Annotated in this window: 49 protein-coding genes and 2 pseudogenes (1 of these 51 cut by a window edge); 34 read left to right on the forward strand and 17 right to left on the reverse strand. The window is 72.7% G+C overall.

Going from position 1 to position 56,308, the window contains the following annotated elements; all coding sequences use genetic code 11:
• The 3 genes from ACZ3YO_RS34100 to ACZ3YO_RS34110 all read left to right on the forward strand — a co-directional run.
• Window positions 1-984 (forward strand): adenosylhomocysteinase (locus ACZ3YO_RS34100; protein ID WP_465577268.1); only part of this gene is annotated, 984 nt, incomplete at its 5' end.
• Window positions 985-1,012: 28 nt separating this feature from the next.
• A complete protein-coding gene (locus ACZ3YO_RS34105) occupies window positions 1,013-2,506 on the forward strand; it encodes a peptide MFS transporter (RefSeq protein ID WP_465577270.1) in 1,494 nt (497 codons plus the stop codon).
• Between the two features lie 209 nt (window positions 2,507-2,715).
• Window positions 2,716-3,585: an alpha/beta fold hydrolase gene (locus tag ACZ3YO_RS34110; protein ID WP_465577272.1), complete on the forward strand. Its 870-nt coding sequence runs from the start codon at window positions 2,716-2,718 to the stop codon at window positions 3,583-3,585.
• On the opposite strand, the gene ACZ3YO_RS34115 is transcribed toward ACZ3YO_RS34110, so the two are convergent.
• Window positions 3,569-4,003 (reverse strand): PPOX class F420-dependent oxidoreductase, encoded by a 435-nt coding sequence (locus ACZ3YO_RS34115; RefSeq protein WP_465577274.1) that lies wholly within the window; start codon window positions 4,001-4,003, stop codon window positions 3,569-3,571. The two genes, ACZ3YO_RS34110 and ACZ3YO_RS34115, sit on opposite strands and share 17 nt — an antisense overlap.
• Window positions 4,004-4,437: 434 nt before the next feature.
• The gene (locus tag ACZ3YO_RS34120; RefSeq protein ID WP_465577276.1) at window positions 4,438-5,688 is read right to left on the reverse strand and encodes a D-alanyl-D-alanine carboxypeptidase family protein; all 1,251 of its coding nucleotides are present in this window, start codon (window positions 5,686-5,688) and stop codon (window positions 4,438-4,440) included.
• A 423-nt stretch (window positions 5,689-6,111) separates the two neighbouring features.
• Between ACZ3YO_RS34120 and ACZ3YO_RS34125 the strand changes: the two are divergent.
• A pseudogene (locus tag ACZ3YO_RS34125) lies at window positions 6,112-6,681 on the forward strand (MFS transporter); the annotation flags it as partial.
• Between the two features lie 77 nt (window positions 6,682-6,758).
• On the opposite strand, the gene ACZ3YO_RS34130 reads toward ACZ3YO_RS34125, so the two are convergent.
• The gene (locus ACZ3YO_RS34130; RefSeq protein WP_465577278.1) at window positions 6,759-7,610 is read right to left on the reverse strand and encodes a LysR family transcriptional regulator; all 852 of its coding nucleotides are present in this window, start codon (window positions 7,608-7,610) and stop codon (window positions 6,759-6,761) included.
• A gap of 95 nt (window positions 7,611-7,705) precedes the next feature.
• On the opposite strand from ACZ3YO_RS34130, the gene ACZ3YO_RS34135 reads away from it, so the two are divergent.
• Window positions 7,706-8,437, forward strand: coding sequence for an SDR family NAD(P)-dependent oxidoreductase (locus ACZ3YO_RS34135; protein ID WP_465577280.1), 732 nt, complete (start codon window positions 7,706-7,708; stop codon window positions 8,435-8,437).
• 443 nt (window positions 8,438-8,880) lie between these two features.
• Here the strand turns inward: ACZ3YO_RS34135 and ACZ3YO_RS34140 are convergent, their stop codons facing one another.
• Window positions 8,881-9,879: an ArsR/SmtB family transcription factor gene (locus ACZ3YO_RS34140; protein ID WP_465577282.1), complete on the reverse strand. Its 999-nt coding sequence runs from the start codon at window positions 9,877-9,879 to the stop codon at window positions 8,881-8,883.
• Window positions 9,880-10,148: 269 nt separating this feature from the next.
• On the opposite strand from ACZ3YO_RS34140, the pseudogene ACZ3YO_RS34145 reads away from it, so the two are divergent.
• A pseudogene (locus tag ACZ3YO_RS34145) lies at window positions 10,149-10,408 on the forward strand (IS701 family transposase); the annotation flags it as partial.
• Between the two features lie 195 nt (window positions 10,409-10,603).
• Here ACZ3YO_RS34145 and ACZ3YO_RS34150 read toward each other — a convergent pair.
• The 3 genes from ACZ3YO_RS34150 to ACZ3YO_RS34160 all read right to left on the reverse strand — a co-directional run bounded on the left by ACZ3YO_RS34150 (window position 10,604) and on the right by ACZ3YO_RS34160 (window position 13,051).
• Window positions 10,604-11,386 carry a class I SAM-dependent methyltransferase gene (locus ACZ3YO_RS34150; protein ID WP_465577284.1) on the reverse strand — a complete coding sequence of 261 codons (783 nt, stop codon included), beginning with the start codon at window positions 11,384-11,386 and terminating at the stop codon, window positions 10,604-10,606.
• Between the two features lie 105 nt (window positions 11,387-11,491).
• On the reverse strand, window positions 11,492-12,016 hold the full coding sequence (locus ACZ3YO_RS34155; protein ID WP_465577286.1) for a hypothetical protein: 525 nt from the start codon (window positions 12,014-12,016) through the stop codon (window positions 11,492-11,494).
• Between the two features lie 243 nt (window positions 12,017-12,259).
• The gene (locus ACZ3YO_RS34160; protein WP_465577288.1) at window positions 12,260-13,051 is read right to left on the reverse strand and encodes a TetR/AcrR family transcriptional regulator; all 792 of its coding nucleotides are present in this window, start codon (window positions 13,049-13,051) and stop codon (window positions 12,260-12,262) included.
• Window positions 13,052-13,143: 92 nt separating this feature from the next.
• Here ACZ3YO_RS34160 and ACZ3YO_RS34165 point away from each other — a divergent pair, with 92 nt between their 5' ends.
• Together ACZ3YO_RS34165 and ACZ3YO_RS34170 are read left to right on the forward strand one after the other, a co-directional pair.
• Window positions 13,144-14,007 carry a siderophore-interacting protein gene (locus tag ACZ3YO_RS34165; protein WP_465577289.1) on the forward strand — a complete coding sequence of 288 codons (864 nt, stop codon included), beginning with the start codon at window positions 13,144-13,146 and terminating at the stop codon, window positions 14,005-14,007.
• Window positions 14,008-14,343: 336 nt separating this feature from the next.
• Window positions 14,344-15,348, forward strand: coding sequence for an alpha/beta fold hydrolase (locus ACZ3YO_RS34170; RefSeq protein ID WP_465577292.1), 1,005 nt, complete (start codon window positions 14,344-14,346; stop codon window positions 15,346-15,348).
• Window positions 15,349-15,397: 49 nt separating this feature from the next.
• Here the strand turns inward: ACZ3YO_RS34170 and ACZ3YO_RS34175 are convergent, their stop codons facing one another.
• The 3 genes from ACZ3YO_RS34175 to ACZ3YO_RS34185 form a co-directional block, all read right to left on the reverse strand.
• Window positions 15,398-16,945 (reverse strand): VWA domain-containing protein, encoded by a 1,548-nt coding sequence (locus ACZ3YO_RS34175; protein WP_465577294.1) that lies wholly within the window; start codon window positions 16,943-16,945, stop codon window positions 15,398-15,400.
• Window positions 16,942-17,814 carry an AAA family ATPase gene (locus ACZ3YO_RS34180; protein WP_465577296.1) on the reverse strand — a complete coding sequence of 291 codons (873 nt, stop codon included), beginning with the start codon at window positions 17,812-17,814 and terminating at the stop codon, window positions 16,942-16,944. Before ACZ3YO_RS34180 ends, ACZ3YO_RS34175 begins: the two co-directional genes overlap by 4 nt.
• Before the next feature lie 340 nt (window positions 17,815-18,154).
• Window positions 18,155-18,826 carry a Tat pathway signal sequence domain protein gene (locus tag ACZ3YO_RS34185; RefSeq protein WP_465577299.1) on the reverse strand — a complete coding sequence of 224 codons (672 nt, stop codon included), beginning with the start codon at window positions 18,824-18,826 and terminating at the stop codon, window positions 18,155-18,157.
• Window positions 18,827-19,283: 457 nt separating this feature from the next.
• Here ACZ3YO_RS34185 and ACZ3YO_RS34190 point away from each other — a divergent pair, with 457 nt between their 5' ends.
• The 3 genes from ACZ3YO_RS34190 to ACZ3YO_RS34200 all read left to right on the forward strand — a co-directional run bounded on the left by ACZ3YO_RS34190 (window position 19,284) and on the right by ACZ3YO_RS34200 (window position 21,498).
• Window positions 19,284-19,997 carry a TetR/AcrR family transcriptional regulator gene (locus tag ACZ3YO_RS34190; RefSeq protein WP_465577302.1) on the forward strand — a complete coding sequence of 238 codons (714 nt, stop codon included), beginning with the start codon at window positions 19,284-19,286 and terminating at the stop codon, window positions 19,995-19,997.
• A gap of 206 nt (window positions 19,998-20,203) precedes the next feature.
• Window positions 20,204-20,851 (forward strand): DUF6230 family protein, encoded by a 648-nt coding sequence (locus ACZ3YO_RS34195; protein ID WP_396325176.1) that lies wholly within the window; start codon window positions 20,204-20,206, stop codon window positions 20,849-20,851.
• 209 nt (window positions 20,852-21,060) lie between these two features.
• Window positions 21,061-21,498, forward strand: coding sequence for a DUF6114 domain-containing protein (locus ACZ3YO_RS34200; protein ID WP_465552490.1), 438 nt, complete (start codon window positions 21,061-21,063; stop codon window positions 21,496-21,498).
• Between the two features lie 136 nt (window positions 21,499-21,634).
• Here ACZ3YO_RS34200 and ACZ3YO_RS34205 read toward each other — a convergent pair whose 3' ends face one another.
• Both ACZ3YO_RS34205 and ACZ3YO_RS34210 read right to left on the reverse strand, forming a co-directional pair.
• Entirely contained in the window at window positions 21,635-22,039 is a 405-nt protein-coding gene (locus ACZ3YO_RS34205; RefSeq protein WP_465577306.1) for a hypothetical protein, read from the reverse strand.
• 389 nt (window positions 22,040-22,428) lie between these two features.
• Window positions 22,429-23,544, reverse strand: coding sequence for an NAD(P)-dependent alcohol dehydrogenase (locus ACZ3YO_RS34210; RefSeq protein ID WP_465577308.1), 1,116 nt, complete (start codon window positions 23,542-23,544; stop codon window positions 22,429-22,431).
• 100 nt (window positions 23,545-23,644) lie between these two features.
• On the opposite strand from ACZ3YO_RS34210, the gene ACZ3YO_RS34215 reads away from it, so the two are divergent.
• Entirely contained in the window at window positions 23,645-24,619 is a 975-nt protein-coding gene (locus ACZ3YO_RS34215) for a helix-turn-helix domain-containing protein (RefSeq protein WP_465577311.1), read from the forward strand.
• A gap of 233 nt (window positions 24,620-24,852) precedes the next feature.
• Here the strand turns inward: ACZ3YO_RS34215 and ACZ3YO_RS34220 are convergent, their stop codons facing one another.
• Both ACZ3YO_RS34220 and ACZ3YO_RS34225 read right to left on the reverse strand, forming a co-directional pair.
• Entirely contained in the window at window positions 24,853-25,467 is a 615-nt protein-coding gene (locus ACZ3YO_RS34220; protein ID WP_465577314.1) for a hypothetical protein, read from the reverse strand.
• 234 nt (window positions 25,468-25,701) lie between these two features.
• Window positions 25,702-27,123 (reverse strand): selenium-binding protein SBP56-related protein, encoded by a 1,422-nt coding sequence (locus ACZ3YO_RS34225; RefSeq protein ID WP_465577317.1) that lies wholly within the window; start codon window positions 27,121-27,123, stop codon window positions 25,702-25,704.
• Between the two features lie 246 nt (window positions 27,124-27,369).
• Between ACZ3YO_RS34225 and ACZ3YO_RS34230 the strand changes: the two genes are divergently transcribed.
• From ACZ3YO_RS34230 to ACZ3YO_RS34260, 7 genes are all read left to right on the forward strand, one after another.
• Window positions 27,370-28,332: an alpha/beta hydrolase gene (locus tag ACZ3YO_RS34230; protein WP_465577320.1), complete on the forward strand. Its 963-nt coding sequence runs from the start codon at window positions 27,370-27,372 to the stop codon at window positions 28,330-28,332.
• A gap of 56 nt (window positions 28,333-28,388) precedes the next feature.
• On the forward strand, window positions 28,389-29,183 hold the full coding sequence (locus tag ACZ3YO_RS34235) for a spermidine synthase (protein ID WP_465577510.1): 795 nt from the start codon (window positions 28,389-28,391) through the stop codon (window positions 29,181-29,183).
• Window positions 29,184-29,340: 157 nt separating this feature from the next.
• Entirely contained in the window at window positions 29,341-30,177 is an 837-nt protein-coding gene (locus ACZ3YO_RS34240) for a class I SAM-dependent methyltransferase (RefSeq protein WP_465577322.1), read from the forward strand.
• 706 nt (window positions 30,178-30,883) lie between these two features.
• Entirely contained in the window at window positions 30,884-31,567 is a 684-nt protein-coding gene (locus ACZ3YO_RS34245; protein WP_465577325.1) for a class I fructose-bisphosphate aldolase, read from the forward strand.
• A complete protein-coding gene (locus tag ACZ3YO_RS34250) occupies window positions 31,560-32,831 on the forward strand; it encodes a nucleotide sugar dehydrogenase (RefSeq protein WP_465577513.1) in 1,272 nt (423 codons plus the stop codon). Before ACZ3YO_RS34245 ends, ACZ3YO_RS34250 begins: the two co-directional genes overlap by 8 nt.
• 24 nt (window positions 32,832-32,855) lie before the next feature.
• Window positions 32,856-33,902 (forward strand): NAD-dependent epimerase/dehydratase family protein, encoded by a 1,047-nt coding sequence (locus tag ACZ3YO_RS34255; RefSeq protein WP_465577327.1) that lies wholly within the window; start codon window positions 32,856-32,858, stop codon window positions 33,900-33,902.
• Window positions 33,899-34,948, forward strand: a complete 1,050-nt coding sequence (locus ACZ3YO_RS34260; protein WP_465577330.1) for a zinc-dependent alcohol dehydrogenase — start codon at window positions 33,899-33,901, stop codon at window positions 34,946-34,948. Before ACZ3YO_RS34255 ends, ACZ3YO_RS34260 begins: the two co-directional genes overlap by 4 nt.
• A gap of 148 nt (window positions 34,949-35,096) precedes the next feature.
• On the opposite strand, the gene ACZ3YO_RS34265 is transcribed toward ACZ3YO_RS34260, so the two are convergent.
• Both ACZ3YO_RS34265 and ACZ3YO_RS34270 read right to left on the reverse strand, forming a co-directional pair.
• A complete protein-coding gene (locus ACZ3YO_RS34265) occupies window positions 35,097-36,650 on the reverse strand; it encodes an amino acid adenylation domain-containing protein (protein WP_465577333.1) in 1,554 nt (517 codons plus the stop codon).
• Window positions 36,651-36,704: 54 nt separating this feature from the next.
• Window positions 36,705-37,370, reverse strand: coding sequence for a hypothetical protein (locus tag ACZ3YO_RS34270; RefSeq protein WP_465577335.1), 666 nt, complete (start codon window positions 37,368-37,370; stop codon window positions 36,705-36,707).
• Between the two features lie 490 nt (window positions 37,371-37,860).
• Between ACZ3YO_RS34270 and ACZ3YO_RS34275 the strand changes: the two genes are divergently transcribed.
• The 13 genes from ACZ3YO_RS34275 to ACZ3YO_RS34335 all read left to right on the forward strand — a co-directional run bounded on the left by ACZ3YO_RS34275 (window position 37,861) and on the right by ACZ3YO_RS34335 (window position 52,972).
• The gene (locus tag ACZ3YO_RS34275) at window positions 37,861-38,859 is read left to right on the forward strand and encodes a zinc-binding dehydrogenase (protein ID WP_465577338.1); all 999 of its coding nucleotides are present in this window, start codon (window positions 37,861-37,863) and stop codon (window positions 38,857-38,859) included.
• Window positions 38,860-38,960: 101 nt separating this feature from the next.
• The gene (locus ACZ3YO_RS34280) at window positions 38,961-40,004 is read left to right on the forward strand and encodes a Gfo/Idh/MocA family protein (protein WP_465577340.1); all 1,044 of its coding nucleotides are present in this window, start codon (window positions 38,961-38,963) and stop codon (window positions 40,002-40,004) included.
• Window positions 40,001-40,759 (forward strand): sugar phosphate isomerase/epimerase family protein, encoded by a 759-nt coding sequence (locus tag ACZ3YO_RS34285; protein ID WP_465577343.1) that lies wholly within the window; start codon window positions 40,001-40,003, stop codon window positions 40,757-40,759. The genes ACZ3YO_RS34280 and ACZ3YO_RS34285 overlap by 4 nt, the downstream gene beginning before the upstream one ends.
• Window positions 40,756-42,165, forward strand: coding sequence for a polysaccharide deacetylase family protein (locus ACZ3YO_RS34290; protein ID WP_465577345.1), 1,410 nt, complete (start codon window positions 40,756-40,758; stop codon window positions 42,163-42,165). Before ACZ3YO_RS34285 ends, ACZ3YO_RS34290 begins: the two co-directional genes overlap by 4 nt.
• Complete coding sequence (locus ACZ3YO_RS34295; protein WP_465577347.1) at window positions 42,162-43,190, forward strand: alpha/beta fold hydrolase; 1,029 nt, start codon at window positions 42,162-42,164, stop codon at window positions 43,188-43,190. The genes ACZ3YO_RS34290 and ACZ3YO_RS34295 overlap by 4 nt, the downstream gene beginning before the upstream one ends.
• Window positions 43,191-43,243: 53 nt before the next feature.
• Window positions 43,244-44,464: a glycosyltransferase family protein gene (locus tag ACZ3YO_RS34300; protein WP_465577350.1), complete on the forward strand. Its 1,221-nt coding sequence runs from the start codon at window positions 43,244-43,246 to the stop codon at window positions 44,462-44,464.
• Window positions 44,461-45,645 (forward strand): N-acetylglucosamine-6-phosphate deacetylase, encoded by a 1,185-nt coding sequence (locus ACZ3YO_RS34305; protein WP_465577352.1) that lies wholly within the window; start codon window positions 44,461-44,463, stop codon window positions 45,643-45,645. The genes ACZ3YO_RS34300 and ACZ3YO_RS34305 overlap by 4 nt, the downstream gene beginning before the upstream one ends.
• Entirely contained in the window at window positions 45,645-46,745 is a 1,101-nt protein-coding gene (locus ACZ3YO_RS34310) for a Gfo/Idh/MocA family protein (protein ID WP_465577355.1), read from the forward strand. Before ACZ3YO_RS34305 ends, ACZ3YO_RS34310 begins: the two co-directional genes overlap by 1 nt.
• Window positions 46,742-47,491 carry a 5-deoxy-glucuronate isomerase gene (locus tag ACZ3YO_RS34315; protein ID WP_465577358.1) on the forward strand — a complete coding sequence of 250 codons (750 nt, stop codon included), beginning with the start codon at window positions 46,742-46,744 and terminating at the stop codon, window positions 47,489-47,491. Before ACZ3YO_RS34310 ends, ACZ3YO_RS34315 begins: the two co-directional genes overlap by 4 nt.
• Before the next feature lie 40 nt (window positions 47,492-47,531).
• A complete protein-coding gene (locus ACZ3YO_RS34320) occupies window positions 47,532-48,698 on the forward strand; it encodes a glycosyltransferase (RefSeq protein ID WP_465577360.1) in 1,167 nt (388 codons plus the stop codon).
• Window positions 48,699-48,768: 70 nt separating this feature from the next.
• The gene (locus tag ACZ3YO_RS34325) at window positions 48,769-49,839 is read left to right on the forward strand and encodes a phosphotransferase enzyme family protein (protein ID WP_465577363.1); all 1,071 of its coding nucleotides are present in this window, start codon (window positions 48,769-48,771) and stop codon (window positions 49,837-49,839) included.
• A gap of 2 nt (window positions 49,840-49,841) precedes the next feature.
• The gene (locus tag ACZ3YO_RS34330) at window positions 49,842-51,131 is read left to right on the forward strand and encodes a condensation domain-containing protein (protein ID WP_465577516.1); all 1,290 of its coding nucleotides are present in this window, start codon (window positions 49,842-49,844) and stop codon (window positions 51,129-51,131) included.
• Window positions 51,128-52,972, forward strand: coding sequence for an AfsR/SARP family transcriptional regulator (locus ACZ3YO_RS34335; protein ID WP_465577366.1), 1,845 nt, complete (start codon window positions 51,128-51,130; stop codon window positions 52,970-52,972). Before ACZ3YO_RS34330 ends, ACZ3YO_RS34335 begins: the two co-directional genes overlap by 4 nt.
• On the opposite strand, the gene ACZ3YO_RS34340 is transcribed toward ACZ3YO_RS34335, so the two are convergent.
• The gene (locus ACZ3YO_RS34340) at window positions 52,927-55,125 is read right to left on the reverse strand and encodes a lantibiotic dehydratase (RefSeq protein ID WP_465577369.1); all 2,199 of its coding nucleotides are present in this window, start codon (window positions 55,123-55,125) and stop codon (window positions 52,927-52,929) included. The two genes, ACZ3YO_RS34335 and ACZ3YO_RS34340, sit on opposite strands and share 46 nt — an antisense overlap.
• 368 nt (window positions 55,126-55,493) lie before the next feature.
• On the opposite strand from ACZ3YO_RS34340, the gene ACZ3YO_RS34345 reads away from it, so the two are divergent.
• Window positions 55,494-55,751: an acyl carrier protein gene (locus ACZ3YO_RS34345; protein WP_465577372.1), complete on the forward strand. Its 258-nt coding sequence runs from the start codon at window positions 55,494-55,496 to the stop codon at window positions 55,749-55,751.
• 88 nt (window positions 55,752-55,839) lie between these two features.
• A protein-coding gene (locus ACZ3YO_RS34350; protein WP_465577374.1) for an MFS transporter crosses the window boundary here: on the forward strand, window positions 55,840-56,308 show its beginning. Its footprint extends 743 nt past the window's final position; 469 of the gene's 1,212 nt are visible here — the first part of the coding sequence; the start codon lies at window positions 55,840-55,842; its stop codon lies off the right edge, out of view.

Genomic DNA, 56,308 nt, shown 5'->3' on the forward strand with positions numbered 1-56,308 from the left:
GAGTTCGAGAAGGCCGGTGCCGCGCCGGACCCGTCGACCGCGGACAACGACGAGTTCCGGATCATCCTGGAGCTGCTGAACCGCACCCTGGTCGAGACGCCGAACAAGTGGACCGAGGTCGCCGCCACGATCAAGGGCGTGACCGAGGAGACCACCACCGGTGTCCACCGCCTGTACGAGATGCACCGTGACGGCAACCTGCTGTTCCCGGCGATCAACGTCAACGACTCGGTGACCAAGTCGAAGTTCGACAACAAGTACGGCTGCCGGCACTCGCTGATCGACGGCATCAACCGGGCCACCGACGTGCTGATCGGCGGCAAGGTCGCCGTCGTCGCCGGCTACGGCGACGTGGGCAAGGGCTGCGCCGAGTCGCTGCGCGGCCAGGGCGCGCGGGTCATCGTGACCGAGATCGACCCGATCTGCGCGCTGCAGGCGGCGATGGACGGTTACCAGGTCGCGACGCTGGAGGATGTCGTCGAGTCGGCGGACATCTTCATCACGACGACCGGTAACAAGGACATCATCATGGCCTCGCACATGGCCCGGATGAAGCACCAGGCGATCGTCGGCAACATCGGTCACTTCGACAACGAGATCGACATGGCGGGCCTGGCCCAGCTGCCGGGTGTCGTGAAGACCGAGGTCAAGCCGCAGGTCCACGAGTGGCGCAAGGCGGATGGCAAGACGATCATCATCCTCTCCGAGGGCCGTCTGCTGAACCTGGGCAACGCGACCGGCCACCCGTCGTTCGTGATGTCCAACTCCTTCGCCAACCAGACGATCGCGCAGATCGAGCTGTTCACGAAGACCGAGCAGTACCCGATCGGCGTTTACGTGCTGCCGAAGCACCTGGACGAGAAGGTCGCCCGTCTGCACCTGGACGCGCTGGGCGTGAAGCTGACCACCCTGACCAAGGACCAGGCCGACTACATCGGCGTTCCGGTCGAGGGCCCGTACAAGGCGGACCAGTACCGCTACTGACGGACCGACACGGAAGGAGGGTGCACCCATGACGTCACCGACCACGGTACGCCCGGCGGCCGCGCCGGCCGGGCCTGCCGAGCGCACGCTGTTCGGCAGGCCGCGCTGGTTCGTCACGCTGTTCGCCACGGACATGTGGGAGCGGTTCAGCTTCTTCGGGATGCTGGCCATCCTGTTCCTGTTCGCCTCCGCGCCGGCCGCCGAGGGCGGGCTCGGCCTCTCGAACGCCGACGCGAGCATGCTGTTCGGCGTCTACATGGCCGCCACCTTCCTCGCCTCCCTGCCGGGGGGTTGGCTCGGCGACCGGCTGTTCGGCAGCTACCGGGCGACGCTCTACGGTGCGGTGGTGATCGCGGCCGGGCACGTCATGATGGCGCTGCCGACGGTGCCGACCGTCTACCTCGGGATGCTGGCGATCGCCGCCGGCACCGGCCTGCTCAAGCCGAACATGGCGAGCCTGCTGAGCGCGTTCTACCCGCGGGGCGCGACCGCGGAGCGGGACGCCGGGTTCGCGGTCTTCTACACCTCGATCCAGGGCAGCGCGTTGCTGGCGCCCCTGGTGGTCGGGAGCGTGGGGGAGGGGGTCAACTGGCACCTCGGGTTCGGTCTGGCGGCCGTCGGCATGGGGTTCGGCATCTGGCAGTACCTGCGCGGATCGGCCTCGTTCGGCGACACCGGGCGCCGGCCGGAGCGGCCGGCCACGGTGGCCGAGCGGCGCAGGGCCGGCCGGGTGGCGGGCTGGGCGGTCGCCGTGGTGACGGCCGTCTTCGCGGCCGACGCGCTGGCCGGCACCTTCAGGATCCGGCACGCGCTGGTCCTGGTGGCGGTGCTGAGCCTGGCGGTGCCGGTCGGCTGCTTCCGGCAGTTGCTGCGCCACCCGGAGATCTCCGCCGTCGACCGGGGCCGGATCCGCGCGTACGCCTGGCTGTTCGTGGCGTCGGCGTTGTTCTGGGGCCTGCACGTGCAGGGCGGCTCGCTGCTGAGCATGTTCGCCCGCGACTCCACCGACCGGGAGGTGCTGGGGATCCGGCTGCCCGCCAGCTGGTTCCAGTCGGCGACCCCGCTGGCGATCGTCCTGGCGGCGCCGCTGTTCGCCTGGATCTGGGTGCGGTTCGGCGAACGGATCAGCGCCACCGCGAAGTTCGCCGTCGGCATGGCGCTGACCGGTGGCTCCCTGCTGCTGATGGCGCTGGCCGCCCACCGGGCCGAGGACGGGGTGAAGGTCTCGCCGCTCTGGCTGGTCGCCACCTACCTGCTGATGGGGGCGGGGGAGGCCGCGCTGGCCCCGGTCGGGATGAGCGTCACCACGGCGGTGGCGCCGGCCGCGTTCATGAGCCAGTTGGTGGGCGTGTTCTGGCTCTCCGCCGCGCTCGGCTCCGGGGTCGGCGGCAACGCGCTCAAGGCGGCCGGCGGGAACGTGCCGGGGCCGGGACTCTTCCTCGCCCTCGGCGGTGCGGCGGTGGCGGTGGCCGCGGGCCTGCTGCTGGTCGCCCGGCCGCTGACCCGCCGACTGGGCGTCTGAGCGGTACCGGACCCGGCCGGCGGGGCGGCGCCGGCCCGCCGGCCGGGTCGAGGTACCGCGCCGGCCGGGTCGAGGTACCGCACTGCCGGCCCCCGCTGTGGACGGCGGAGGCCGGCAGCGCGGGCGCCGGATGCGTCGCGACCGGCCTCTTGTCGCGTGGGCTACCGGTCGGTAATCCTTGCTGACATCGCGTCCAGCAGAGGAGCCCCATGCCCGCCGACATCACCTTCCCGCTGCCCGACCCGCACGGACCGGGAGCGGTGACCGTCCGCTACCGGCGGCTCGGCGCCGGCAGCCCGCTCCTGCTGCTGCACGGCATCGGCCACCACTGGCAGGCCTGGGAGCCGGTGCTGCCCGCGCTCGCCGAGCGGCACGAGGTGATCGCCGTCGACCTGCCGGGGTTCGGCGCCTCGCCCGCCCTGCCGCCCGGCGTGCCGTACGGGGTGGAGGCGGTGGTCCCGGTGCTCGGCGGGCTCTGCGAGGCGCTCGGCATCGAGCGGCCGCACGTCGCCGGGAACTCGCTCGGCGGCCTGCTGGCGCTCGGGCTCGGCCGGGCCGGGCTGGCCCGCTCGGTGACGGCGCTGGCACCGGCCGGCTTCTGGACGGAGGCCGAGCGCCGCTACGCCTACACCGTGCTCGGCGGGATGCGGGCCGGCGCGCGCGTGCTGCCGCAGCCGGTGGTCGAACGGCTCGCCCGCTCCAGGGCCGGCCGGGCGCTGCTCGTCTCCACCATCTACGCCCGCCCCGGCCGCCGGGACGCCGCCGCCGCGGCCGCCGAGACCGGGGCGCTGCGCGGGGCGACCGGCTTCGAGCCCACCCTGGCGGCCGGCCGCGGGCTGCGCTTCACCGGGGACCTCTCCGCCCTCCCGGTCACCGTCGCCTGGGGCACCCGGGACCGCATCCTGCTGCGCCGTCAGGGCGTCCGCGCCCTGCACGAGCTCGCGGACGCCCGGCTGGTCCGGCTGCCGGGCTGCGGGCACGTGCCGATGAGCGACGACCCGGAGTTGGTGGCCCGGGTGATCGTGGACACCTGCGCGCGGGTGGAGGAGGGGGCCGGGCGGGTCAGTCCGTCAGCGTGATCCGGATGCCGATCGTGCCGCGCTCGCCGCGCCGCAGCCGGCTGCCGAGCAGGGTGAGGACGCCCAGCAGGCCGTACTTCTGCCGCAGCAGCGTCCGGTAGGCGGCGGTCCGCTCCGGCCCGAGGATCTCGGCGGTGGCCGGGTACGGCTCGCCGGTCGGCCGGCCCTTGACGTCGCAGGGGCCCACCAGGACGTCGGCGCGGTTGCGGATCCGCTTGACCTTCCAGGAGTCCGTGACGGTCCAGACGCCCAGCGCGTCGCCGTCGCGGACCACCCAGACCGGGGTGGGCACGCCGGTGCCGTCCTTCTTGTAGGTGGTCACCAGCAGGTAGCTGCCGGAGGAGAGGCGGACGAGGCGTTCCAGCCGCTCCTGCGAGGCGGGGCCGGGAGTCGCGGGGTCGGGCGGCACGTCGTTCATGACGGGAAGTCTAGGGTCTGTCGGCGCCGGCCTCGTCCGCGCGACGGGCGGCGACCCGGTGCGGCCCCCGTCTCCCGGGCCCGGGCCGGCGGCGCCGGCAGCGGCCATCGGCGGCCCTCGGCGTGCGCGACGGGGCGCAGGCTGGGCAGCGGTGGGTCAGGGCGCCGTTGTGCAGGGTCAGGCGGTAGCGCCGCTCCTCTCGGTCAGCACCAGGTCGATCGTCAGATCCTCTGCCAGGCCCGCGGGCCGTCGACGCGGATCGCGAGGGAGTCGAGCAACACCGCCGGAACTGCACCGGCGGGCCCTCGTCACGGCTCGAACCCGCGCAGCACCCGAGGGATCGCGCACGTCCCGGCCGTTCGGGCGACGCCGCCCGGTCCTCGCACCCCCGGCGGTCACCGCCCCGTCGCCTGCCCGGTCGCTGCTCCCGGCGGTCACCGCGAGCGGGTGCCCCGCCGCCGCGCCGTCAGCACCACGGCCCGGACGGAGCGGACGAACCGTCGTCGGCCGCGCCCGCCCACCGCCGTCGCGCCGCCCAGCGCGGTGGCCCCGGCGCGGGGGAATGCGAGCGGCACCGGCACGGCCTCGGCGGCCACCGGGTGGAGGCGGCGCCGGCCGCGTGCCCGGCCCGCCGCCCAGAGCGCCAGCGCCCCGCACAGTGCGACGGCCGTCCAGCCGGCCGGGCCCAGCGCGTGATGGGCCCGATGGATCGCCTGCGGCAGCCCGCCCGAGGCCGGGGCCCCGGTGGCGGGGGCGGAGGCGCCCGCCTCCTCCTCCACCAGGTGCCCGACCGGCTCGACCTTGCCCGCCGCCGCGAAACCCCAGTCCAGCAGGCTCGCCGCCTCGTCGTACACCTTGGCCTGCGACTCCGGGTGCATCACCGTCACCAGCAGCGTGCGGCCGCCGCGTTCGGCGGCTCCGGTGAAGGTGGCCCCGGCACCCGTGGTGTAACCGTTCTTCACCCCGATCAGCCCGGGGTACTTGCCGAGCAGCCGGTCGGTGTTGGCGATGTCGAAGGCCGTGCGCTGCCCCGTCGTCTTGTCGACCCCGCCCGGGAAGCGGGCCGTACGGGTGGAGCAGTAGGCGCGGAAGTCCTTGTTGCGCAGCCCGGTCCGGGCGAACAGCGTCAGGTCGTAGGCCGAGGAGACCTGTCCGTCCTGGTCGTAGCCGTCGGGGGAGACGACGCGGGTGTCCCGGGCCTGCAGGGACTGCGCGCGGGCCTGCATCTGGGCCACGGTCTGCGCCAGCCCGCCGTTCATGTGCGCGAGGACGTGCACCGCGTCGTTGCCGGAGGCGAGGAAGACGCCCCGCCAGAGGTCCTCCACCCGGTACGGCAGGTTCTCCTTGATGCCGACCAGGCTGCTGCCCGCTCCCAGGCTGGCCAGCTCGGCCGGCTCCACCTTGTGCTCCAGCGAACGGTCGAACTTGGGCAGCACGGTGTCCGCGAACAGCATCTTCAGCGTGCTGGCCGGCGGCAGCGGCATGTGCGCGTTGCGCGCCGCCAGGATCTCCCCCGTGGCCGCGTCCGCCACCAGCCAGGAGCGCCCCGTCAGCTCCGCCGGCAGCGCGGGTGCCCCGGCCAGCGGCGCCACCTGGACGGCGGGCCGGCCCAGCCGCTCGCCGCCGACCACGGACGCCGCGTCCTGCGCGGCGGCGGCCGGCGCCGTGACCGCGAGGACCAGCACGGCGACGGCACAGGCCGCCGCCGGCCTTCTGACGTGGCGTGACCTCCGCTGCACCGGGCCCCGCTGCGCCGGCGCCGGCCGCACGGACGCCCGCCGCGCGCTCGTCGGCTGCGAGTTCGTCCGCCGCGCGTTCGTCGGCTGTCCGTTCGTCGGCTGTCCGGAGCTCTGCCGCACTGACCTTGGCTGCACACGGCGAACGTACCCGCGTCGCCGCCGGGCCGCCGCGCCCGCTGCTCCGTCCGGGCCTCTCGCCGGGCTGCCGTCCCGCGCGGGGTAGCCGGTACGGTTCCGGGCATGTTCCTCCACCGTGTCTAGGCGGCCCGCCGCGACCGCGCCCCGACACCTGGCGCGGCGCCCCGGTGTCCCCGCACGCCCGCGGGCACGGCCGTGCTGCCGGTCCCGCCCCCACCGAGGAACGATCCGTTGCCCCCCTTGACCCCGTCCTATCGCGCTGTCCTGCGTACCCCGCACGCCCGACGCACCTTCGCCGCCGCGCTGCTCGGCCGGCTCTCGTAGGGCATGGCCCCGCTCGCCCTGCTTCTGTCCGTCCGGGACGCCACCGGCTCCTACCCGGTGGCCGGCACGGCGATCGCCCTGTTCGGGCTGACCAGCGTCCTGCTCTCTCCGGCCCGCGCCGCCCTGGTCGACCGGTGCGGGCCCCGGCGCGCGTTGCCGCCACTGGCCACGGCGTACGCCGGGCTGCTCGCCCTGACGGCCGCCGCCACCTGGCGGCCGGGCGCGCCGCCGCTGCTGATCGGCGCCCTGGTGGTGGCCGCCGGCGCCTGCACCCCGCCGCTCGGGCCTGTGATGCGCACCCTCTGGCGCCGGCTGCTGCCCGACCGGGCGCTGCTCCAGCGTGCCTACAGCCTGGACACCGTCGCCGAGGAACTGCTCTACGTCAGCGGCCCGCTCCTGGTCGGGCTGCTGCTCGCGGTGGCCGGGCCGGCGGGGCCGGCCACCGGGGTCGCGGCGGGCGCCGCGTCACCCGTTGCCGACAGCCGCGTGCACCCACCGCGATCTGCCGCCTGAGCCGGGCCACGATGGGTGGAGCCTGGCCGGGCGGGTGGGAGCTACTGGAGACGTGTCGCAGTCCGGATGAGGTCGGCGACGGCTCTGGACCGGCTGTGCGGTGGCCAGGCGATCACGGTGGTGACTGTCGGCGCGTCCAGCACGGGCACGGCGGCGAGGTCACCGTGCAGTTGGGCTCGGTACGACTCCGGTGAGACCGCACACGCACGGCCGAGCGCGACGAGCTGCAACAACTGCGCATGGTCGCGGACCTGCGGGCCGGGGCCGGGCGGGTAGGTGCCGTCGGGGTCGGGCCAGCGTGGGAGGGGCAGGCCAGGCAGCCCGGTGATGTCGGCCATGTGCACATGGGTCCGGGCGGTGAGCGGATGCCCGGCCGGCAGGACCACAACCTGACTCTCCGTGCTGAGCTCTTCGGTGTGGAATCCGGCCGCCGAGTCGAACGGCCGGTGCAGCAGCGCCACGTCGGCCCGGCCCTCGCGCAGGAGTCGTTCCTGCTCGGCCGGACCGCACAGGATGACGTCGACGGGGACCGCGCCGGGTTCGGCGGCGTACGCGTCGAGCAGCCTCGCCAGCAGTTCCCTGGACGCGCTGGCCTTCGTGACCAGGACCAGGCCGGGGCGGCCGGTCACGGAAAGGGCGGCGCGGCGGGTCCGACGCTCGGCGGCCTCGACCGCGTCGAGAGCCGCCCGGCCCTCGACCAACAGCACCGAGCCGGCTTCGGTCAGCGTGACAGTGCGACTGGTCCGATCCAACAGCACTGCCCCGAGCCGGCGTTCGAGCCGCTGGATCGCCCGTGACAACGGTGGCTGCGCGATCCCGAGCCGCTGCGCGGCACGCCCGAAGTGCAGCTCTTCGGCGACAGCGACGAAATACCGCAGTTCCCGGGTCTCCATCCGGCCACACTATCCCGGATCGATACCCTGACGGTATCGTTGCGCACTCGATCGGTCTTGGACCTCAGCCGAGGCCCGAAGGCACCATCGTCCCTATGACTGAACGGACGATCGCGCTGGTCACCGGCGCGAACAAGGGAATCGGCTACGAGATCGCCGCAGGCCTGGGCGCCCTCGGCTGGAGCGTCGGCGTCGGCGCCCGCGACGACCAGCGCCGAAGCGCCGCGGTGGAGAAACTGCGCGCCGCCGGCATCGACGCGTTCGCCGTACCGCTGGACGTGACCGACGACGCGAGCGCGACCGCCGCCGCACGGCTGATCGACGAACAGGCCGGACGCCTCGACGTGCTCGTCAACAACGCCGCCATCGCAGGCGCCATGCCGCAGGAGCCCACCCGGATCGACCTCGCCACCATCCACACGGTCGTGGACACCAACGTGATCGGCGTCATCCGCGTCACCAACGCGATGCTGCCGCTACTGCGCCGCTCCGCCGCACCACGGATCGTGAACATGTCCAGCAGCGTCGGCTCCCTCACCCGGCAGTCAGGACCTGCCGCCGAGCAGACGACAGGTCCGGTGTCTGCGGCGTACGTGCCGTCGAAGACGTTCCTGAACGCCGTCACCCTCCAATACGCCCGGGAGCTGAGCGGCACGAACATCCTGATCAACACCGGCTGCCCCGGCTACGTCGCCACCGACCTCAACGGCTTCCGCGGCGTGCGCACCCCCGAACAGGGCGCGGCGATCGCCATCAAACTCGCGACCCTGCCCGACGACGGCCCCACCGGACAGTTCTTCGACGACGCCGGCGTAGTGCCCTGGTGATGTGCACGGCGGCCATCACCCGCCAGGCTCATGCCGCTGCGCCCACGCATCTCGAACAGATCCGTGGTGGCCGTCCCTGCCAACGCTTCGGTGCCCGGGGCAGCGCCCCGCACCGCTACCGGTTCAACAATCGTGACCCGGGGATCCGAATCGTAAGACCTCACTGCTGTTCACCAATCCTCCGACCTGCCGAATCTCCATGCGCTCGGTGACAACTGGACCGAAAACTCGGAGCGGGTGGCAGCAAGGTCGACCATCTGGTGACAAGTGGCGCGACCGCTGAGCCACCGAAGCCCAGGTCGGCCCGCAGAATTGGTGACCCCCGTCGTGGCACGTCACAGAAGGGCTCGCTGGCACGCAGGACATGAAGCGATCCTGGCTCATGGGCCCCTGTCGCGAGGATGCTCACCCCACGGTCCGTCCGAGCCGCCACCGACCGGCGCTCAGGCCGGGGGCAGGGGCGGCGGATTGTCGAGGAGGAGGTCGTGGCCGACGTCGGTGAGGGTGTGGCGGACCTGCTTGCCCTCGCGGCGGGTGGCGATCAGGCCGGCCGTGCGCAGGGCGACGACATGGGCGGAGGCGGAGGGCGGGGCGACGCCGAGCCGCTGGGCGAGCTCGGTGGTGGAGCAGGCGCTGCCGGCGATGGCGCGCAGGACGCGGGCGCGGGCGGGGCCGAGCACAGCAGGGAGGCCGTCGGCGGCCGTTGTCCGGGCCGCAGGCTCGGCGGTCGGGGCGGCGATCGGGTGCAGCAGCAGGCTCTGGCGGTCCGGCCCGGCCAGCAGGCCGATGCTCCGCTGGACGAAGTAGTTGGGCCGCAGTTCCAGGCCCCGGCCGCCGAGCTCGAAGGAGCCCTCCAGTTCGCCGAGGGTGCACTCCAGCACTCCCTCGTCCCGCCAGACGGCCTTCGGGTGGAGCGAGTCGAGCATTTCGCCGATCCCGGAGCGGGCGGCGGTGCGGGCCCGGACGGCGATGTCGGCCTCCAGTGCGCGGCGGATGTCGGGCCAGTCCGGTGCGAGGCAGGACCGGAACAGCGCCCAGGCACCGTCGCTGACCTCGCGCAGGCCCCGGCTGCCGTCCTCACGCAACCGGGCCAGGGCGGCCGGGACTTCCGGGCCGCTGCCGAACATCGCGACACCCTCCTCCACGGCCTGCTGCGGGACGGAGAGGAGCGCGTCGAGCTCGTCGGTCAATTGCCGGCGGACGGCGTCGAGGTCCGCCACCATGAAGTCGGGGACGCCGACCGGGCTCGCGTTGACCACCTCGAGGAAGCGCACGGCCCGGTGGGGCACGTGGCGGCGGACGTCCCGCCACCAGCGCTCGCTGCGCGACCCGCTGCCCTGGTGAACGCCCAGCCGGGCCGAGCCGGCCATCAGATGGTCGAGCGGGGATATGACGAACCGAGTCCTCGCGAGGTCCGCGACCCCGAACCTCAGTGCGATCACGAACCTTCCTCCGGTTCCCCGCAGCCGTCCTGACCTGCCGCGTTGTCGACTATTAGGCCCAGAGGCTAATGCATGGCCGTCCGGCCGTCCCCGTTGGCATGCTCTCTCTCGTCGGCGCGACCTGGGCCCGCTCCGGCCCCCACCACGAGGGGAGTGGGGGCCGGAGTACGATCCTCGACCGGGCCTTCGTTGGACCGAACGCCCGGCGTCGCCCGGCGAACCGTGCCCGACCAGTGCCCGAGTGGCTTTCGCTCAGTGCGCGTGCCCCGTGGCCCGAGGACGAGGTGGAGCCGGTCAAGTACTGGATCTCCAGCCTGCCCGCCGACATCCCCGCCAGGAGCTGGTCCGACTCGCGAAGTCACGCCGGCGGATCGAACACGACTACCGCGAGCCGAAGACCCGCCTGGGCCCGGACCACTTCGAGGGCCGCTCCTACATCGGCTGGCACCGCCACGTCACCCTCGTCAGCGCCGCCCGCCCGTTCCTCACCGAACAGCGCTCGGCCCCACAAGCCCAGGCCAGGGCCTGACCTCCCACCAGACCCTGGGCCTCCTCCCACACCTCATCGCCACCTGGACCGGCCACTGCTCCACCTGCCGACAATCCACCCCATGGCAGACCTACGGCACCACCTGGCAGAGCACTACTAAGTGCTCTGACCGGCAACGTTCACCGGCTTGCGATGGATGAATGGAGAGTCCGGGGGACGGAACCGATGCCGGGACTACCGCCCCGAGTGAGCGCGCTGTGCGGTGAGCACGGGCTGGTAGTACCCGCTGGAGGCCGGACTGTGCCAGGTGATGCCGGTGAAGCCGGCTTCGGCCACGAACCCGGTCAACTGCGAGCGTGTCAGCGCCCAGTAGGTGCTCCGGCGGACTCGGACGTTCCAGGTGCTCCCTGCGGGGGTGAGCTGGAAGTGCTCCAGGTCGTAGCGCTCGCCGTCCTCGTGCCAGTGCCACAGCTGGAAGGTGATCACCTGGCCGTCGCGCGTGTCCGAGACCTGGGGAGGGGTCGCGGTGGGCCTGGTCCGGCGCGCCTCGTCATAGCCCCGGACGGTGAGCACCAACAGTCCGTCGTCTCGGAGCACGCGTCTCATGCCGAGGAGCGCTGTCCGGACATCTTGCGTGGAGAGCAGGTGCGGGAGTGAGTTGTCCGCGCAGAGGACGACGTCGAAGGCCCCGTCCTTGAAGGGCAGTTCGCGCATGTCGGCTGCGGCGGCAGGAAGCCGGCTGCCTCGGGCCGCCGCCTCGGCGACGGCGCGCGCGGCGGCGACCGGGCTCAGGTCGCTGCCGACGACCTGGTGCCCGGCCAAGGCCAGCCCGATCGCCTGGGTGCCGATCCCGCACGAGCAGTCCAGGACGGCATGCGGCCCCGCTCCGAGGCACCGGCTGACAAGACCGTCCAGTACCTCGGACTGGTACGCCATGCTGGCGTCCCAGTCCCGGAACATCAGGTGGTAGTCGTGGGCCAAGTCGTCGTAGAAATCCCGCACGGAGAGCTCGGACATGTACCCCACCGTAGTGCGTGGCGGCCAGAGGGATCGGCAGTTCGGGCTGCGGCTGCCTGACTTCGGTTCTTCATCGGCGAGGGTGAGCATGCGGTCACGGCAGAGTCAGCAGCCTGGTCCGACCGGCGCAGACGATGTCAGGGCGAGCGCGGCGATCCGCAGCTCGGAAGCCCACGCCCGCTGGTCAAGCCTCACGGTGTACTCAAGGCAGCACACGCATTGCGGTATCAGCCGCACAAACGATCGCTCCTCTGCAGTTTCGACTTCCGTCTCCCACCAGTCGTCCGTCGCCAGGTCGGCGGGAGCGATTTCTCCATCGACGAGTCTCGCCGCCAGCCGGCGCAGAGCGTGGCGCCGTGCCAGACCAGGATCGGGCAACGCCATCGCGCACTCGGAGAGTGCTTGCTCGAACGCGTTGCGGACGTCGTGAGGATCTGCGTTGCGCGGCCAACCGGCGAGCTCGCACAGCGTCGGGGTGTCCAGACCGGCCGCGAGTGCCTCGGCAGCGATCATCGGCAGGTCATCCGGGCGGATCTCGCCTGCCTGATAACGGCACGCCGCCTCACCCAGAGTCGTGAAGCCGCTCTGCGTCGGGGCTTCCGGTTCCGGTGTCGTTCCTGCTGATCTCATGACTCCTACGATGCCAGCACCGTTTCCAAGGGGGCTGCCCAGGGGCCGGTCCACTCGACGCTCACCCGGGTGTTCGCCTGAACTCGTAGGCCGACGCCGCGAAGACACGACAGCCCATTCTTGAGGGCCCGCTGAGAACTCTTCAGTCTGCCTGAACCTGCGGCAATCGGTTCGATGTCGCCGACATCCACCCGCTGCCTGTCTCGCGAGCGCCGACCCGGTGAACCTTCTCGGTCGGAGCAACTAGCCGGCGACGGCCGCCTCCACGCCGTTCAGCAGGACGGCGAGGCCGGTGCGGAACGCCTCCCGGGTCTGGGCCTCCAAGGGGTTGCCGCGGTCGTGCCCTGCCTCGGGGGCGGCGGTGTCATCGCTCTCCAGGGCTGTCAGCAGCGGAAAGCGCTCCGCGAAGTCCGGCGCCAACTCGGCGAGTTGTGCGGATCGGGCGCACCACCACTCCTCGTCGGGCGTGCCGGTGGCGGCCGCCGCGGCGCGGGCCTCGGCGGCCGTCCGGGCCATGCCGCGGACGAGCTGCCAGAGTGCGGCGACCACGCCCCGCAGCTGACGGGGCGTCAGCCGGGCCCCGGCGAGGATCCGCAGCACCGTCTCCATCGCGCCCAGCTCGGCCGGTCCGAGCACCGGTCGGGCCTGGGAGATCTGCAGCACCCACGGGTGGCGCAGGTAACAGGCGAACGCGTCCTCGGCCCAGGCCGTGGCGGCGGGCCGCCAGCCGGCGGTGAGGTCGTAGGCGGTGGGCAGCTCGGCGAGCACTCGGTCGTGCATCAGGTCGAGCAGCTCACCCTTGCCGGGGACGTAGGTGTAGAGCGCCATCGCCGTGCGGCCGAGCCGCTCGCCGACCGCGCGCATGGAGAGCGCGGCCATCCCCTCGGCGTCCGCGACCGCGATCCCGGCGGTCACGATCGCGTCCACGTTCAGCCCGGGCTTGGGGCCGCTGCGTGCGGGGCGGGGGCGGTCCGGCGTACCCCAGAGCAGGGCCATCGAGCGGTGGGCATCGCCCTGTCCGGCGAAGACGGTCACGGAGGCAACTCCTTATGGCGTAAAATATTCTGCCCGAGGTAACTCTTTATGTCGTAAGGTTACCGGTGGAGCCGAAACCGGAGAGGTCGACCGTGCAGCTTCCCGTCTCATTGGTCCAGGTCATCGACGTCGAGCGGATCACTCCGCGCATGGCCCGGATCACCTTCGAGGCTGACGCGCTCGCCGAGAGCGTCGGCAGGACCCCTGACCAGCAGGTCAAGCTCTGCTTCCCGCGGCCCGGCCAGGACGAGCCCCGCCTGCCCGCGCAGAGCGACGATCCGATGAGCTGGTACCAGGCCTACCTGGCCGTCCCGGAGGCCGAGCGGCCGTGGATGCGCAGCTTCACCCTCCGCCGTCGTCGGCCCGGCACCCGGGTGGTGGAGATCGACTTCGTGCTGCATGGCGACACCGGCCCGGCGAGCGCCTGGGCCGGCCGCGCCCGGCCCGGGGAGCGGCTCGGCATGGTCGGCCCGTCCGAGCTGTATGCCCCGCCGGTCCCGCTCGGAGCCGCCGTCGCCGGGGCCGACTGGGTGCTGCTGGCCGGCGACGAGACGGCGCTCCCGGCGGTCGGCACGCTGCTGGAGGCGCTGCCCGCCGGAACGCCGACGGTGGCCTACCTGGAGGTGGCGGACGCGGCCGAGCGGCAGTTGCTCGACACCCGCGCCGACCTCACCGTCCACTGGCTGCACCGCGACGGTGCCGCCCCGGGCGGGCCGCTGACCGACGCCGTCCGGAGGGCTGAGCTGCCCGGCGGCACGCCCTTCGCCTGGCTGGCCGGGGAGGCGGCGGCGGTGCGGACGCTCCGCCGCCACCTGGTCGGGGAGCGCGGGCTGGCCAAGGCCTCGGTCGAGTTCGCCGGGTACTGGCGCCGCCGCCTCACCCAGGACGACGCGCCCACCGCCGGGGATCTCGCCGACGCGCAGGAGAAGCTGGCCCAGGCTCAGGCCGCGGGCTGAGCCTGGGCGGCACGTCCGGGCGTGCGTCCGATCGGGGGATGGACAGGGGTCGGGCGGGGGGCGGACGGGGGTGCGGACGGGGACGGACGGGGTCGGTCGGGGACAGGGAGACGGCTGGGGTCGGTGGGTGGCGGGATGGCCGCCGGCACACGGTGGGTTCCGGGGGCGTCCGCCTGGGCAGGGTGGATAGCGAACGGTCGGACGCCATCCGGCTGCGGACGGACCATGACGGACCATGACGGATCAGACGGACCGCCGCGGGCCATGACGGCCGCGCCGGCCGCGCCGGCCGCGAGGGCCGTGACGATGACGAGCTGAGGAGCAGGGGTGGGCGACGTGACCACGCAGACGAGCAGCAGGTACGGCGAGATCAGGCACCGGGACGTCGAGGTGAACGGCGTCCGGCTGCACCTCGCCGAACAGGGCGAGGGGCCACTCGTCCTGTTGCTGCACGGCTTCCCGGAGAGCTGGTACTCCTGGCGCCACCAGTTCGCCCCGCTCGCCGCGGCCGGCTACCGGGTGGTCGCCCCCGACCAGCGCGGCTACGCCCGCAGCGAGCAGCCCGCGGCCGTCGACGCCTACACCCTGCTCCACTTGGTCGGCGACGTCACCGCGCTGATCGGCGCGCTCGGCGGTGAGCCGGCCGTGGTGGTCGGCCACGACTGGGGTGCGCCGGTCGCCTGGTCCAGCGCCACGCTCCGCCCCGACCTGGTGCGCGGTGTGGCCGGGCTGAGCGTCCCGCCGTTGCCGGTCTCCGGGCTGGCTCCGCTCGCGCAGTCCCGCGAGCGGTTCGGCGACGGCTTCTACCAGAACTACTTCCAGCGGCCCGGCGTCGCCGACGCCGAACTCGCCCGGGACCCGCACTCCTCCTTCCGTCGCGTCCTGTTCAGCGGCTCCGGCGACCGCCCCGGCGCCGACCGCCCGCGCGTCTGGGTCGTCCCCGAGGGGCGCACCCTGCTGGACACGGTCCCCGACCCGGAGAAGCTGCCCGACTGGCTCACCGAGGACGACATCGAGGCCTTCGCCGCCGACTACGCCGGGCACGGCGAGCGCGCTTTCACCGGCCCGCTCAACTGGTACCGGAACATCGACCGCAACAACGAGCTGCTCGCCGCCTTCGCGGGGCTGCGCATCGAGGTGCCCGCGCTCTACGTGGCCGGGGACCGGGACATGGTGACGGCGATGGTCGGGCCCGACGCGCTCCTCCACCTGCTGGAGCGGAACACGCCCAAGCTCCACCGGCACGTCACCCTGCCCGGCGCCGGCCACTGGACGCAGCAGGAGCGCCCGGCCGAGGTCACCGCCGCCCTGCTGGACTTCCTCCGGCACCTGGACGGCTGAACCTCCCCGCCCGGCTGCCTCCCCGACCGGCTGCGTCTCTGGCCTCTCGTCAGACAGGAAGCAGCCGGGCGATCAGCTCGCCGAGCCGGCGGGCGTTGCGGCAGGAGTGCATCTCCACCGCCTCGGCGTAGGCGAGCGCCGCCGAGTCGCCGGAGCCCCAGAGCGCGGGCTGCTCCGGGTTGAGCCAGTACACCCGGCGGGCCCGCGCGGCGATCAGGCGCAGCGCGGGCACGTTCGGATCGCGGTGGTTGTTGCGGGCGTCGCCGAGGACCAGCACGCTGGTGCGCGGGCCGACCGCGTCCAGGTGGTGCTCGGCGAACTCGCCCAGGGCCGAGCCGTAGTCGCTGTTGCCGTGGTGGCCCATCACCTTCGCCTCGGTGAGGATGCGCCGGGCGAGGACGGCGGGGTCGGCGCCGTCGCCGCTCCCGGCCAGCAGCCCGGTCACCTCGGCGGTGCGGTTGACGAAGGCGAACACCCGGACCTTGCTGAACTGGTCGCTCATCGCCCGCACCAGCAACATGGTGAAGTCGGCGAAACCGGCCACCGATCCGGACACGTCGCAGAGCAGCACGATCTCGGGCCGGGCCGGCCGGCGCAGGCGGTACGCCGGGCGCAGCGGCACACCGCCGGTGGAGAGCGAGCGGCGCAGGGTGCGGCGCAGGTCGATCCGCCCGCGGGCGGCCCGCCGCCGCCGAGCCGCCAGACGGGTGGCCAGTTTGCGGGCCAACGGGTGCACGGTGCGGCGTAGTTCGGCGAGCTGGTCCCGGCCGGCCGCGAGGAAGTCGATCCGGTCGGCGCTGGGTGCGACGGCGCGTTCGGCGATCCGTTCGGTGCCGCGCAGCTCGGCGACCCGGCGGCGGGCCTCGGTGCCGACCATGGCGCGGAAGCCCTGGATGCGACGGCGGATCTCGTCGGCGAGGAGGAGGCCGGAGACGTCGGCCGGGGCGCCGGGGGCGGCGTTCGCGGTGGCACCCTCCCGCAGCGCCGCCAGGACGCGGGCGAGCAGCGTCTCGGGCGCGAGCCGGCCGAGGGTCTGGTGGGCGGACCAGCCGTCCGAGCCGGGGACAGAGCCGACGCCGAACCGGCCGAACGCGGCGACCGCCTCGCCGGCCAGGCGGGCCTGTGCCGCCCGGTCGTCGGCGGCCAGGGCGGCGGCCAAGCGCTCGCGCAGCTGGTCGCGGACGGCCTCCGGGGTGGCCGCCTCGTTCTCCGCCGAGCTGTCCCGGGCGGCCTCGGGGGTGCCTACGCCCAGCGGGAAGTACAGGTCGAAGGTGGCGTCGTAGACGCCGCGCTGCCCCTCCGAGCGGAGCAGCGCGGCCGCCAGCCCGGCCCGCAGCTGCTCCCGGTCGGCGAGACCGAGGACGTCGGCCACGGCGGCCGCGTCCACCGTCTCGGCCGGGCCGATCCGCAGCCCGTGGGCGCGCAGGGCCCGGACCAGGCCGGTCAGCCGGGCGGCGAGGTCGGTCGTACCGGCCTCGGCGGTACCCCTGCCGGCGGCTCCGGCGCCCGCGGTTCCGTCGCCCGTGGTACCGGTGTCGGCGGCTCCAACTCCAGCGGCACCGGCGCCCGCCGTACCTGATCCGGTCGGGACGCTCATGCCAGGGTGAGCTTCGGCGTGGCCTTCAGCACGTCGTCCTGGTGCTTGAGGATCACCCCGAGGGTGTCGCGGACGACCGCCTCGTCGAGGGTGTCCGCGCCGAGCGCGAGCAGTGTGCGGGCCCAGTCGATGGTCTCGGCCACCGACGGCGCCTTGCGCAGCTCCATCACCCGCAGCGCGCCGACCACGCGCACCAGCGACTCGGCCAGCGTGGCGTCCAGGCCGGGGACCTTCAGGCGGACGATCCGGCGCTCCAACTCGGCGTCCGGGTAGTCGAGGTGGAGGAAGAGGCAGCGGCGGCGCAGCGCCTCGGACAGTTCGCGGGTGGCGTTGGAGGTGAGCAGCACGAAGGGGCGCCGGGTCGCCGCGATGGTGCCCAGCTCCGGGACGGTGACCTGGAAGTCGCTGAGCACCTCCAGCAGCAGCGCCTCCACCTCGACGTCGGCCTTGTCCATCTCGTCGATCAGCAGCACGGTCGGCTCGTCGCCGCGGATGGCGGTCAGCAGCGGGCGGGTGAGCAGGAACTCCTCGCCGAAGATGTCGGAGCGGGCCTGGTCCCAGCCCTCGTCCCGGCCGGCGGTGATCCGCAGCAGCTGCTTGGCGTGGTTCCACTCGTAGAGGGCCCTGGCCTCGTCGATGCCCTCGTAGCACTGCAGCCGGACCAGCCGCGCCCGGCCGATCTCGGCGACCGCCTTGGCCAGTTCGGTCTTGCCGACCCCGGCCGGGCCCTCGACGAGCAGCGGCTTGCCCAGCCGGTCGGCGAGGAAGACGGTGGTGGCCACTGCGGTGGAGGCGAGGTAGCCGACCTCGGCCATCCTGGCGGCGGCATCCGCCGCCGACTCGAAGAACCCGGTGCCGTCGCCGCCCATGTGCTTCACTCCCCGTCGATCGCCCTGCCGGTGCGCCTGTGCTCCGCACCTTACCGGCCGGTCACTTCGCTGTCCCGGGTGGCCGGAGGGCCGGACGCCCCGGCTCCCCGGTCCGCCGGACGGGCACCGGAGCGCGCCGCCGTACGGAGCTCGGCGCCCGGCCCGTCCGGGGCTCGGCGCGTGGCGAGGAGGGCGAGAGGAGGGCGAGAGGAGGGGTGAGGAGTGCCAGGGAGGGCCGAGCGGAGCGGCAAGGCGTTGCGAAGCGGCGAGCGGCGTGCGGCACCCCTTCGGAGCCGCCCGCCACCCGCCGCTCTACCCGTCTACTGCGGCCCGTGGGGCGTCAGTTGACGTAGATGTGCGGGCTTCCGGCGACCGAGCTGTCGATGACCGGTCCGTAGGTGGCGGAGAAGTAGCCGGTGGCGAAGCAGGTGCTGGGGCCGGAGACCTTGGCGAACGGCTGGGCGGCGAAGCCGATGGTCTGCCCGGTGTTGTTGGTGGTGCCGGAGATGCTGCCGGGGGCCCGGTAGATGCAGGTCGTGGTGCCGAGGATGGTGTTCAGCACCACCGTGGTCTGCAGCGGTCCCGCGGTGCCCGGGCTGAGGGTGACGGGGTTGCCGGCGGCGTCGCTCACCGCGTTGGTGTAGGCCAGGTTGTTGACCGTGATGCTCTGCACGGAGATGACGCCGATGACGTTGGCGGTGCAGGAGCCGAAGGTGTGGCTGTTGAGCTGCTCGACGGCCACGCCCGGTGCGGCCGGGTTGCTGGTCACGGTCGCGGAGAACGCGGAGGCGGCACACTTGATGCCGCTCGTCCCGGTCGCGCTGGAGTAGAAGGTGGCGTAGCTGCCGGGGGTCAGGTTGGCGGTCAGGACGTCGCCGGCGGCGACGGTGGTGCCGCCCGCGCTGCCGTAGGTCAGCACGGCGGGGCCGGCGGCCTGGGCGGGGGCGACGGCGGCGGTGGCCAGGGCGATGGCGGCGAGGGCCGCGGCGCCGAGGGTGCGGCGGATGCGCATGGGGGTGCCTCTCTCCGAACGGAGTTGGGTGGGGGTGCCCGCGGAGGTCGCGCGGAGGTACGCGCGGCGGGATGACGCAGGGTTGCCGCGGTGGACGCGGCGGATGGCGCAGGGTCGCTGCGGTGAATGCGGCGGGATGGCGCAGGGCTTGCCGCGGTGGAGGCGGCGGGGCAGTGTCGGGCGGCGCGTAGGGCGCGTGCCGGCACGTCGGCGGTGCACGGTGGGGGAGGGCGCGGCGGTGCGGCGGGCCCGGCGCCACGGGCCCGCCCGTACGGCGAGAAGGTGCAGGGAGTGCGTGGGGTGCATGTCGGCGGCTGCCACCGCCGTATGCGTTTCGCCATACTGAACAGTCGGAACGCGCGAAGGTCTCCGGCGGCTGCTCGCCGTGAATGGGAAACCTGCGAGTGTTGTAAACCAGCCCTTGCGTCAATGTCAAGACAGAGCACAGGAGTTGGCGATGAATCCGGATGCTCTCCAGGGCGCCGAGGCGCTACTGCTGCCGGGTGCGCGCACCGGCCGCGACCCGGCCCGCTCGATCAAGCGCGGCCCGAGCAGGCTGCCGCCCGAGGCGGTCGCGGCCACCCAGCGCGAGCGGCTGCTCGACGGCCTGGTCCACACCGTGGCCCAACACGGCTACCAGCACGCCACGGTGAGCGACATCTGCCGCGCGGCGGGCGTGACCAGGCCGGTGTTCTACGAGCTGTTCAGCGGCAAGGAGGATGCCTTCCTGGCCGCCCACCGGCACGGCACCGGGGTGGTGATGCGCCGGATGGCGGCCGCGTTCGCGGCGGCGCCGGACTGGTGCACCGGTATCCGCGAGGCCCTGCGTGCGCTGCTCGGCCTGCTGGCGGGCGTCCCGGCGTTCGCCACCATGGCGGTGATCGAGGTCGAGGCCGTCGGCCCGGCGGGGCGCCGTGAGATCGCCCAACTCCTCACCCGTTTCCGGGCGTTCTTCGCCGAGGTGCCCGAACCGCCGGGGGGTGTCGCGGCGGATGCGCTGGTGGACGCGGTGGTCGGCGGCGTCTACCGCACCCTCCATCGTGCGATCGACTCCGGCCGTACTGCGCAACTACCCGACCTGCTGCCGGTGTTGAGCCTGTTCTGCCTGGCGCCGTTCCTCGGCCCGGCGGAGGCCGAACGGCGGCTTTCGGTGGTGCCGCACCAGGATTGACGCAGCATCAGGCGTGCGGACGATGATCCTTCGTGCACCCGTATTGACCCGCCGGATACCCGGCAGTAGCTTCCCAGTTACCGACTGCGGTCCGACCGGCCCGCCCCGCTGCCGAGGGGCGGGCCACCGGCCGGGCCGCAGAACGCTGTCCGCGCCAGGGCAACGTGCCAGTGCCTGCACATCCCCCACCACCCGAGGGAGCACACATGGCCACGTCCGAGGACGCCGCCCCCACACCCGAAAGCACCGGGACACCCGCCGGCACGAGAGGGAGGGTCCGGCTGCGGCGCACCGCGCTGATGGCCGTCCCCGCCGTCGCCGTCGGCGCCGTCCTGATGACCCTCACGGCACAGGGCGTGCTCGCCGCCCAGTTCGCCATCTCCGGAATGCCGTTCACCGTCACCGCCGACAGCCTGGACGGCGTCGGCTTCGAGCAGTTCGGCAGCCTGGACCACATGATCGACGGCAGCCCGAACGCCGGCGACACCGGCGGCCAGGTGCTGGTCGCCGTCTCGGCGATCAAGCAGGCCGAGCTGACCAAACTCTGCCAGAGCGTCGACCTCGGCGGCATCAACCTGCTGATCAAGGCCGGCGACGGCGGCACCCCCGTGACCGCCACCGACCTCACCACCGACTCGGACCTGCTCTCCGGTGACGCGTCGTTCAAGAACATCGAGATCGGCGGCGACGCCAGCACGTACACCAAGGCCGGCGTCAAGGGCCTGCCGGGCGTCTTCGGGCAGCAGGCCGACACCGTCACCATCAAGAACCTGCGGCAGCACAACTACGCCACCACCGCAGGGGCGTTCAAGCTGCCCAACCTCCGGCTGAGCTTCAGCTCGGAGGGCTGCTGACGGTGGCCGACCCCGTACCCGAAGCCGCCGCCCGCGCCGGTGCCGCCGGGCCCGAGAAAGCCGAAGCATCCGGGGCGACCGAAGCACCCGGGGCGACCGGGCCGGACAAAGCATCCGGGGCGACCGAGGCACCTGGGGTGACCGAAGTACCTGGGGTGACCGAAGTACCTGGGGCGCCCGAAGCGTCCGGGGTGCCCGCGGTATCCGGGGTGCCCGCCGAGACGGCCCCCGTCGCCGCGCGCGACGCTCGGGGTTGGCGAGGCTGGCGGGGCCGGCGGCCTTTCTGGGGCGGTCTGCTGGTGCTGCTGGGCGGCGCCGAGATCCTCTTCACCCTGCGGGCCCCGCTGCCCGTCGTCCTGCACATCGGGATGCAGGGCCTGGCCGGCTACCTGGTACCGGTGGTGATGGTGATCTGCGGCGTGCTGATCCTGCTCAACCCCGCCCAGCGGCTGTTCTACTCCATCCTCGCCGTACTCGCCTCGCTGGCCAGCTGGATCACCTCCAACCTGGGCGGCTTCCTGATCGGCATGATCATCGGAGTGCTGGGCGCCTGTCTCACCTTCGGGTGGCTGCCCGACCAGCCCCCACGCCGCCGCCGGCTGCGCCGCACACCCCGCGGCAAGGCCGCCGGACCGGCCCGGGCGTGAGCCGGCTCCGGGCCTGACACGGCGTCCCACCCCCGGCGATGGGAGAGCCCCGGGGGCGGGGCGCCGTGTCCGTCTGCCCGCATCATCCGCCGCCGCCGGCCCACCCGATGAAAACGACCCCTTGCAGAAGGTGGTCTCAGGACCCTCGAAGCGCCTTGTGCGCGCCGTACGCCTCGATGAAGCCCTGAACCGTCTGCAGATCGTCGGCGAAGGATTCGGACCGCCACTTCGTCGTGCTGCCGTCGCGGTGGTGGAGATCGACCCAGACGGAAAGGGTCACGAGGGAACTGTCGGAGAAGCTGCGCCCGCTCACGTGGAGCGTCATCCCGGTCAGGTCGTGGAAGCCGACGATCGTCAGCGGCTTGCTCTCGTCGGTGTATTCGACGGCGCCGTCAGGGGTGATGACCAGCAGCGGGGCCGGATCATGCGAGGTCCCGTGCAACAAGCCGGAGAGCTTCCCCCGCGGCCTGGTGAAGACTCGCCAGTTCGTCGGTACGGGCCCCTGGCGCGCCTGGGCGAGGATCGTTCCCGGATCGGTCATGTCGCCTCCGGTGTCGGCCACCGCCGCCCGGCGGCGGGCACCGCGCTGCGCGCGCTGACGCCTGAGACTTCACGTGCTGCAGTCATCTCCCGACCTCTCGCCCGACACGCCCCTACTCGACCCTGCATCGCTGGTGCGCCGAGTGCATCCCGGGAGCGGGGGGAGGGGCTCGATGCCCACGCCGCTGCGCTTGGGCCCTCGGGGCGCGGGGTCGGAAACCGGCCAGGAGGCCGGGGAGTGTCTCCCCGGCCTCCTGGTGACCTCTGGCGAGGGATCGGGAGACGCCCCACCGTGGCCCGCCCGCGTCACCCACGGGCGGCGCCGTGCCGGAGTGAACCGCTCGGGGAGAGTACGGGGCAGGGCGCCGTACTCGGCCGGAGGCGGCATCCTCAGATGGTCGAGGCGTCGATCACGAAGCGGTAGCGCACGTCGCTCGCCAGGACCCGTGCGTAGGCCGCGTTGATCTGGTCGGCGCTGATCAGCTCGATCTCGGCGCCGATTCCGTGCTCGGCGCAGAAGTCCAGCATCTCCTGGGTCTCCGGCAGCCCGCCGATCATGGAGCCGGACAGCGACTTCCGTCCGACCAGCAGCGCGTGGGCGTTCACCGAGACCGGCTTCTCCGGCGCCCCGACCTGGACCAGCGTGCCGCCGGTCCTCAGCAGGCCGAGGTAGGCGCTCAGGTCGAGGTCGGCCGAGACGGTGTTGACGATCAGGTCGAAGGTGCCGGCCAGCTCGCTGAAGGTGGCCGGGTCGGAGGTGGCGCGGTAGTCGTCCGCGCCGAGCCGCAGGCCGTCCTCCCGCTTGCGCAGCGACTGGCTGAGCACGGTGACCTCGGCCCCCTTGGCGTGCGCGATCTTCACGCCCATGTGCCCGAGCCCGCCGAGGCCGACGATCGCGACCTTCTTGCCCGGGCCTGCGCCCCAGTGGGTGAGCGGCGAGTAGAGCGTGATCCCGGCGCAGAGCAGAGGCGCGGCGACGTCCAGCGGCAGCGCGTCCGGGATGCGCAGCGCGTACCCCTCGTCCACCACCAGCTGCGTCGAGTAGCCGCCGTACGTCGGCTCGCCGTCGCGCCCCACGCCGTTGTAGGTGAAGACCGTGCCCGAGCTGCCGGTGCAGTACTGCTGGAGCCCGGCCAGGCAGTTGTCGCACTCCCGGCAGGAGTCGACGAAGCAGCCGACCCCGACCCGGTCGCCGGCCGCCCAGCGGGTCACGCCCGGGCCGACCTCGGCGACCACGCCGGCGATCTCGTGGCCCGGCACCATCGGGAAGATGCCGTCGCCCCAGTCCTCGCCGACCTGGTGGATGTCGGAGTGGCAGATGCCCGCGAAGCGGACGTCGATCAGGATGTCGTGCTCGCCCAGCGCCCGGCGCGGGATGGTGGTCTTCTCCAGCGGCGCCTTGGGGGTGAGGGCGGCGTACGCGGAGACGCTCCGCGGCCGGCCGGTGCCCGTCGTGTTCGTGGTGCCCGTCGTGTCGGTGGTGTCCGTCGTCGTCGTGTTCGTCATGTGCGTCAGCCTGCGCCGGACCGATCGGGGTAACCAGGCCAGAGCTTGTCGTACGCACGCCCAACGTACGACTGGGAGGCTCACCCTCATACTGGGCCGCATGGACCAGCGCACCGAACTGAGCGAATTCCTCCGGTCGCGGCGGGCCCGGCTGCGGCCTGAGGACGTCGGCCTGCCCGACCATGGCACCCGCCGCCGCGTCCCCGGCCTGCGCCGGGAGGAGCTGGCGCAGCTGGCGGGCGTGAGCACGGCCTACTACATCCGGCTGGAGCAGGGCCACGGCGAGTCCGTCTCCGCCGCCGTGCTGGACTCGATCGCCCGCGCCCTGCGGCTGACCCCGGCCGAACGCGAGCACCTCCAGCGGATCACCAAGCCCGCGCGCCGCCGGACGGGGCGCGCCGGGGCGGCCCGCCCGCAGCAGGTCCGGCCGGCGCTGCAGCAGCTGCTCGACGCGATGGAGGGCGTGCCCGCCTACGTGCTCGGACGGCGGCTGGACATCATCGGCTGGAACCGGCTGGGCAACGCGCTGCTCGGCGACTTCTCCGCGATGGCGCCCGAGCAGCGGAACATGGCCTGGCACGTCTTCCTCGACCCGGCCGCACGCGAGTTGTACGACGACTGGGAGGGCAAGGCCACGGACGTGGTGGGCATCCTGCGGTTGGACGCCGGGCGCGACCCCGACGACCCCCGGCTCACCTCCCTGATCGGTGAACTCTCCCTCAAGAGCGCCGACTTCCGCCGGCTCTGGGCCGCGCACGACATCCGCGACAAGGGGCACGGCAGCAAGGAGCTGCACCACCCGGTGGTCGGCCGGCTCACCCTGCGGTACGAGACGCTGCGCCCGGCCGGCGAGCCGGACCTGGTGCTGGTCACCTACCACGCCGATCCCGGTTCGACCTCGGCCGAGTCGCTCCGGCTGCTGGCGAGTTGGGTGGCGACGGAGACGCCGGCCGGGACGTCGACCCGGGCGTCGACCGATGCCGTCACCGGGAGGTCGACCGATGCGGCGGCCGGCGCGTCGGCTGCGGCTGCGGAGGCGGTGGGCCGGAAGTCCTCTCCGGAGACGTCCCGTTAGGCCGCTGGCCCCGGTCCCTCGGTCGACCGCACCGCCGTGGGCGACCGGCTGCGGCTCGGCCCGCCACGCGGCGCGCTGCTGCCCGAGGGCGGCGGAGGTGACCACCGGCCCGCCCCGTTGACGGGGCTGTGACGGGGCGGTGAGCCCGGTGCGGGCGGGGTTTCGCCCGGGGCGTGCCGGCAGTCGCGGCGCACGGGCGCCGGGCACCGCCGGACACGCCCCGGGCGAACCGGTCAGACCCGCACGGTGAGCCAGGCGCCGAGGCCGCTGCACCCGCGTGCGTCGTACGTGGTGCTGCGGTATCCGGCCGGGATCGGCGAGTACGGGCAGGTCCAGATCCCGTTCCGGACCAGCTGGTGGAACCAGGCGCCGACGCCGCTGCACCCCTTGGTGTCGAAGTTCGTCAGGACGTAGCCGGGGACGATCGGCGAGCCCCCGCAGGTCCAGATCCCGTCGCGCACGGGCTGCTGGAACCAGGCGCCGTAGCCGTTGCAGCCGCGGATGTCGAACATCGTGATGACGTAGCCCGGGGGGACGGCCACGCCGGGACACGTCCACCCGCCCACCGAGGCCGCGACGGCGGGCGCGGCGGCCTCGGCCGGAGCGCCGGCCGCCGTCACGGAGGAGGAAGAGTCGGCCGCGGGTATGGCAGCCGTGAGAGCGGCGGCGGGAGCAGCTGTGGGAGCAGCCGTCTGAGCAGCCGCGGGAGCGGCGGCGACGGCCGCTCCGGCCGTGGTGCCCGTGAACGCGGCCGCGAGCAGCGCGACCGTGGCGGCCGTACGGGCGATCCACCCGAGGGCGGTGGTCGTCCGTGAGCGGTCTCTCGGCTGACGGAAGGTCAAAGTCATGGCACACCGGTCCGATCGGTAGTCCTCCCCGGCGCGCTTGGACGGCAGGGGAGGCGGGTCAGCGGGGACTCGTCGCACCCTAGTGGGCCCGGACGGGGCACGGTGGGCGACGGCCGAAAGGCCGGCCAACATGACCGGAAAGCCACCCGGGCATGCCGGCGGCGGCAGGCCCGGGCCCGGGGGTGGACGGCCGCACCCCGGCCCTGGCCCGCCGCCGCCGGCGGGGCTGACGGGTCAGCGGTAGCAGTACGAGTCCGAGGACGCGTCCCCGCCCGCCAGGTGGGTCTGGTGCACCCGCAGGCCCCGGAACTCGTCCCCGTGCGGGTAGAACCGCTCGTCGACGGTGAGCCCGCCGGACTCCGTGTCGGCGTCCAGCTTGATGATCCACGGCTCGATGCCGTCCGGGTAGAACTGGTCGTCCCAGGCGCCGTACAGCGAGTTGGTGAGGTAGAGCCGCCGGCCGTCCCGGCTGATCTCGACCATCTGCGGCGCGCCGCTCAGCGGACGCCCAGGCTCGGCCGGGTGCGGGGTCTTCGCGACCACCCCGCCGAGCCGCACCGAGCCGGCCAGGCGCGGGTGGAACGGGTCGGACACGTCGTACTGGAACAGCTCCCCGGTGCCCCAGGCCGACACGTACAGCCAGCGGTCGTCCACCGACAGGTTGATGTCGGTGACCAGCGGCGGCACCGCCCCGAACGGTTGCAGGGCCGGCGGCAGGTCCTCGGTCTTCGCCGGCTCGGCCGGTATCTCGATGACCTTGCGCGCCGTGAACGCCGCGCCCTCCCGGTGCCAGAGCCAGACCGAGGCGGAGAGGTCCTCGACGTTGGTGACCACGCCCACGAACCCCCACTCGGCCTGCGGATCGTGCGCCGGGCGCAGCTCCAGCACCATCTGGTACTGGTCGCCGAGGTCGATCCGCTGGAGGTGCCGCCCCGAGTCCAGCTCCCAGAAGTGCAGCGCGTGCCCGTACTTGCGTCCCAGCAGCAGCTCCGGTACCACCCCGTCCTCGACCATCCAGGGCGTGCCCCACTCGCTGGTCACACCCACGTTGGTGCCCAGGTGCCACCAGACGTCGTAGGCGAAGTGCTGCGGTCCGCGCTCGGTCTCCCACGCGCGCAGCACGTCGAAGGTGGTGTGGTCGAGCAGCGCCACCCCGCCCGGCCCGTCGGTGCCGTCCCCGCTGCCGAGGCAGGACAGGAAGACGCCGTCCGGCCCGCAGTGCAGGGTGTGCGGCCGCGAGTACCCGGCCTTGGCCGCCAGCTCCTCGGCCGACACCGTCTTCACCAGCTTCGGCCGCACCGGGTCCGGCCGGGTGTCCATCACGTGCAGCCGCGAGGACCGCAGGCCCGGCAGCAGGAGGAACCGCCGCTCCGGGTTCTCGTGGCAGGCGTGCGCCAGCGCGCTGGAGCAGGCGTTCCAGCCGAAGTGGTGCAGCTCGTCGCCCAGGCCCGGCAGCTCGGCGAAGTTGAGCACCCGCCCGTAGGTCGGCGACGCCGGATCGGTGTCGACGGTGAGCAGCGCGTCCGGCCGCTGCGCCGACCGGTCGAACCCGGCCACGTACGCCAGCTTCTCGGGCGGCGCGGCGATCGCCTCGGCGGGCGTGCGGTAGAGGGACGGGTCGCTGTGGCCGGCCTGCGGATCGTGCCCGTGCGGCATTCTGACTCCTCAACTCGCGTCATTGACAAGGGGAGTGACTGTGGCCCGGGTAGCGTTCCACAGAACCACCGGCGCACAGCAGGCGCACGGGGAGCGGGGGAGGCCCACGGCACGGCGGCACCGCGCCGACCGTGCTGCCGCGCTCCCGGCTACCGGCCGGTATCGTCGGTCGTCCGGATCGGTGGTTCCTGCCGGGGCAGGCAGGTCAGAGCAGAGGGACGGGTGCGGGCGGGCATGGAGTCGGGCATGGAATTCCGAGAAGACATCCTGGGAGCCCCCTACGAGGCGGTCGAGCTTCCACTCGCCCCCGACGAGGAGGGCGCCGTCAGCGCCACGCTCGTCCGGCGGCTGGTCCCGGGCAGCGACCGGGCCGTGCTGTACGTCCACGGCTACGTCGACTACTTCTTCCAGACCCACCTCGCCGACCACTACGTCGAGCGCGGCTACTCCTTCTACGCCCTCGACCTGCGCAAGTACGGCCGCTCGCTGCGCCCCCACCACTCGCCGAACTTCATCCGCGACCTCGCCGCCTACGACGAGGAGCTGGACGCGGCCGTGCGGATCATCCGCGAGCAGGACGGCCACCGGCAGCTGCTGGTCAACGGCCACTCCACCGGCGGCCTGGTCACCGCGCTCTGGGCCGGCCGGCGCACAGGGCAGGGCGTCGTCGACGGGCTCTTCCTCAACAGCCCCTTCCTGTCCATGCCCGCGGCCCCGGCCGTCCGCGCCCTCGGCGCCCCCGCGCTGGACGCCCTCGGCCGCTTCGCCACCACCCGCAAGCTCCCCTCCACCCTCAACCCGCACTACGTGCACAGCCTGCACCGGGACCACCGCGGCGAGTGGGACTTCGACCTCACCCTCAAGCCCGCCGAGGGCTTCCCCCTCTACGCCGGCTGGCTCGCCGCCATCCAGCGCGGCCAGCGCCAGGCCCGTCGGGGCCTGGGCATCGACGTCCCCGTCCTGCTGATGGCCTCCACGGCCTCGATCTCCACCACCAAGTGGCGGGCCGCCCTGCACCACGCCGACGCCGTGCTGCGCGCCGACGACATCGCCGCCGTCGGCCCGCGCCTGGGCCGGCACGTCACCATCGTCCGGATCAAGGGCGGCGTGCACGACCTCGTCCTCTCCGGACCGGACGCGCGCGCCCAGTTCTTCACCGAGCTCGACCGCTGGCTCACCGCGTACCTGCCGGCGCCGGTGGCGGAGTGAGCGCCGAGGAGCCCGTCCCGGTCGCCCGGAAGACCGACCTCGGGCTCGCCCGGCTGATGCCCGACCTCGACCGCGACGGCGGCTGGCTGCTCACCCTGGACGACACCCCGCAGTCGTACGTCGACCTGGGCGACCCCACCCACCTGGAGTTCGAGTACACCCGGCGGATCGGCCACCTCGTGGACGCCGTCGCCCCCGCCGGGCGGCCGCTCGACGCGCTCCACCTCGGCGGCGGCGCGCTCACCATGCCCCGCTACCTGGCCGCCACCCGCCCCGGCTCGCGGCAGCAGGTGGTCGAGGTCGACGGGCCGCTGCTCGACCTGGTGGCCGAGCACCTGCCCTGGCAGGGGCCCGGCGCCGACATCACCGCGGTGGTCGGTGACGCGCGGGCCGCGCTGGCTGCCGTCCCGGCCGGCTCGCTGGACCTCGTCGTCGCCGACGTCTTCCACGGCTCGCGGACCCCCGCGCACCTCACCTCGGTGGAGTTCCTGCGACTGGCATCCGCCGCCCTGCGCCCCGGCGGCTGCTACGCCGCCAACCTCGCCGACGGACCGCCGCTGGCCTTCGCCCGCGCCCAGGCGGCGACCCTGCGTGCCGTCTTCCCGGAGGTCTGCCTGATCGCCGAGGCCCCGGTGCTGCGGGGGCGCCGGTACGGCAACATCCTGCTGGCCGGCTCCGCGAACCCGTTGCCGGCCGCGGACCTGGCGCGCCGCCTCGCGGCCGACATCTTCCCGGCGCGGCTGACGGACGGCGCCGACCTGGCGGCGTTCTGCGGTCGCACGCCGGCGGTGACGGACGCCGAGGCGACGGACAGCCCGCCGCCCCCGGACGGCGCCTTCAGCGTGGGCTGACGCCCGTTTCCGGCGCGCGGCCCACCGGCCTACCTGCGTACCGGCGCGCGGCCCGCTGCCCACCGGCGCGCCGGTGCGTCGCGCGCCCGGTTCGGACGCCCCCGAGTGTCAGAATCGGCGGGTCCATGCCGGGAGAGCAGGTCCGAGGGAGCGCGTGATGAGCAGCGGCGAGCGGCCCGAGCTGGGAGAGGTGCCGGAGACGGCGCTGTGGACGCTCTGGCACCGGGCGGTGGAGGCGCGCCGGCCGGACGGGCTGCTGCGCGATCCCAAGGCGGTCGAACTGGTCGACCGGATCGACTACCCCTTTGCCGAGCGGTTCGGTACGAGCGACACCCAGTCGCAGTTGCAAGCACTCCGCGTGGGGTGCTTCGACCGCGAGGTGGCCGACTTCCTGGCCCGCGAGCCGAGCGGCACGGTCGTCTGCCTGGGCGAGGGGCTGGAGACGCAGTACTGGCGGGTCGACAACGGCCGCGCCCACTGGCTCTCCGTCGACGTCCCGGAGGCGATGGCGCTGCGCGAGCGGCTGCTGCCGCCCGGTCCGCGCCAGCGCTACCTGGCGGCCGATGCCACCGACGTGTCGTGGACCGACGAGGTGGACCGCGACCGGGGGGTGTGCGTCACAGCGCAAGGCTTGTGCATGTATCTCCCGCCCGCCCAGGTGAAGGCGCTGATCGCCGGCTGCGCCGAGCGGTTCCCGGGAGGCTCGCTGGTCCTGGACGCCGTGCCGCGCTGGTTCGCCCGCCTCACCGTGAGCGGAAAGATCCGCACCCAGGGCTACCGGGCACCTGCCATGCCGTGGGCGATGGACGCCGGTGAGCGCGACAAGCTGCGCACCGCGAGCCCGTCGGTGGCAGCCGTCCGCGACGTCCGCCCGACCGGCGGCCGTGGCCTCCTGGGCGTTCTCCTGCCACTCGCCCTGACAATCCCGGCGCTGGCGGCCCGCCGCCCCTCCGTCACCGTCCTGGACTTCGCCGGGCGGCGCGGGCTGTCGTAGACGGAGCGGACGAGGCGGGCGCCGACGGGCAGGGCGGCGGCGCTCGGCTGCGGCCACGGCACCTCGGGCTGCAGCAGCGCGTCGGTTGCCCGCAGCGGTGCCCACGGGCCGCCCCCGAACGGGGAGTCGGCAGTCCGGCCCTCGACACCCCAACGTCACCCTGACAAGCCGTCGTCCGCATGCACGGCGTCGTCGTCCGGCATCCGGCGGAGAGTCGAACCGCTTCCCCGATGCCTCGTCGCGTCACGGCATCACATGCACGAACGCCCGGTGATGACCGGTGGAACTGACCGGAAAGGCAGTCGAAACTGTCCGGAAAGGCAGCCGACGCTGACCCGACCGGTGCCCTGACACCTGTTCTTGCCGCCCCTGGGCTCGGTCAAAATCTAGTGGCGACCCTCTCCGGGCATCAGGGCCGAAGTGCCGTGACCCGCCGTCCGAATGCCGTGCAGAACACACGCATTCCGAGAGCCTGACCGACCAAGGTCCCGAGACCGACCAAGTTTCTCGAGACCGACCACGTACTCGAGACCGACCAAGTTCTCGAATCGGCCGCACCGCACACGGATACGGCTTGCGGCCGGGAAGGAGCGATCAGCTGATGAACTCAGCGATAACGACCACGAGCCAGCCGGTCTTCAGCGGGCGCGACATTCGCATGCGTAGGATTCTTTCTCCGGCCACGGGACGCACCCTCGTCGTCCCCTTGGACCACGCCATCACCATGGGGCCGGCGAATGGGCTGGAGAGCCCTGGGGCCATCATCTCCGCCGCGGCCCGCGGCGGGGCGGACGCCGTGATGCTGCGTCCTGGGCTCACCGGGTGTCTCTCGGTGCCGGGGGCCGAGAAGCTCGGCGTGATCATGGCCCTCACCGGCCGGCTCGCCACGGGCGTGGACCACGTGCAGCTCAACACCGTCGAGCACGCGGCGGCGCTCGGCGCGGACGCGGTGTGCGGCGAGTTCAAGTTCGGGTCGAGCGGCGACCTGGAGAACGCGCGTGTCGTCGCGCTGCTCGCCGAACGCGCGCACGAGCTGGGCATGCCCGTGATGGTGACCGTGTACACGCGTCCGGAGGCGGAGGCCGCCCTCGGTAAGGGCGCTTACGCCCACGCCTGCCGGATCGCGCAGGAGATCGGCGCGGACATCGTGAAGACGTCGCTTCCGGATGACGAGGAGATCATCCGCTCCTGTGTGGAGTCCACCTCGGTGCCCATCGTTCTCGCCGGCGGCCCCTCGGGCTCGGCGACGGCGCTCCACGACTTCCTCCGGTCCACCGCGCGTCTCGGCGTCCGCGGCGGCGCCATCGGGCGACGCGCGTGGGGCGCGGCGGACCCGGTCGCCGAGATCCGCCGCCTGGCCGCGGCGGTGCACGGGGGCGATGATGAGTGACGAACTCTCCTACGACCTCCTGGTCGTCGGGCTCGGCTACGTGGGTCTCCCCCTCGCCCGCGAGGCCTTACGCGCCGGCTTGCGGGTGTGCGGATACGACACGAACCCCCGGGTGGCGCTCCGGCTGAACGCCGGCGCCTCCCACGTCGACGGTGTGAGTGACGACGACGTCGTCGAGATGCTGGCGGCCGGATTCCACGCCGGCGGGGACGGGGAGGCGGTTCGCGCCGCCGATGTCATGGTGCTGTGCGTGCCCACCCCCCTGACCGCCGACGGGGTGCCCGATCTGACGAGCGTCGTCACGGCCGCACGGCTGGCGGCGCGCCGGCTGCGGCCGGGGATGCTGGTCGTCCTCGAGTCCACGACCTATCCCGGCACCACGGATGACGTGGTGCGGCCCATCCTCGAAGAGTCCGGGCTGGTGGCGGGGGAGGACTTCGCCCTCGCCTTCGCCCCCGAGCGCATCGACCCCGGCAACGCCGAATTCGGGATAGGCAACACCCCGCGGATCGTGGGCGGCCACACCCCGGGGTGCACGCGGCGCGCGCTGGATTTCTACGGTGCCTTCGTCAAGGAGGTCGTGCCGGCCAAGGGCACGCGAGAAGCCGAGATGGCCAAGATCCTCGAGAACACCTACCGGCAGGTGAACATCGCGCTGGTCAACGAGCTCGCCATGGTGAGCCACAGCCTGGGCGTCGACGTGTGGGACGTGATCGCCTGCGCCCGGACGAAGCCGTTCGGGTTCGCCAGCTTCATGCCGGGTCCGGGGGTCGGCGGCCACTGCATCCCGGTCGATCCGCTCTACCTGTCCTACAAGGCCAGGGAGCTCGGCGTCACGACCCGGATGATCGACCTGGCGCAACAGATCAACGACGGCATGCCGGAGTACGTCGTCCAGCGCGCCGCCGCCCTGCTCGCCCGCGCCAACGGCGACCTCGCGCGGGCCGACGTCCTCCTCCTCGGCGTCACCTACAAGGCGGACGTGGCGGACCGGCGGGAGTCCCCCGCCGACGACGTGGTGCGGCAACTCAGGAGCCGGGGTGCGGCCGTCCGGTACCACGACCCCTTCGTCGACTCCTGGTCCGTCGACGGCCGGGCGGTCGACCGCGTGGACGGGCTGGAGGCTGCGCTGCGCGCCGCCGACGTCACGATCCTGCTCCAGTGGCACGCGCAGTACCGTGCGCAGTTCGACGAGAACGCACCGCGGCTGCTCTTCGACACCCGGGGCAGGCTGGGCGGCCGTCCCGGTGTCGCAGTGCTCTGACCTGCCCCGTCGATTGGGAGACCCATGTCTACTCTTCAGCTGTCACCCCGACAGCGCGCCGCGCTGCCGGACACCTGGCTGGTCACCGGCGTGGCCGGATTCATCGGATCGCACCTGCTCGAAACCCTGCTCGGTGCCGACCGCCGGGTCGTGGGACTCGACAACTTCGTCACCGGTACGACGGCGAACCTCGAAGACGTCAGGGCGCGCGTCCTGCCCGAGCAGTGGGACCGGTTCCGGCTGGTCGAAGGCGACCTGAGGTCGCTCGAGAACTGCCGGGACGCCGTGCAGGGCGTGGATGTCGTGCTGCACCAGGCGGCGTTGAACTCCGTGCCCCGTTCGCTGCACGAGCCCGACAAGGTGATCGACGTCAACATCGGCGGTTCCGCGAACCTCTTCCGGGCCGCCGGGGACGCCGGGGTCGCCCGTGTCGTGTACGCCAGCTCCAGTTCCGTCTACGGCGACGTCTCCACCGCGACGCGCCGCGAGGACGTGATCGGCAACGCCATGTCGCCGTACGCCGTCAGCAAGCGGGCGATGGAACAGCTCGCAGCCGTCTACCAGGGGATCTACGGCATCCCGATGACCGGACTGCGCTACTTCAACGTGTTCGGGCCGCGTCAGAACCCCGACGGACCGTACGCGGCGGTGATCCCGCGCTGGATCCGGATGCTCCTGGCCGGCGACGCCCCGGTGATCTACGGCGACGGCACCCAGTCGCGGGACTTCACCTACGTCGAGAACGTCGTGCGCGCCAACATCCTGGCAGCCACCCGGGCCTCGGGGAGATCCGGTGCCCCCGCGCCCGGCGTCTTCAACGTCGGCACCGGGCAGGGCACGCCCATCAGGACGCTGTTCACGCTCCTGCGCGGGCTCCTCGCCGACCACGCCGGTGTTTCCGCCATCGAGGCGGAGACGGCGGCACCCAGACAGGGCGACGTGGCATCGGCGCTCGCGGACCTCGGTCTCGTCACCGACGCTCTGGCCTACCGGCCCCTGGTCGGGTTCGACGAAGGCTTGCACCGCACGGTCGAATGGTTCGCCGGATCGCTCGTCGGGCGCGGGGCATGACCTACGAGGTGCCGCCGCGGATGCGGGCCGCCGTCTGGTCCGGACCAGGCCTCCCGCTCACCGTCGAGACCGTGCCGACTCCGGAGATCGAGCACCCCGAGGACGTCCTGGTCCGGGTCCGAGCGGCGATGTTCGGCGCAGCGATCGCGCGGGCGGTGACCGTGGGCCATCCCAGGATCGCCCCGCCCGCGGTCCTCGGAACCCTGGTCGCGGGCGAGGTCGTCCGGGTCGGGTCGGCGGTGGGGCATGTCCGCCAAGGCCAGCCGGTCACGTTCGACCCGCATCCGCCGTGCGGTACGTGTGCCGAGTGCCGCGACGGCCAGCAGGCGCTGTGCGGCGCCAGGCCCGTGGTCGAGCCGGGTGCGCACGCCGAGTTCGTGCGGATCCGGCCTTCACCGACCGCGCACGTCACACCGGTGCCCACAGGCGTGTCCCTCCCCGCCGCGATGCTGACCGAGATCGTCGCATGCGTCCTGGACGCCACTCACACCGCCGGGATCGGGCCAGGCCAGGACGTGGCGGTCATCGGGTGCGGCCCGGTGGCGCTGATCCAGATCCAGCTGGCACGGTTGCGAGGGGCACGCCGGGTGTTCTGTTCGGTGAACCACGCCGACCGCAGCGCCCTCGTCGCCGAGTTCGGCGGCATACCGGTCCCGGCGGACGACCGGTTCCAGGAGCGGATCGCCGAGCTGACCGACGGGCGGGGGGTGCACGTCGTGGTCGAGGCGGTCGGCACGGCCGCCACCTACCGGACGGCGTTCGACGTGGTCCGGACAGGCGGAACGGTCGTCGGCTTCGGCGGCTGCCCGCCGGGGACCGGGATCCGCCTCGACCCCAACGAGGTCCACTACCGCCGGCTCACGTTCGTCGGGAGCTACCACTACCGGCCGGGGGCGTTCGAGGAGGCGCTCGGGCTGGTGGCGTCCGGCCGGCTCCGCCTGGAGCCGCTGATCACCCACCGGGTCGGTCTCTCCCGGATCAACGAGGCGGTTCGGATCAGCGCTCAGCCGGACTGCCTGGTCCTGGTCGTCGAACCGGGGCGCTGAACGCCGTACACCGAGCGGCCCGGCCCGGTGGGGTTCCCTGGGGCCGCCCACGCAAGACGCTCGGCTGGGAGACCCCAGCCGAGCGTCTGTCCGAACGGCTCGCGGCTCGTCCCACCGACCACGGGGGCGACGACCGCTGGAACCGCCTTCAGCGTGCGGGCTCCCCGGCCGGGTGCGCGAGACCGGTGAGGGTGAACGAGTCGGCTGCGACGCCCAGGTCCTGGGCGAGCCGTCGCCGGTCGACCTTGCCGGCCACCGTCATCGGGAGGAGGTCCCGGATGACGATCCGACTGGGGACCATGTAGCCGGGGAGGAGGCCGGTCACGTGGGCACGCACCGCGTTGCGGTCTATGCCGGCTCCGGCGCACACGCCGACCAGCAGTGAGGCAGCCGCCGTGTCCCGGTCGACCAGGCACACCGCGTCCTGTACCCCCGGGACGGCGCGGAGCGCTCTTTCGACCTCGCCGAGCTCCACGCGGTTGCCGTGGACCTTGACCTGGTCGTCCTCGCGGCCGACGAGCACGATGCCGTCCGGAGTCACCACGGCCACGTCGCCGGTCCGGTACATCCGGGTCGAGCCGCCGGCGAACGGATCCGGGAGGAACACCTTCTCGGTCAGGGCCGGGTCGTTCCAGTATCCGGCCGCCACCTGCCGGCCACCGATCCACAGCATGCCGGTCCCACCGGGACCGACCGGCTCCAAGCGCTCGTCGAGCACCCGGAGGACGCTCCCCTCGCTGGGCGCGCCCACGCTGACCGGGCCGGTCGCCCCGGGGGCGACGTCGCACCGCGACACCCAGACGGTCGCCTCGGTCGGCCCGTACACGTTCACCAGTCGTGGGCCCCCGGAGCCCGTTCTCAGGCTCGGGACCAGGTCGAGCGGGAAGGACTCGCCGCCGATGAGCAGCGTCTGCGCCGTGCGGAGCCGTTCGTCGGCGCCGGGCTCGGAGAGCAGGAGACGGAGCAGCGTCGGGGCGCACTGCATGTGGGTTATCCGCCGCGTCGGGTCCAGCACCTCGTCCACGAGTTCGGGGAACGTGTTGCCCCCGAGCCGGACGAGGTGCCCGCTGACCGCGGGCCACAGGATCTCGCCGACGCTCGAGTCGAACGTCACGCTGCTGGCCGCGAGCCACACCTGGTCCCGGCTCTCCCCGATCTCGCGGTCCATCGCCTGGAAGTATGCGCGGAGCCCCTCGTGGGTGACGGCGACTCCCTTGGGGCGTCCGGTGGTGCCGGAGGTGTACGTGACATAGGCGAGGCCGCGGCACCGCATCGTGCGCGTGGCCGTCCGGCCGACCACATCGCCGGTGTCGAGCAGGAGCGCCGCCGTCCCGGGCGGAAGCCGGTCGACGAGGTCCGACGTGGTCACGACGAGGTCCGGCGCGGCTGAGGCCAGCACCGTCGCGAGACGCTCGTCGGGGTGGGACGTGTCGAGCGGCAGGTAGGCGCCTCCGCAGTGGTGGACGGCGAGCACGGACGCCACGAAGTCGCGCCCCCGGTGGCACAGCACTGCGACGAGGGCGTGCTGCCCGGCGAGATCGCCGATCCTCGCGGCGAGAGTCCGCACGCGGCTGCGCAGTTCCGCGCGGGTCATCAAGCCCGCGCCGTCGTCGAGACATGGCCGGTCGCCGGCCCCGTACGCGGGGCCGAGAAGCCGGCGGACGGTCTCGGGAGCGGCCGATCGCTCGCTGGCAGAGATCATCGTGCCTCCTGCAGTCGACGGATGAATGGCGGGTGAACGGTCGCGGGTACGGCGTCACCGCAGCGCGGCGACGAGGTCCGAGCCGCAGAGCGCCGAGAAGAACTCGGACGCGGGGACGTCGAGACGGTCCACGCCGTCCGACAGGGGGATGAAGCGGGAACCCTGAACGTCGCGGCTGAAGACCGAGCGCAGGTCGACGTCCAGCCGCGGCAGCCCGGCGGTCGCGGACGCCAGGACGAAGCCGAACCACGACGTGTTCATCCGGAGCAGTTCCGCCCGCGCCGCGTCCGGCAGGTTCGCCAGTGTCTCGTCGAGCCTGGTCCTGAGATGGGCGGTACCCAGTGAGAACGCCTGGTCGGCGGGGACGTCCCGGATGTCCGGGGCGTCGGGGTCGGTGTCGCGTCCGCCGGCGAGCCGGTTCAGGACGATCTGGCATTGCTCCCGGCTCAGCTCGGCCGGATCGAGGAGGACCACCTTGGTGACGGGAATCCGGCAGGACACGGCCTCGGCCAGTGCGAGGGCGAAGCCGGCGCCCAGGCAGTAGCCCATCACCGTGCACTCCTCGTCGTCCGGGCCGATGAGTTCGTCGGCGTAACACGACGCCAGATCGGCCAGCGTGAGCAGCCGCTCCGCCAACGCCGGCGCCCGAAGCGGGTCGACCTTGACCGGCGTCCCCCAGACCGGACTCGAGTCGAACGCCCGGTACGTCTTCCGTGGCATATCGGCGGTGAACTCGACCTGAATATTCAGCGCTCTATTCGACACGCGGACAGCGTCCTTTCGCGGCGAGGCAGGCCGCAATGAGTCAGGGAATCCCCAGCGGGTAGTGCGGCTTTCAACGGCGGAATTGGGCCGGATTTCTCGGGGCTCGGACCCGGACACTGCGACCCTTCGGCGCCATAGCCCGGTGGTGCGATACGGCCGGCCGGGCCGTGATCCGCTGATGGACCCAGACCGTACAACGCCGTGCTTTCGCGAGCAAGGTTCTTGGACGAACGCGCAGGTCGAGTCGGTGGAACCGGCGGCGCTGCCTGAAAGGGCAGTCGGCGCTGCCCCGGATGGTGCCCCGGCGGCTGTTTCGGCGCCGTCCGGCAAGCGCAAAGTTTCTCTGCGGAACACATTCGGCGAGAAAGGAAGACATTAGAGTGGAAGCGTCTATCCAGCCGACCGGAAACCGGGTGACCAGGGAAAACAGGGGTCGGACATGGAGGTGACCACGACGAGCCGCGCCGTCATCACCGAGCCGCGGCGGGTGGAGATGCGATCGGTCCCGCTGCCCGCGGTGGGCCCGCACGACGTCCTGGTGAGGGCGCGGAAGTCCCTCCTGAGTTCCGGCACGGACCGCGTCTGCTTCCGCGGCGACTTCGCGCCGGGCACTCACTGGGCGCAGTGGATCACCTACCCGTTCACGCCGGGATACAGCATGGTCGGCGAGGTGATCGCGACAGGATCGGCGGTGCGCTCACTCGCGGTGGGCGACCGTGTGGCGACCCGGGCCGGCTACCAGACGTACGCCGTCGCGGAGGAGTCGAGGTCGTACCGGATCCCGGACGAGGTGTCCGACGAGGACGCGGTGTGGTTCGCGTTGTCGGCGATCGCCCAGCACGCCGTGCGCCGCGGCGAACCGGGGCTCGGCGACCACGCCGCGGTCGTCGGCCTCGGGCCGCTCGGCCAGCTGGTGGCCCGGTACGCGGCCGTGGCCGGGGCGGCGACGGTATGGTGCGTCGGAGGCGACGAGGCGCGGTTGGCCGCGGCCCGCCGCGCAGGTGCCGCCACGGTCACGGCCGCGGAGGCCCGCGACCGGATCCTCGGGGCCACCGGCGGCGTTGACGTCGTCTACGACGTGACGGGATCGCCGTCCGTTCTGGCGGCGGCGTCCGAGTACACGGCCGTCGGCGGCACCATCGTCCTGGTCGGCGACACGCCCTTCCCGGCTCAGCAGGTCATCGGCGGCGAGGTGCTGCGGCGCAGCCAGACCGTCGTCGGCGTGCACGACAGTCACATCCAGCGTGCGGAGCGGACGCCGGTCGTCCGCTGGCCGTTCCGCCGCAACGTGGACCTGTTCTTCGATCTCGTCGCCCAGCGGCGGCTCGACCTGGCCGGGCTGGTGACCCACCGCTTCGCCCGGGGCGACGTGGCCGGCGCGTTCGGTCGCCTCGACGACGACCTCACCCCCACGATCGGCATCCTCGTCGACTGGACCGAGTGACGCGGACCCGCCCCTGCCATCCTCTCCGTCCTGAGCGGCGGAAACCTTTCCCTTTGCCATTCTCCCGGCTCGAAGGCCGGGGTTCCCTCGGAGGTAGTTCGATGACGTTACGCATCGGGTTTGTCGGTACCGGCTTCATAGCCAAGGAGCACCTGAAGCGGGTGGCACCGCTCTCGAACGTCGAGGTGGCAGCGCTCTGCGACATCGACAGCGGGGCCGCGGCCGCCGCAGCCGCTCTGGCATCCGAACTCGGGCACGCGCCGGTCGTCTACCGCACCGTGCAGGAGATGTTCGACGAGCAGGACCTCTCTGCGGTCTTCATCTGTCTGCCGCCCCACGCCCACGGAGCCGCCGAGCTGGCGGCGATCGAGGCGAGGGTGCCGATGTTCGTCGAGAAGCCGGTGTCCGTGGACCTGGCACAGGCGATCCGGATCAATGGTCTCCTCGATGCGGCCGGCCTCATCGCCGCGGCGGGGTACCAGACCCGGTACTCGGCCGTCATCGACCACATCGAGCAGGTGCTGGACGGCCGCCGGATCGCCATGGCGGTCGCGCACCGCTACACCTCGTGGCCCAAGGCCCCCTGGTACGCCGACATCGCCAAGTCCGGCGGCCAGGTCCTGGAGATGGCCACCCATCAGGTGGACATGCTCCGATACCTGATGGGCGAGATCGACACGGTCTACGCCATCGGCCGGCGGCGCAGCGCCGACAGCCCCGACACGGAGATCCTCGCGGCCGAGGCCGCCTGCTTCGGCTTCGCCGACGGCGCGATCGGCAGCCTGACGAACAACCTGATCTCCGGCCACGGCAAGCCGCAACGGGCCAAGGGCCTGCACCTGTTCGCGGACGACGTCACCATCTCGGTGCTCGGGTTCGAGGGAGAGGCCCGGACCGTCCAGGTCATCGCCGGCGGCGACGTGACGGAGTCGGTGTTCGACGACGACTCCATGGCGAAGCAGGACGTGGCATTCCTGCGTGCCGTCGAGGAGAAGGACCCCGGACTCATCCGCTCCCCGTACGCCGACGCCCTGAGGACGCTGGCCGCGACCGCGGCCCACCGGGAGTCCGCCCGCACCGGCACTCCGGTCCGGGTCGGCGATCTCCTGTCGGCCGAGGCACGGCGGGGAGGCGATGAGTCGTGACCCACGTCGGCTTGAACCTGGATTCCGTCGACGCCTCCCGAGGCCTGGACAAGGTCTTCGGAGAGATCAGGCGGCTCGGTTTCAGCTTCGCCGAGGCGTCGGCGAAGATCGAGACCGGGGCGGCGACGCTCAGCGCCGTGGCCGACACCGCCGCCCGGCACGGCGTGGCCGTCCGATCGGTCGTCCTCGCCGAATTCGCCGCCCTGCCGAAGCTGCCCGCACCCGAACGACACGAGACGGTCGCCGGTCTCGGGGGCCTGATCGAGACGTGTGCCGCCGCGGGGTACGGCCCGATCCTGATCCCCGCACGTGTCGTCGAGGACGAGTACGACCGGTTCCGGGTCTACTCGGAGGCACTGGACGAGCTCGCACCGATCGCGGACGCGTCGGGGGCCTGCCTCGCCGTCGAGTTCGTCGGCGGCGCCGACCCCTACGAGGTCGCCCGCCTGGTGGAGCAGAGCGCTCACGACAACGTCGGGCTCTACTTCGACATCGGCAACTGCCTGTATGCCGGAGTCGATCCCGTCGCCGCGCTGTCCGATCTGCTGGGACTGGTCCGGCAGATCCACCTCAAGGGTGGTCCGGTGACCCCGTTCGCTGCGATGCCGCTCCGGCGGGTGCGGGAGATGCTGGAGGAACGGGACTACTCGGGGCTGTGCGCGCTGGAGATCGAACCGGCGTGCGCCTTCGAAGTCCTCCGCGACGCGGCCGCCACGTTGTGGATGAACGACTTCCAGAAGGCCGATCCCCGATGACGCCGACCGCGGACCGGCCCCGGGTCGTCCTCTCCTTCGACGTCGAGGACGTCGTGACGGCCGAGAGCGACGACGCAATCGTGTGGCTGGCCGACCTGATCGGGCGCCACGGGATGTCAGCGGGCTTCTTCCTCACCGGGGACAAGGCGCGGGCGCTGGCGGAACGGGGCCGGACCGACGTCGTGAACGCCCTTCGCGGACACGACATCGGCTTCCACTCCGACCGTCATTCGAGACACCCCACGATCTCCGAATACCTCGAGACCCGCACATGGGACGAGGGCAGGGCGGAGGTGATCGCCCGCGAGGCGTCCGGGGCGGACTTCCTGCGCGACCTCACCGGCCGGCGGCTGTGGGCGTTCGCGACGCCCGGCACGTCCTGGGGGCCGCAGATCCCGGCCACGGTCGCGGAGTTGGGCATCTCGTCGCACGTGCACTCGTTCAGCCGCATCCCGTCGGACGACCAGCCGCACTGGTACGCCGGCGCGCTCTGCTTCGCCCGGCGTTCGATGATCGGCCCGGTCGAGGACGACCTCGCCGACGCCGCACGGTTCGCGGCCCTCCTGGCCCGGATCCGGCTGCTGGTGGCCGAACGCGCCGCCGCCGGCGGCGTCGTCCACCTGTACCTCGGGCATCCGACGATGTTCGTGAACGCGGAGTTCTGGGACGCGGTGAACTTCGCGGACGGCCGCAATCCGGACTCGCCGAGGCTGCGCCGACCCGTGGGCAGGTCCCGGGAGTCGACCTCTCTGATGCTCTCCAACCTCGACCTGCTTCTGACCGAGTTGAGCGACTTCGCCGATGTCGTCCCGTTCTCCGAGGTCGTCCGGTCCCTCGCCGGCGCCCGCCCCGGGTTCGACGACGGCCGGCTGGCGGCGGCTGTCGGTGAAGCCCGCGAGGCGGGGACGGTGACGGTGACGTCCACGTGGGCTTCACCCGCCCAACTGACGTACGTCCTGTGCCGCGAGCGGGCAGGCCGCGGCCTCGTGGCCGGTGACCCGCTGCCGGAAGTACTGGGACCGACCGATCCCGCCGATCCTCGGGAGCTCCCGGCGAATCCGCCGGCCGTCCGCCCGGCGACCCTGCGCGCCCTCGCGTCCGGCCTCTGTCAGCACGTCGAGACGCGGGGAACGCTGCCCCGGTCGGTCGCCCACTCCGACACGGTGCTGTCGATAGGGGCGCTCTACCGCACGCTGGTCGACGCCTGGCGGCGGCCGAAACCGGCCGAAGAGGGCTGGATCCCCGTCCGGACCGGGCGCGACGCGCCGGACGTCGGCGCCGAGATCGCCGAGCACTACGCGAGGCGATCGACCCGGTGGCTGCACTCCCCGGCCCTCGATCCCGCGCCGCTGGCACAGCTGGCGGACGCGCAGAGCTGGTCGTTGCGCCGAGGAGCGGGGTCGTGACGAGCCCGGCAACCGGGAGGCGGCACCCCCGGACCCCGCTGCACCACCAACTGGCGTGGATCTGGCAGGAAGTCCTGGGCTGCGATCGTCCGAACCTGGACGACGACTTCTTCGCGCTGGGCGGATCGTCGATCAACGCGGTGGTCTGCGCCACCGAGGTCAACGCCCGCCTGCGGTCCCAGCTGTCGCTGATCTCCTTGTTCGAGGCACCGCTTTTCGAGCAGTTCGCGGACATGGTGCGCGACGGGGGGTCGAGTGCGATGTCCTCCCTCGTCATGTGGCCCGACGCGCCCGGACCCTGTCTCGTCTACGTGCCCAGCGCCTGGGGCCAGGACTTCAGCGCGCAGCGGTTCCTCAGGCCGTTCGGGCGGCGCGCGCTGGCCCTGCGTCCGCCGGGGCTCGAACCGGGCGAGACACCGCTGGCCGACCTCGAAGACCTGGTGGCCTTCGGGCTGGACGAACTCCGGGCCGCGGGGCAGCGGGAGGTCTTCCTCGTCGGCTACTCGTCAGGCGGCTTCATCGCCTACGAGGTCGCGCGACGGGCCGCCGCCGAGGGGCTTGAGGTCCACGGGGCGCTGCTGCTCGACCCGGGCGAGGTACCGGACCTGGGGCGGATGGCGGAGGTCGAGGCGAACGCCATCGCCGAGATCATCGACCAGGTGCACCGGGACCGCGTCCGTCAGGGCGACCGGATCCCGGCCGGGCCCGCGCTCGCGGCCGATCGGATCACGTCGTCCGGTGCCGCCCGGGCTCTCGACGACGCGCTCCGGGCGCTGGGCGCCGATGCCGACCTCATCGGGCACTACCAGCGCAGGCTCGGCGTCTTCACAGCCCACGTGCGCGCGCTCCAAGGGTTTCCGGTCAACCCTTCCACGCTGCCCGTCACCATCGTCGCCGCCGAGGGGGCCGACGTCGCCGCATGGCGGCACGCCGTTCCCGCGCTCACGGTCGTGGCGACGGAAGTCCCCCACGCCGACCTGCTGTCGGACGCCGCGCTCGCCGAAGGCCTCGCGAGCCGGTTCTGAAGTCACACAGGCGTCGCCCCCACCCACGCCCACCACGAGGAGAAAGCCGGACCATGCCCGACGAACGCCGCAGGGTCGCCCTGTACTGGCACAACGGCCGCAGCCTCGGCCACACGTCCAGCACGGCCAAGGTCGCCCACTACCTGCTCCGCTCGCCCGAGCCGTACTCGATCGCCGGCGTCACCGGGGCGTACCGCGGCCTGGACCTGCTCCCCGCCGAGGTCGACGTCGTCAAGATCCCGTCGTTCGCCAACTTCGACGACCCGACCGGCTGGAACCTGCGGCCGCGGCTCGCCGTCCCCGAGGACGTCCTGCATCGGGTCCGCAGGGACCTGATCACGGTCTTCCTCGATCACTACCGGCCCGAGGTGCTGCTGAGCGACCACATTCCCCGGGGCGCCGAAGACGAGCTCGTCCCGGCCCTGGAGGCCGGATACGCCGAACACGCGGTGCTGACCCTGCGCGGCGTGCTGTTCGACCGGGCGAAGACGACGCGCGAGTACTTCTCGCCCGACCAGAGCCCGTGGATCCTGGACCACTACTGCCAGTTCAACGTGCACACCCACCGGGAGGTCTTCGATCTCGCGGAGTACTACGACGTCCCGAAGGAGGTGGCGGACCGCCTCCACTACACCGGCTATCTCGCCGAGCGGTATCCGTTCAGCGCCGCTCAGTCCCGCGAAGCGCTGGGCATCGACCCCGACGCGCGTCTCGTCGTCGCCGCCATGGGCGGCGGCCAGGGTGCCGGCGGTCTGTGGCGGGCGCTCTCCGCGGCGCTCCAGCGCCGACGCGGGCAGTTCGACCGGGCCCTGCTGGTGCCCGGGCCCTACCTCGAGCCGGGCGACCGGCTGGCGCTCGGGCAACTCTGGGCGGAGGACCCGGGCGTGGAGATCCGCGACTACGAACCGGACCTCCTGCCCTGGCTGCGGGCCTGCGACCTGTTCATCGGGGCCGCCGGGGCGAACATGCTGGGCGAGGTCCTGGCGACCGGGGCCAATACCCTGGCCATCCCCCGCCAGCTGCGGGAGTCGGAGCAGCACATCCACTCCGAGCGCCTCCAGGACCTGGGGCTGCTGCGCAAGGCCGACCGCGCCGACGTCCTGGCCGGCGCCCTGGACGACCTGGTGCCGCGGGCGCTCGCCGACCCCCTGGCCCCCGACGGCACCCGCTACCTCTGGGATGGCGGATCCTATGACCGGCATCTGCCGGGCGGCCCCGTCGGCACCCGGTGCGCCTGTACCCCGTCCGGGGCACGGCCGGCGGCGGAGCGATGAGCGCAGGCGGGTGCGCCGTCATCCGTTCGGGGACGGTGATCGGCGCCGGGAGCGGGCGGTCAGGCGTCGGCGACGTCGTGATCTGCCGAGGCGTGGTCCGCGACCGCTGCCCGCACGACGACGACCGCTTACGTGTCGACGCGAGCGGCTGCGTGGTCGGTCCGGGGCTGGTGGACGTGCATGTCCACGGCGCCCTCGGCCACGACTTCACCGAACCCGACGCGGCCGCGTGGCGGGCGATCCTGGGAGCGCACCTGAGCGCCGGCACGACGACCGCGGTGGCCACGCTGGCGAGCGCCGCGCCGACCGTCACCGCCGCCGCCCTGGGGACCGCTGCGGCGCTGCTCACGGATCAGGGTGCACCGACGCTGGCGGGCGTCCATCTGGAGGGGCCCTGCATCGACGCGGCCCAGCGCGGAGCCCACGACAGCAGTGGGCTGCGATCGCCGGCCGAGCTGCTGCGCGAGCTCACCCCGCTGCCGGCCGTGCTGCGGATGGTCACTCTCGCGCCGGAGCTCGCCGGAGCCGACGAGCTCATCTCCCACCTGTCCGGGAACGGGATCCGGGTCTCGGTCGGTCACAGCAGCGCCTCTCCCGAGGTGCTGGAGCGGGCCCGCAGCCTCGGCGCGACCCATCTGGCGCATCTGTGGAGCGGCCAGTCCACTCTGACGCGTCCCGGCCTGGCCCGGATCCCCGGGCTGCTGGAGGCCTCGCTGGCGTCCGAAGGCCTGTCCGCGGAGGTCATCGCCGACGGCCGTCACCTGCCGGGGACGCTGCTGACCATCGCGTTGCGCTGCTTCGGGCCCGAGCGGCTGTGCCTGGTGTCCGACGCGACGGCCGGAACCGGACTCGCCGTCGGCCGGACCTTCCGGGTCGGGGCCGCCACCGGACGCGTCCACGACGGGTACGCGGCCACGGAGGACGGCGGGAGCCTGTGCGGAAGCGTGCTGCCGCTCGGCATGACGCTGCCTCGGATGCGGGCCCTGACCGGGGCTCCGGTGGCCGACGTCCTGACGATGGCGACCGCGACACCGGCCCGCACCGTGGGACTGTATCCCCGTAAGGGAGCGCTGTTGCCCGGATCCGACGGCGACGCGGTGATCCTCACTCCCGATCTGGAGATCCGGGACGTGATCCTGGCGGGCCGTCCGGTACCGGCCGTCACCCCGGACGGTCTCTGATGGCCAGGCCGATACGGGTGGTCCTGATCGGAGCCGGCACCCGGGCCCGGAAACTGTACGCACCGTGGCTCGCCGGCGCCGCGCCGTTCACGGCGATCCGCGCGACCCCGGTGGCCGTCGTCGACTCGGACCCGGACGCCGCCCGCAGCATCGCGTCCGATCTCCCGGGCGCCGCGGTCGCCCACGCGTCCGACGTCGACCGGGTCCTCGCCGACACCCGGCCGGATCTGGTGGTCGTCGCCTCGCCGGACGCCACACACCGGGACCACGTGGGCCGGTCCCTCACCGCCGGCTGCACGACGTTCGTGGAGAAGCCCCTGGCCACCACGGTGCGCGACGCGTTCGACCTCGTCGCGGAGGCCGACCGAGCGTCCGCGAGACTGCTCGTCGGGCACAACCTGCGGTTCACGAACGTCCACGCGGCGGTCTGCGAGTGGCTCGCGCAGGGACGGATCGGAGCCGTGGTCGACGCCGAGTTGCACTACACACTCAAGCCTTCGCACGCGCGGAGTTACTACACCCGGTGGCACCGGACCCGCGCCGCCTCCGGCGGCCTTGAGGTCACCAAGTCCTGCCACCACCTGGACCTGCTCGCCTGGTGGCTCGATTCCCGCCCGGCGAGCGTCCAGGCCGTCCTGAAGCGCGATCGCTACCTTCCGGGACTGGACAGCATCCCCACCGACGCGGACATCCATGACGGGATCCGCGCCGACATCCGGTACGAGTCCGGTGCGACGGCACGGTATTCGCTGACCGCCGACGCGCCGCGCGAGGGGTACCGCTGCACGCTGCGCGGTACGAGCGGCAGCTGTGTCATCGACTACGACACCTCCGACGGCCCTCACCGTGTGCGGTTCGATTCCGACCCGGGCGGCCGCGTCGTCCACCGGATCGACCGGGAGTACGGAACCCACGCCGGCGCCGACGCCCGCATGCTGTCGGCCCTCGTGGACACCGTCGTCGACGGCGGGCGGCGGGATTTCGCCACCGCCGTGGACGCCGCTCTCGCCGTGGCCACGGGCGTCTCGATGTTCGAGGCGAGCGAGCGAGGACAACGCATGAGCATCCCCCACCCGGTTTCCCACGGAGCAGCGGAATGACGACGACCAGTGTGCACACTCCCAACGGTTTGCGGCTCACCCACCACCGGCTCCGGACCGGCGAGGACCTCAGGGTCTGTGCCGCCGTGGACCAGGAAGTGGCGTTGATCCTGATCTCCGGGGAGCTCACCGCCACCGTGGACGGCGAGCGCCACGTGGTCGACCGGACCGACCCGTTCACCGCGCCCGCGGCCGGATGGCTCGTCCCGCCGGGTGCCGTGCTCACCGTCGCGGGAGGCCGGTCGGCCGCCGACGTGGGGGTGATCTCCTCGCCGGCTCCCGCCACACGCGAGCCGGCGCGCATCACGCCGATCACCGTTCCGGAGCCGGAGGTCCGCGGCAGGGGGTCGTGGGAGCGGCATGTCACGACCTTGCTGCAACCCCCGCAGACGTGCGGCGTGCTCCTCGGAGAGACCCTCGCCCACGACGGCCGATGGTCCACCTATCCACCCCATCGGCACCAGCTCAGCGACCCGCCGCGGGAGACCGCGCTCCAGGAGGCGTTCCTGTTCCGGGTGCGGCCTGACACCGGGTTCGGGATCTTCCTCACCTACGACGGATCGGTGCGGGACGCGCACACCGAGATCGTCACCGACGGCATGCTGGCCGCCGTACCCAAGGGCTACCACACCGTCGCCGTCGCGGGCGGACACGACATCTACTACCTGTGGGCGGCCCACGGGAGCGCGGACGACCACTTCGCCCTCCGCACCGACCCGGCCCACGAATGGCTGCTCGACCGCTGAGGCGTGCGGCAGACGCAGCGACCCCTTCCCGGAGACTTCCATGACCCCTGACACATCAGCAGATCCGATCGCCGACACGCCCGCTGCACAGCAGGCCCCCGCCGTCGTCCTCCTCCTGCGCCACTTCACGGTCGGCGGGCTCGAACGCGTCCTGCTCTCCCACGTCCGCATCCTCATCGAGGCCGGGTACCGGGTCACGGTCTGCGTCCTCGAGCCCGGCCGCGGCAACGTCCTGGTCGCCGAACTCCTTTCCGAGGCACGACTGGTCGTCGCCCCCCGTGCCCGGCTGCGCCGTCTCGCGTTCCTCGAACGGCTGGTCCGCGACACCACGGTCCTGATGCAGCTCGGGGACGGCCGCCTGTATCCGTCGATCCGCCCCGCGCTGCGCAACGCCCGTACGGTGGTCAGGTTCTGTCATTCCGACTACTCCCACAACCGCACCCGCCGGAGGAACCTGCTCGACCGCGCGCTCTCCCGCGGCGAGGACTACATCGTCGCGGTCGGCGGCCGCTCGACCCGGTTCCTCCTCGACGACGTCGGGGTGGCCGCCGGGAAGGTCCGAACCCTGACCAACGCCGTGGAGCCACGTTCCGCCCCGGCCGAGCCGCCGTCCTGGGACTGGTCCCGGGACCGCTACTTCGTCGCGATCCAGAGCCTGTACCCCCACAAGGGGCACGACGCGCTGCTGCGCGCGTTCGCCCAGGCGGCGGCCCGGACGGACGAGGTGATCCGTCTGGTCGTCATCGGCGAAGGTGACCAGAACATCCCGCTCTACCTGCTCGCGAACCAGCTCGGCGTCGCCGACCGGGTGGTCTGGCTCGGCGCCGTGTGGCGGCGGGACCTGGTGGACAGCATCCTGGCCGGCGCCGTCGGGTTCGTCTCGATGAGCCGCTTCGAGGGGGTGCCGATATCGGTCCTGGAAGCGCGCCAGCACGGCCTCCCCCTCGTTCTGACGGACATCCCGGGCCATCGGGACGGCGCCGGGGCGTCGCCGGCCGTCTTCACGGCGGTCGACGACGTGGACGCGTTCGCGGCCGAGCTCCTGACGGTGCTGCAGACGTCGGCCGAGCCGGATGCCCGACGCCATGTCGATGGCACGATTCTGACCGAGGAGTGGGAGCGCTACCGGCAAGGTTTCCTGGACATCGTCGCCGAAGCCGGCGGCGTCCGTCCCACACCTCCCGCGGCCGGTCGGGCAGCCCGGTGACATCTCACGGATGACTCGGAGCCGAGTCGATCGGACCCGGTCTCTGAACGGTTTTGTGGAAAGGAAGCACATGGCGTCTCTCGGATTCTCCGACCTGAGCCACGATGCACAGCTCGACCGCCTCGAGAGCCTGGCGCGGGACGCCTTGTCCGAGCACTACGGCTTCGACGGCGCGTTGTTGGCCATGGAAGCCCAACAGTACGAGGACAACGCCGTGTGGCGGGTCACGGAGCGGGGATCCGACGCGGCGTTCATGGCCCGGCTGTCCGTTCGCGACGGCCGCTCCGCCCGCCAGCAGCAGAGCGAGATGAGGTGGCTGGAGTCGCTGGCGGCCTCCGGCACCGTCGCCGTCCCCGAGCCGGTCAAAGCCGGCGACGGAGGCTTCGTGGTGCCCGTGGCGGTCCCCGGACACGGCGAAGCCTCCTCCCTCGCGGTGTTCCACTGGGTGCCAGGGACTGCCGACCCCCCGTACCAGCGACCGGGGACGGCCGAGAGCATGGGCTCGGTCACCGCCCACCTGCACGAAAACGCCCTGGAGGTGTCCCTTCCGGACTTCGACCGCCCGGTGTGGGACGTCCGGACCATCCTCCTCGACGGTCACGCCCTGACCTCCGAGGCGGCCCGGCGACAGCTCGGCGACCAGGGCGTGGCCACGTTGCGGGACATCGCCGCGTCGATCACGCCGCTGCTCGAGTCCGGCGAACCGGGCGACAGCGGCCGGATCCACGCCGACCTGCACCGGGGGAACATGATCGCCCTGCCCGACGGCAGTGTGGGCGTCATCGACTTCGACGACTGCGGCACCGGCCGCTTCCTCCTCGACATCGCCACGGTGCTGTCCTCCGTCTACCGGGCCGCGGGAGGCGAACCGGAGGCCTACGCGGCGTTCGCCGACGCGTACCTGGCCGGCTACTCCCGGGTCCGACCGCTGCCGAAGGGCTTCGACGACCTTCTCGAGGCACACCTGCTGCTACGCGACACGATCATTCTGAACTTCGTCACGGCGGCGGTGCCGGTCAACGCGGCGGTCGCCGAATGGGGCCCGCAGCGGATCGCCGGAATCCTCGCGTCGATGGCGGAACACCTGGAAGGCCGGCCCTATCCAGGAACGATTCGTCGGCAAGGAGTACATCCCCAGTGACCATGAATCCCGGCCCAACCGCGGTCCGCCCACCGGCGACTGCGGGACAGACCTCCATGTTCTTCGCCGAGCAGCGTGCGCCGTCCGCCAGTGCGTACAACGCGCCCACGGTCATGCACATCCGAGGGCCCGTCACGGATGCCGACCTGGCGGCGGCGGGTCGGCGGCTGATCCGGCTGACCCCCGGGCTGCGAGCACGCTTCGGCATAGACCCGGACACCGGAGGGGTGGTCCAGTGGATCAGCCGCGAGGTCCCGGAGGTGGAGACGGTCGAACTGCCCGGCCTGAGCCCGGAGGCGCTCGCGGACTACGCGGTGAGCCGGGCCGGTGAGCCGTTCGAGTCCGACGAGGGCGCGTTGGCACGGGTGATCGCGGTCCGGCTGGGCGGCGACCGCACCGCCCTGATCGCGATCACCCACCACCTGGTCTACGACGGTGTCGGCTATCTCGCGCTCGTCCGCCGCATGGGCGACGCGGTCGCCGGCTCGCTCGTCGGACAGGACGAGGCCCGGCATCTCGACCTCGTCCGTCGGGTGGTGTCCGCGGAACGGGCCGCCCGCGAGGAGGACGCCGAGCACTGGCATCAGCGGGTGCCGCTCGGCGTCCGTCCCGCCCCGTGGGAATCCGGCGACGGCGGATCAGCGGCCGACGACGGCCGACGCCTGGTCCCGCTGACGGCGGCGCAGACCGCTCGGCTCCGGCACTGCGCCGACGAGATCGGAACGGGCCTCTTCGCGTACCTCATGGCCGCGGTCCATCGTGCGATGCCGGTGGCCTCGGGGGATCCCACCTACGTGTGCGCGGCGACTTCGGTCCGGCCCCGCGAGGGCGACTGGAGCGACGTGCTCGGCTACTTCGTCAACGAGGTCCCGCTGCGCGCGGACTCGCGCGACGCGCCCCCCGGAGAGCTGGCGAAACGGAACGCCGGTCTGTGGCGGGCCGATCTACGCCGCCGCACCTTCCCCTTCACCGATCTGGCGGGCCGGACCGCACCCGGCAGGGACGCCCGGGCCACCCGGCTGAACAGCGTCATGGCCAGTTATGTGCGACTGCCCGAGGTGATGGAGCGGGAGTCGGGCGGCTTGGCCATGTCCACCACGATCTACCCCCGGTATCCGTCGGCGAAGAACGACCTCGGAGTCCGGTTCTTCCAACGCCCCGACCGCCTGGACATCGAGGTGCAGTGGGGCCGGAGCCTCCCCGCGGGACTCGGGCGCCGGTTCACGCACACGCTCACAGAAGTGCTCACGGAGTCGCGCACCGAACCGCGTCAGGAGGCGCTCGAGACATGACGGCGAGCACCGGTCTGCGCTTCGAGGTCCTCGGGCCGGTGCAGGTCACCCACGGCGAGCGGCAGTGGCCCGTCCGCTCCCGCCGGCAGCGGGCGATCCTCACGGTTCTGCTGCTGAACCGCGGCAGGACGGTCGGCCTCGACACGCTGGCCGAGGCGGCCTGGGCCGGCCCGGCGCCGCCGACGGCCCGCAACCAGGTCCAGATCTGCATCTCCGCGATCCGCAAGTCACTGAGCCGGCTCGGGGGCGTCGGCCTGCTGCACACCACGCCCCCCGGCTACCTCCTCGACGTGTCAGCCGAACAGGTCGACCTCGAGCTGTTCCGGGACCGGACCGGCCGGGCCGCGGCCGCGGCCGACCGGGGTGACCCGACCGCGGCTGTCGCGCTGATGCGGCAGGCCGTCGCACTGTGGCGCGGCCCGTTCGGCGCCGATCTGGAGAACATCGCGTTCACCGGGACCATCAGCCGCCTCGAGGAGGAGCTCCTGGCGGCCTGGGAGTCGTACAGCGAACTGGAGTTGGGCCTGGGGAGACCGGAGCAGCTCCTCGCCGGGCTCGCCGAGCAGGTGGAGCGGTATCCGTTCCAGGAACGGCTGCGCGTCCGCTACGCCGAGGCCCTGTCCCGTACGGGTCGGCGGGCCGAGGCGCTGGAGGTGTGCCGGGCCGGCTGTCGACTGCTCGGTGACCAGCTCGGGCTGCCGCCGGGGGCCGAACTGCGGGCGCTGGAAGCGGACCTCGCAGCTCCCGCGCATGCGGACGCCTCGCCCGTCCGGTCGGGGATCGTGAGCCGATCGCCGGCGGTCCCCCCTCGCCAGACGCCCCGTGACCTCGACGACTTCACGGGACGTCGCGGCCTCGTCGAGAAGGTCGAGGCGCTCTTCGCCCGGCGGGCCCCGGTCGTCGCCCTGCACGGCGCCGCGGGCAACGGCAAGAGTGCGCTCGCGGTGCACGTGGCGCACCGGTTGGCGGAACGGCGCTTCCGGGACGGGCAGCTCTACATCGATCTGCGGGGCAGCACTCCGGACCCCGTGCCGCAGGCGGACGCGCTGCGCCGCTTCATCCGGGCGTTCGGGGTCCCGTGCGACGCCGTCCCCCGCGACGTCGACGAGCGCGCCGACCTGTATCGCAGCCTGCTGGCCGCCCGCGACGTCCTCGTCGTCCTCGACGACGCCGCGTCCGAGGCTCAGATCCGCCACCTGGTGCCGGGCGGCAGCCGATGCGGCGTGGTGATCACCGCCCGGACGCGGCTGCCGGGGCTTCCCGGACCGCACTGGGCCGAAGTCGGCGCGCTGTCCGATGACGACGCGCTCGGCCTGCTGACCGCGGTGATCGGGCGGGGCCGGGTGGCCGCCGAGCCGGGGGCCGCGCGCCGCCTGGTGCGCCTCGCCGACGGCCAGGCGCTCGCGGTCCGCATGCTCGCCGAACGGCTCGCGGCCCGACCGCGCCGGCAGCTGGCCGAGATGCTCCTCAGCATGCAGGATCCGAGGGCGGCGTGGAGCACGCTGCGTCTCGGAGACCGGGACGCGTTCTCCGGGATCGAGGCGGAGTTCCGGGCACTCCCCGCGGAGATGCTCAGGACGGTGCTCCTCACGGCCGGACGCGCGGGCCCGGCCGACGCGGAGAGCCTGGCCGGGGCCCTCGAGAGTCACCGGTCCACGGCCCAGCACATCGTGGAGCGCCTGGTGGACGGGCATCTGCTGCACGAGGTCCCCGGCGGGTCGCCCGGCCGGGTCCACTACCGGGTCCCCAACCTGGTCCGGGCCTACCTCTACGGGCACACGGACCGGACCGTCCATCAGGGATTCATGGCGGAGCAGACCAGGCGGAGTTCCGACGTGTAGCGTCGCCCCTGCGCATCGGGGAGCCAGCACTGGTCGGGCGTCGGGAGCATCTCGCTCACCCGCAGCGAGCCGTCCCGGTCGGCGGCAAGCGACCCGCGGACCATCTTCGCGGCCAGGCGCACCGAGGCCGGGCTGGCGAAGTCGAGGAACATCGGCTTGATCTCGCCCGTGACCAGGAAGAACACCTGCTGGGGGAGCCCGTTCTCGCGCTGCCAGCGCCAGGCGGCCAGGAACTGGGCCGCGTCGTCGGCGACGGCCGGCCAGGTGAGGCCGGCGCACTTGAAGGACCAGGACTCCCGGGCGACCACCAGCTCGTCCACGGTGATCCGGGGACTGTGGGAGCCGGCTGCGGTGAGACCGAACGCGCTGACGATGACGCCCGAGAGGTACTCGCCGACGAACTCCAGGAGGTCCCCCCGCAGTTCGCCGTTCCGCTCCGCCACCGTCAGCCGGTCACCGACCCTCCTGACCACGAGGTCGGCGGCGGGCACGATCCGGCCGGGCACGCCCGTCGTCCGCGCGTGCATGGACCAGTACGCGTAGTCCTCGCTCAGGAGCGCCGGCGGATACGTCCGCGAGGTGACGCTGGCCGAGTAGCGCGACGGCACCGGCACGACCCGGCGGCCGGCGTGGAGCGCCGCCGCACACGCCATCTGCCGGGCGGGGTCGGGGTGCGTGTTCACCAGGGGGCGGGATTCCAGCGTGTTCATCGCCGGATGCACCTCACCGAGGACCACGAAGTAGTCCCCGCGCGCGATCGCCTCGGCGTCTGCGGCGGCGATGAGGAGGTCCGGCGAGTGGTTCTGGGCGGAAGACCATCGCGCCGGCCCGCTGGGGAACTCGGCGCGGACCCGGTCGGCGATGTCGCGGGCCCGGACCCGGTGCCGTCCGGCACCGGGCTCGGCGGCCAGGATCCCGGTCCACTTCGCCCGCAGCTCCTCCGACAGTTCGGCCACCAGCTGCGGCATGCTGCGGTGCCCGAACTCCAGGCCCCTGGTGGCCGCGCCCACCAGGTGGTCGAGGGTGACTTCGCCGTCCCCCGACTTCACCCGAAGGCGTTCGTGGAGGACGCAGAGCCAGTCCTCGTACTGCGCCCCGACGCGGTCGACCAGCCAGGCCGCGCTGTCCAGGACCAAGCCCAGCGGCTCGGCGATCCGATCGAGCACGCCGGCTCCGAGGACGAGGTCGAAGTCCCGGGTGGTGTCCTCGTAGACCAGCGTCCTCCCGGCGTAGGTTTCACCGCTGCGCCGCACCGCGCTCTCGCCCGTGATCCGTTCGAACGCGCCGTTCAAGTCGTCCATGGCGCGCTCCAACGCGTCCACGTCGCCGGCGCCGGCCGCGATCCGGTCCCGGCCGGCGATCAGCTCGTCCAGGTCCGACAACATCCTGGTCCGCGCCGGTCCGTCCGCCAGCTCCAGAACCCGGTCCCGCAGCCGGTGCTCCGGATGCGCCTCGAACGGTCCGGCCAGGCTCATGACGACCATCCCGCGCTCCGCCAGGGCGCCGAGCCGTCGGAGTGCGTCGCCCTCCGGCGAGGTCTCCGCGAGCTGGGCGACGGTTCGCGATCCGTCGCAGCGGAGCAGCAGGTCCAGGTCCTCGGCCGACAGGTCGGGGGTCCGGCCGCGCGGGCCGCGCACTCCGGTCTCCCGGACCGACCAGTGTTCCGCGACGACCGGCCGCAGGCCGGGGACGATCTCCGGGTCCTGGGACCACAGCCCGGCCAGGGTGTCGATGACCCACCATTCGAAGAACACGGCCCGGGAGCGGACCAGCGCGGGCCCGGCGTCCACCGTGAACGTGGGGCCGCCCGGTGCGATCCGCGCCCAGGCCACCGGGCCGAAGAACCCGACGGTGTCGTTCTTCGTGGTGTAGCGCTGGATGTAGCTCGTCAGCGCTGTCATCCGCCGCCGACGCTTCCCTTCGGACATGTCCTCGTCGGTGACGAGCTTCCTGAGCGTCTTCGCCGCCTGAAGGTTCTGCCACGTCAGCGCCTCGGCGTAGAGCGGACCGGCCAGGAGCTCACGCATCGTCGCGACCGAGCGGTCCGCCGCGGCGGCGAAGACCGGGGCGAACTTCTCCTGGTCCCCCTGGTCCGGCTCACGGTCCGCCGCTGCCGCCAGCTCCCGATCGCCCAACGCCAGGGCATCGGCCACCGGGAACCCGGCGCCGCGCAGGACGAAGTCGGGCTGAATCCGCCACCGGGTACGGCCGAGATCGATCAGACCGGCCGCGCCGTGGTCGGAAGACCGTGCGTCAGAGTCCGACGCGTCCCCGTCCGCAGAGATCGGAACCTCCTCGTGATTCAACGCCCTGCCCCTCCATGAGCGGTCTGCGGGACTCGCCAGGCTTCGGCGAGCTGGACCCGCGGGTACCCTCCCAGGATCTTCGGAGGCGCTTTCGACACCTTTTCGCCGGACGGCGGGCGAAAGCGAGGGGAAAGGCCGCGTTCCTAGCATCCACCTCGCAAGGCACCCCGATCAGCGCTGCTCCCGAAGCAGCCCCAGGAACAACCGGAGGCTTCATGGCGACCACGACGGAACACGGGCCGGTGGTGGCGGACATCATCGGCATCTTCGCCGGCATCCTCGACGCCGACGGTGAGATCAGCCCGGACTCGGACTTCTTCGAGTCCGGCGGGAACTCGGTGCTGGCCGGCGTCCTCGTCGCGAAGCTCCAGAAGGCGTTCCAGGCGAAGGTGACGATCCGCGAGGTCTTCGCCGCGAGCACGCCCGTACAGCTCGCCGACGTCGTCGTCGCCCGTGCGGCCGCGCCCCGCTGACCGTCGGCCTCCGACCGCGCCAGAGGCCGACCCCAGGCGCACGGCCGCGACCGGTCGGCGGGACCTTCGGCTGTACCTCACCGGTCAGGTGGTCTCCAGCCTCGGCTCGTCGTTCACGGCCTTCGGCCTCCCACTGCTGGTGTTCGAGCTCACGGGCTCGGCCTGGAACCTGGCCCTGACGACGCTGTCGACGTTCCTCCCCTTCGTGTTGTTCGGGCTGGTGGTGGGCGCGTGGGTCGACCGGGTGGACCGGCTGCGCGCGCTCGCCTGGTCGAACGCGACGCGAGGCGTGGTCATCGGCATGATCCCCGGCCTGTGGCTCGTCGACGGCCTGAACGCCGTCTGGCTGTACGGCATCGCGTTCGCGAACACGTCGCTCGGCCTGGTGTCCCGAGCGGTCGACGGCACCGCGGTCCCGGCGCTCACCGGGAGGAGCAACCTTGCGGCGGTGAACGGCAGGCTCCAGGGGTGCTACGCGGTGGCCTCCGTGTTCGGCCCGGTCATCGCCGGCGCTCTCGTCGGCGGCGGCATGCCGGTCTCCTGGGTCTTCGGGTTCG

Source organism: Kitasatospora sp. NPDC022785, assembly GCF_055561295.1.

Coding starts and splice junctions, on each gene's coding strand:
- ACZ3YO_RS34290 (WP_465577345.1), top strand. CDS start 40,756: ATGACGCCGACCGCGGACCGGCCCCGGGTCGTCCTCTCCTTCGACGTC.
- ACZ3YO_RS34190 (WP_465577302.1), top strand. CDS start 19,284: ATGAATCCGGATGCTCTCCAGGGCGCCGAGGCGCTACTGCTGCCGGGT.
- ACZ3YO_RS34345 (WP_465577372.1), top strand. CDS start 55,494: ATGGCGACCACGACGGAACACGGGCCGGTGGTGGCGGACATCATCGGC.
- ACZ3YO_RS34180 (WP_465577296.1), bottom strand. CDS start 17,814: ATGGGCGGCGACGGCACCGGGTTCTTCGAGTCGGCGGCGGATGCCGCC.
- ACZ3YO_RS34235 (WP_465577510.1), top strand. CDS start 28,389: ATGCCCGACCTCGACCGCGACGGCGGCTGGCTGCTCACCCTGGACGAC.
- ACZ3YO_RS34310 (WP_465577355.1), top strand. CDS start 45,645: ATGGCCAGGCCGATACGGGTGGTCCTGATCGGAGCCGGCACCCGGGCC.
- ACZ3YO_RS34135 (WP_465577280.1), top strand. CDS start 7,706: ATGACTGAACGGACGATCGCGCTGGTCACCGGCGCGAACAAGGGAATC.
- ACZ3YO_RS34265 (WP_465577333.1), bottom strand. CDS start 36,650: ATGATCTCTGCCAGCGAGCGATCGGCCGCTCCCGAGACCGTCCGCCGG.
- ACZ3YO_RS34130 (WP_465577278.1), bottom strand. CDS start 7,610: ATGGAGACCCGGGAACTGCGGTATTTCGTCGCTGTCGCCGAAGAGCTG.
- ACZ3YO_RS34220 (WP_465577314.1), bottom strand. CDS start 25,467: ATGACTTTGACCTTCCGTCAGCCGAGAGACCGCTCACGGACGACCACC.
- ACZ3YO_RS34175 (WP_465577294.1), bottom strand. CDS start 16,945: ATGAGCGTCCCGACCGGATCAGGTACGGCGGGCGCCGGTGCCGCTGGA.
- ACZ3YO_RS34320 (WP_465577360.1), top strand. CDS start 47,532: ATGACCCCTGACACATCAGCAGATCCGATCGCCGACACGCCCGCTGCA.
- ACZ3YO_RS34225 (WP_465577317.1), bottom strand. CDS start 27,123: ATGCCGCACGGGCACGATCCGCAGGCCGGCCACAGCGACCCGTCCCTC.
- ACZ3YO_RS34150 (WP_465577284.1), bottom strand. CDS start 11,386: ATGTCCGAGCTCTCCGTGCGGGATTTCTACGACGACTTGGCCCACGAC.
- ACZ3YO_RS34335 (WP_465577366.1), top strand. CDS start 51,128: ATGACGGCGAGCACCGGTCTGCGCTTCGAGGTCCTCGGGCCGGTGCAG.
- ACZ3YO_RS34210 (WP_465577308.1), bottom strand. CDS start 23,544: ATGACGAACACGACGACGACGGACACCACCGACACGACGGGCACCACG.
- ACZ3YO_RS34205 (WP_465577306.1), bottom strand. CDS start 22,039: ATGACCGATCCGGGAACGATCCTCGCCCAGGCGCGCCAGGGGCCCGTA.
- ACZ3YO_RS34185 (WP_465577299.1), bottom strand. CDS start 18,826: ATGCGCATCCGCCGCACCCTCGGCGCCGCGGCCCTCGCCGCCATCGCC.
- ACZ3YO_RS34250 (WP_465577513.1), top strand. CDS start 31,560: ATGAGTGACGAACTCTCCTACGACCTCCTGGTCGTCGGGCTCGGCTAC.
- ACZ3YO_RS34230 (WP_465577320.1), top strand. CDS start 27,370: ATGGAATTCCGAGAAGACATCCTGGGAGCCCCCTACGAGGCGGTCGAG.
- ACZ3YO_RS34255 (WP_465577327.1), top strand. CDS start 32,856: ATGTCTACTCTTCAGCTGTCACCCCGACAGCGCGCCGCGCTGCCGGAC.
- ACZ3YO_RS34115 (WP_465577274.1), bottom strand. CDS start 4,003: ATGAACGACGTGCCGCCCGACCCCGCGACTCCCGGCCCCGCCTCGCAG.
- ACZ3YO_RS34305 (WP_465577352.1), top strand. CDS start 44,461: ATGAGCGCAGGCGGGTGCGCCGTCATCCGTTCGGGGACGGTGATCGGC.
- ACZ3YO_RS34105 (WP_465577270.1), top strand. CDS start 1,013: ATGACGTCACCGACCACGGTACGCCCGGCGGCCGCGCCGGCCGGGCCT.
- ACZ3YO_RS34315 (WP_465577358.1), top strand. CDS start 46,742: ATGACGACGACCAGTGTGCACACTCCCAACGGTTTGCGGCTCACCCAC.
- ACZ3YO_RS34260 (WP_465577330.1), top strand. CDS start 33,899: ATGACCTACGAGGTGCCGCCGCGGATGCGGGCCGCCGTCTGGTCCGGA.
- ACZ3YO_RS34155 (WP_465577286.1), bottom strand. CDS start 12,016: ATGAGATCAGCAGGAACGACACCGGAACCGGAAGCCCCGACGCAGAGC.
- ACZ3YO_RS34110 (WP_465577272.1), top strand. CDS start 2,716: ATGCCCGCCGACATCACCTTCCCGCTGCCCGACCCGCACGGACCGGGA.
- ACZ3YO_RS34280 (WP_465577340.1), top strand. CDS start 38,961: ATGACGTTACGCATCGGGTTTGTCGGTACCGGCTTCATAGCCAAGGAG.
- ACZ3YO_RS34195 (WP_396325176.1), top strand. CDS start 20,204: ATGGCCACGTCCGAGGACGCCGCCCCCACACCCGAAAGCACCGGGACA.
- ACZ3YO_RS34300 (WP_465577350.1), top strand. CDS start 43,244: ATGCCCGACGAACGCCGCAGGGTCGCCCTGTACTGGCACAACGGCCGC.
- ACZ3YO_RS34215 (WP_465577311.1), top strand. CDS start 23,645: ATGGACCAGCGCACCGAACTGAGCGAATTCCTCCGGTCGCGGCGGGCC.
- ACZ3YO_RS34270 (WP_465577335.1), bottom strand. CDS start 37,370: ATGCCACGGAAGACGTACCGGGCGTTCGACTCGAGTCCGGTCTGGGGG.
- ACZ3YO_RS34330 (WP_465577516.1), top strand. CDS start 49,842: ATGAATCCCGGCCCAACCGCGGTCCGCCCACCGGCGACTGCGGGACAG.
- ACZ3YO_RS34325 (WP_465577363.1), top strand. CDS start 48,769: ATGGCGTCTCTCGGATTCTCCGACCTGAGCCACGATGCACAGCTCGAC.
- ACZ3YO_RS34240 (WP_465577322.1), top strand. CDS start 29,341: ATGAGCAGCGGCGAGCGGCCCGAGCTGGGAGAGGTGCCGGAGACGGCG.